This is a genomic window from Streptomyces xingningensis, assembly GCF_054957865.1.
The window spans coordinates 1-54,197 of the sequence record NZ_JBDJPF010000047.1 but is presented as its reverse complement, the minus strand read 5'-3'; the positions used below and the strand labels follow the sequence as shown (position 1 = coordinate 54,197).

59 protein-coding genes and 2 pseudogenes are annotated in these 54,197 nt (G+C 68.6%); 46 read left to right on the top strand and 15 right to left on the bottom strand.

The features are described 5' to 3' along the window. Positions 1 to 7 precede the first annotated feature (7 nt). From ABCR83_RS23030 to ABCR83_RS23005, 6 genes are all read left to right on the top strand, one after another. Positions 8 to 715 carry an AzlC family ABC transporter permease gene (locus tag ABCR83_RS23030; protein ID WP_462697033.1) on the top strand — a complete coding sequence of 236 codons (708 nt, stop codon included), beginning with the start codon at positions 8 to 10 and terminating at the stop codon, positions 713 to 715. Continuing rightward, complete coding sequence (locus ABCR83_RS23025) at positions 712 to 1,020, top strand: AzlD domain-containing protein (RefSeq protein WP_462697032.1); 309 nt, start codon at positions 712 to 714, stop codon at positions 1,018 to 1,020. The genes ABCR83_RS23030 and ABCR83_RS23025 overlap by 4 nt, the downstream gene beginning before the upstream one ends. 130 nt (positions 1,021 to 1,150) lie before the next feature. Beyond that, the gene (locus ABCR83_RS23020; protein ID WP_462697031.1) at positions 1,151 to 1,564 is read left to right on the top strand and encodes a cell division protein SepF; all 414 of its coding nucleotides are present in this window, start codon (positions 1,151 to 1,153) and stop codon (positions 1,562 to 1,564) included. 24 nt (positions 1,565 to 1,588) lie between these two features. Next, positions 1,589 to 2,758, top strand: coding sequence for an AAA family ATPase (locus ABCR83_RS23015; protein WP_462697030.1), 1,170 nt, complete (start codon positions 1,589 to 1,591; stop codon positions 2,756 to 2,758). 62 nt (positions 2,759 to 2,820) lie between these two features. Continuing rightward, positions 2,821 to 3,198, top strand: a complete 378-nt coding sequence (locus ABCR83_RS23010; RefSeq protein ID WP_462697029.1) for a nucleotide pyrophosphohydrolase — start codon at positions 2,821 to 2,823, stop codon at positions 3,196 to 3,198. 120 nt (positions 3,199 to 3,318) lie between these two features. Further along, positions 3,319 to 3,777, top strand: coding sequence for a DUF6099 family protein (locus ABCR83_RS23005; protein WP_462697028.1), 459 nt, complete (start codon positions 3,319 to 3,321; stop codon positions 3,775 to 3,777). A gap of 11 nt (positions 3,778 to 3,788) precedes the next feature. Here ABCR83_RS23005 and ABCR83_RS23000 read toward each other — a convergent pair whose 3' ends face one another. Then, entirely contained in the window at positions 3,789 to 3,983 is a 195-nt protein-coding gene (locus tag ABCR83_RS23000; RefSeq protein WP_462697027.1) for a hypothetical protein, read from the bottom strand. Between the two features lie 296 nt (positions 3,984 to 4,279). Between ABCR83_RS23000 and mmuM the strand changes: the two genes are divergently transcribed. Next, on the top strand, positions 4,280 to 5,188 hold the full coding sequence (mmuM, locus tag ABCR83_RS22995; protein ID WP_462697026.1) for a homocysteine S-methyltransferase: 909 nt from the start codon (positions 4,280 to 4,282) through the stop codon (positions 5,186 to 5,188). Between the two features lie 82 nt (positions 5,189 to 5,270). On the opposite strand, the pseudogene ABCR83_RS22990 reads toward mmuM, so the two are convergent. Then, positions 5,271 to 6,271 (bottom strand): annotated as a pseudogene (locus ABCR83_RS22990) (polynucleotide kinase-phosphatase); the annotation flags it as partial. Here ABCR83_RS22990 and ABCR83_RS22985 point away from each other — a divergent pair. The 3 genes from ABCR83_RS22985 to ABCR83_RS22975 all read left to right on the top strand — a co-directional run bounded on the left by ABCR83_RS22985 (position 6,262) and on the right by ABCR83_RS22975 (position 7,289). After that, positions 6,262 to 6,420 (top strand): hypothetical protein, encoded by a 159-nt coding sequence (locus tag ABCR83_RS22985; RefSeq protein ID WP_462697040.1) that lies wholly within the window; start codon positions 6,262 to 6,264, stop codon positions 6,418 to 6,420. The pseudogene ABCR83_RS22990 and the gene ABCR83_RS22985 overlap by 10 nt on opposite strands. A 124-nt stretch (positions 6,421 to 6,544) precedes the next feature. Then, positions 6,545 to 6,751, top strand: coding sequence for a hypothetical protein (locus tag ABCR83_RS22980; protein WP_462697025.1), 207 nt, complete (start codon positions 6,545 to 6,547; stop codon positions 6,749 to 6,751). 4 nt (positions 6,752 to 6,755) lie between these two features. Continuing rightward, positions 6,756 to 7,289, top strand: a complete 534-nt coding sequence (locus ABCR83_RS22975; protein ID WP_462697024.1) for a DUF6879 family protein — start codon at positions 6,756 to 6,758, stop codon at positions 7,287 to 7,289. Between the two features lie 54 nt (positions 7,290 to 7,343). On the opposite strand, the pseudogene ABCR83_RS22970 reads toward ABCR83_RS22975, so the two are convergent. Continuing rightward, positions 7,344 to 7,640: pseudogene (locus tag ABCR83_RS22970) on the bottom strand (3' terminal RNA ribose 2'-O-methyltransferase Hen1); the annotation flags it as partial. A 71-nt stretch (positions 7,641 to 7,711) separates the two neighbouring features. After that, the gene (locus tag ABCR83_RS22965) at positions 7,712 to 8,671 is read right to left on the bottom strand and encodes a helix-turn-helix domain-containing protein (RefSeq protein ID WP_462697023.1); all 960 of its coding nucleotides are present in this window, start codon (positions 8,669 to 8,671) and stop codon (positions 7,712 to 7,714) included. 71 nt (positions 8,672 to 8,742) lie between these two features. Between ABCR83_RS22965 and ABCR83_RS22960 the strand changes: the two genes are divergently transcribed. From ABCR83_RS22960 to ABCR83_RS22940, 5 genes are all read left to right on the top strand, one after another. Further along, entirely contained in the window at positions 8,743 to 10,164 is a 1,422-nt protein-coding gene (locus ABCR83_RS22960; protein ID WP_462697022.1) for an MFS transporter, read from the top strand. Between the two features lie 19 nt (positions 10,165 to 10,183). After that, positions 10,184 to 11,422 (top strand): arginine deiminase, encoded by a 1,239-nt coding sequence (locus ABCR83_RS22955; protein ID WP_462697021.1) that lies wholly within the window; start codon positions 10,184 to 10,186, stop codon positions 11,420 to 11,422. 41 nt (positions 11,423 to 11,463) lie between these two features. Then, positions 11,464 to 12,486: an ornithine carbamoyltransferase gene (argF, locus tag ABCR83_RS22950; protein ID WP_462697020.1), complete on the top strand. Its 1,023-nt coding sequence runs from the start codon at positions 11,464 to 11,466 to the stop codon at positions 12,484 to 12,486. Between the two features lie 125 nt (positions 12,487 to 12,611). After that, positions 12,612 to 13,439, top strand: coding sequence for an enoyl-CoA hydratase family protein (locus ABCR83_RS22945; RefSeq protein ID WP_462697019.1), 828 nt, complete (start codon positions 12,612 to 12,614; stop codon positions 13,437 to 13,439). A gap of 2 nt (positions 13,440 to 13,441) precedes the next feature. Then, a complete protein-coding gene (locus ABCR83_RS22940; RefSeq protein WP_462697039.1) occupies positions 13,442 to 15,682 on the top strand; it encodes a bifunctional salicylyl-CoA 5-hydroxylase/oxidoreductase in 2,241 nt (746 codons plus the stop codon). A gap of 6 nt (positions 15,683 to 15,688) precedes the next feature. Here the strand turns inward: ABCR83_RS22940 and ABCR83_RS22935 are convergent, their stop codons facing one another. From ABCR83_RS22935 to ABCR83_RS22925, 3 genes are read right to left on the bottom strand one after another with little or no spacing between them, the layout of a single operon-like run. Further along, positions 15,689 to 15,886 carry a hypothetical protein gene (locus ABCR83_RS22935; RefSeq protein WP_462697018.1) on the bottom strand — a complete coding sequence of 66 codons (198 nt, stop codon included), beginning with the start codon at positions 15,884 to 15,886 and terminating at the stop codon, positions 15,689 to 15,691. 58 nt (positions 15,887 to 15,944) lie between these two features. Continuing rightward, complete coding sequence (locus ABCR83_RS22930) at positions 15,945 to 16,781, bottom strand: PaaX family transcriptional regulator (protein ID WP_462697017.1); 837 nt, start codon at positions 16,779 to 16,781, stop codon at positions 15,945 to 15,947. Further along, positions 16,774 to 18,414: an AMP-binding protein gene (locus tag ABCR83_RS22925; protein ID WP_462697016.1), complete on the bottom strand. Its 1,641-nt coding sequence runs from the start codon at positions 18,412 to 18,414 to the stop codon at positions 16,774 to 16,776. The genes ABCR83_RS22930 and ABCR83_RS22925 overlap by 8 nt, the downstream gene beginning before the upstream one ends. Before the next feature lie 130 nt (positions 18,415 to 18,544). Between ABCR83_RS22925 and ABCR83_RS22920 the strand changes: the two genes are divergently transcribed. The 3 genes from ABCR83_RS22920 to ABCR83_RS22910 all read left to right on the top strand — a co-directional run bounded on the left by ABCR83_RS22920 (position 18,545) and on the right by ABCR83_RS22910 (position 21,115). Further along, complete coding sequence (locus tag ABCR83_RS22920; RefSeq protein WP_462697015.1) at positions 18,545 to 19,669, top strand: acyl-CoA dehydrogenase family protein; 1,125 nt, start codon at positions 18,545 to 18,547, stop codon at positions 19,667 to 19,669. Continuing rightward, positions 19,666 to 20,067: a RidA family protein gene (locus ABCR83_RS22915; protein ID WP_462697014.1), complete on the top strand. Its 402-nt coding sequence runs from the start codon at positions 19,666 to 19,668 to the stop codon at positions 20,065 to 20,067. The genes ABCR83_RS22920 and ABCR83_RS22915 overlap by 4 nt, the downstream gene beginning before the upstream one ends. 238 nt (positions 20,068 to 20,305) lie before the next feature. Then, a complete protein-coding gene (locus ABCR83_RS22910; protein WP_462697013.1) occupies positions 20,306 to 21,115 on the top strand; it encodes a putative protein N(5)-glutamine methyltransferase in 810 nt (269 codons plus the stop codon). On the opposite strand, the gene ABCR83_RS22905 is transcribed toward ABCR83_RS22910, so the two are convergent. Both ABCR83_RS22905 and ABCR83_RS22900 read right to left on the bottom strand, forming a co-directional pair. After that, on the bottom strand, positions 21,112 to 22,119 hold the full coding sequence (locus ABCR83_RS22905) for a quinone oxidoreductase family protein (protein WP_462697012.1): 1,008 nt from the start codon (positions 22,117 to 22,119) through the stop codon (positions 21,112 to 21,114). The genes ABCR83_RS22910 and ABCR83_RS22905 overlap by 4 nt on opposite strands. 82 nt (positions 22,120 to 22,201) lie before the next feature. Beyond that, positions 22,202 to 22,639 carry an Rrf2 family transcriptional regulator gene (locus ABCR83_RS22900; protein ID WP_462697011.1) on the bottom strand — a complete coding sequence of 146 codons (438 nt, stop codon included), beginning with the start codon at positions 22,637 to 22,639 and terminating at the stop codon, positions 22,202 to 22,204. A gap of 213 nt (positions 22,640 to 22,852) precedes the next feature. On the opposite strand from ABCR83_RS22900, the gene ABCR83_RS22895 reads away from it, so the two are divergent. The 4 genes from ABCR83_RS22895 to ABCR83_RS22880 all read left to right on the top strand — a co-directional run bounded on the left by ABCR83_RS22895 (position 22,853) and on the right by ABCR83_RS22880 (position 26,028). Next, positions 22,853 to 23,602 (top strand): SDR family oxidoreductase, encoded by a 750-nt coding sequence (locus ABCR83_RS22895; protein ID WP_462697010.1) that lies wholly within the window; start codon positions 22,853 to 22,855, stop codon positions 23,600 to 23,602. 275 nt (positions 23,603 to 23,877) lie between these two features. Next, entirely contained in the window at positions 23,878 to 25,407 is a 1,530-nt protein-coding gene (locus ABCR83_RS22890) for an FAD-binding oxidoreductase (protein ID WP_462697009.1), read from the top strand. Between the two features lie 76 nt (positions 25,408 to 25,483). Next, the gene (locus ABCR83_RS22885) at positions 25,484 to 25,762 is read left to right on the top strand and encodes a type II toxin-antitoxin system Phd/YefM family antitoxin (protein ID WP_462697008.1); all 279 of its coding nucleotides are present in this window, start codon (positions 25,484 to 25,486) and stop codon (positions 25,760 to 25,762) included. Further along, positions 25,759 to 26,028, top strand: coding sequence for a type II toxin-antitoxin system RelE family toxin (locus tag ABCR83_RS22880; protein ID WP_462697007.1), 270 nt, complete (start codon positions 25,759 to 25,761; stop codon positions 26,026 to 26,028). Before ABCR83_RS22885 ends, ABCR83_RS22880 begins: the two co-directional genes overlap by 4 nt. A 236-nt stretch (positions 26,029 to 26,264) precedes the next feature. Here ABCR83_RS22880 and ABCR83_RS22875 read toward each other — a convergent pair whose 3' ends face one another. Next, positions 26,265 to 27,548 (bottom strand): tyrosine-type recombinase/integrase, encoded by a 1,284-nt coding sequence (locus ABCR83_RS22875; RefSeq protein WP_462697006.1) that lies wholly within the window; start codon positions 27,546 to 27,548, stop codon positions 26,265 to 26,267. 144 nt (positions 27,549 to 27,692) lie between these two features. Between ABCR83_RS22875 and ABCR83_RS22870 the strand changes: the two genes are divergently transcribed. From ABCR83_RS22870 to ABCR83_RS22860, 3 genes are all read left to right on the top strand, one after another. Then, entirely contained in the window at positions 27,693 to 27,914 is a 222-nt protein-coding gene (locus ABCR83_RS22870; protein WP_462697005.1) for a helix-turn-helix transcriptional regulator, read from the top strand. Between the two features lie 192 nt (positions 27,915 to 28,106). After that, positions 28,107 to 28,370: a helix-turn-helix transcriptional regulator gene (locus tag ABCR83_RS22865; protein WP_462697004.1), complete on the top strand. Its 264-nt coding sequence runs from the start codon at positions 28,107 to 28,109 to the stop codon at positions 28,368 to 28,370. 57 nt (positions 28,371 to 28,427) lie between these two features. Continuing rightward, positions 28,428 to 28,832 carry a hypothetical protein gene (locus tag ABCR83_RS22860; RefSeq protein WP_462697003.1) on the top strand — a complete coding sequence of 135 codons (405 nt, stop codon included), beginning with the start codon at positions 28,428 to 28,430 and terminating at the stop codon, positions 28,830 to 28,832. Between the two features lie 204 nt (positions 28,833 to 29,036). On the opposite strand, the gene ABCR83_RS22855 is transcribed toward ABCR83_RS22860, so the two are convergent. Continuing rightward, positions 29,037 to 29,195: a hypothetical protein gene (locus ABCR83_RS22855; protein WP_462697002.1), complete on the bottom strand. Its 159-nt coding sequence runs from the start codon at positions 29,193 to 29,195 to the stop codon at positions 29,037 to 29,039. A gap of 241 nt (positions 29,196 to 29,436) precedes the next feature. Here ABCR83_RS22855 and ABCR83_RS22850 point away from each other — a divergent pair, with 241 nt between their 5' ends. The 3 genes from ABCR83_RS22850 to ABCR83_RS22840 are packed head-to-tail and all read left to right on the top strand — an operon-like array spanning position 29,437 to position 32,149. Further along, entirely contained in the window at positions 29,437 to 29,841 is a 405-nt protein-coding gene (locus ABCR83_RS22850) for a hypothetical protein (RefSeq protein ID WP_462697001.1), read from the top strand. Continuing rightward, positions 29,838 to 32,000, top strand: a complete 2,163-nt coding sequence (locus ABCR83_RS22845) for a DUF3631 domain-containing protein (protein ID WP_462697000.1) — start codon at positions 29,838 to 29,840, stop codon at positions 31,998 to 32,000. The genes ABCR83_RS22850 and ABCR83_RS22845 overlap by 4 nt, the downstream gene beginning before the upstream one ends. Continuing rightward, positions 31,997 to 32,149, top strand: a complete 153-nt coding sequence (locus tag ABCR83_RS22840; protein ID WP_462696999.1) for a hypothetical protein — start codon at positions 31,997 to 31,999, stop codon at positions 32,147 to 32,149. Before ABCR83_RS22845 ends, ABCR83_RS22840 begins: the two co-directional genes overlap by 4 nt. A gap of 28 nt (positions 32,150 to 32,177) precedes the next feature. On the opposite strand, the gene ABCR83_RS22835 is transcribed toward ABCR83_RS22840, so the two are convergent. Together ABCR83_RS22835 and ABCR83_RS22830 are read right to left on the bottom strand one after the other, a co-directional pair. Continuing rightward, positions 32,178 to 32,426: a hypothetical protein gene (locus tag ABCR83_RS22835; RefSeq protein ID WP_462696998.1), complete on the bottom strand. Its 249-nt coding sequence runs from the start codon at positions 32,424 to 32,426 to the stop codon at positions 32,178 to 32,180. Positions 32,427 to 32,480: 54 nt separating this feature from the next. After that, on the bottom strand, positions 32,481 to 32,999 hold the full coding sequence (locus ABCR83_RS22830) for a hypothetical protein (protein WP_462696997.1): 519 nt from the start codon (positions 32,997 to 32,999) through the stop codon (positions 32,481 to 32,483). Positions 33,000 to 34,734: 1,735 nt separating this feature from the next. Between ABCR83_RS22830 and ABCR83_RS22825 the strand changes: the two genes are divergently transcribed. From ABCR83_RS22825 to ABCR83_RS22740, 18 genes are all read left to right on the top strand, one after another. Then, positions 34,735 to 37,755 carry a DNA cytosine methyltransferase gene (locus tag ABCR83_RS22825; RefSeq protein ID WP_462696996.1) on the top strand — a complete coding sequence of 1,007 codons (3,021 nt, stop codon included), beginning with the start codon at positions 34,735 to 34,737 and terminating at the stop codon, positions 37,753 to 37,755. Positions 37,756 to 38,038: 283 nt separating this feature from the next. After that, positions 38,039 to 39,364: a hypothetical protein gene (locus tag ABCR83_RS22820; RefSeq protein WP_462696995.1), complete on the top strand. Its 1,326-nt coding sequence runs from the start codon at positions 38,039 to 38,041 to the stop codon at positions 39,362 to 39,364. Positions 39,365 to 39,531: 167 nt separating this feature from the next. Further along, complete coding sequence (locus ABCR83_RS22815) at positions 39,532 to 40,338, top strand: recombinase family protein (RefSeq protein WP_462696994.1); 807 nt, start codon at positions 39,532 to 39,534, stop codon at positions 40,336 to 40,338. 312 nt (positions 40,339 to 40,650) lie between these two features. After that, the gene (locus ABCR83_RS22810; RefSeq protein WP_462696993.1) at positions 40,651 to 41,049 is read left to right on the top strand and encodes a hypothetical protein; all 399 of its coding nucleotides are present in this window, start codon (positions 40,651 to 40,653) and stop codon (positions 41,047 to 41,049) included. Positions 41,050 to 41,381: 332 nt separating this feature from the next. Continuing rightward, entirely contained in the window at positions 41,382 to 41,504 is a 123-nt protein-coding gene (locus ABCR83_RS22805) for a hypothetical protein (RefSeq protein WP_462696992.1), read from the top strand. Positions 41,505 to 41,910: 406 nt separating this feature from the next. Further along, positions 41,911 to 42,321, top strand: coding sequence for a hypothetical protein (locus ABCR83_RS22800; protein ID WP_462696991.1), 411 nt, complete (start codon positions 41,911 to 41,913; stop codon positions 42,319 to 42,321). A 76-nt stretch (positions 42,322 to 42,397) separates the two neighbouring features. Beyond that, the gene (locus ABCR83_RS22795) at positions 42,398 to 42,856 is read left to right on the top strand and encodes a hypothetical protein (protein WP_462696990.1); all 459 of its coding nucleotides are present in this window, start codon (positions 42,398 to 42,400) and stop codon (positions 42,854 to 42,856) included. Positions 42,857 to 43,376: 520 nt separating this feature from the next. Further along, a complete protein-coding gene (locus ABCR83_RS22790; RefSeq protein ID WP_462696989.1) occupies positions 43,377 to 43,655 on the top strand; it encodes a hypothetical protein in 279 nt (92 codons plus the stop codon). An 11-nt stretch (positions 43,656 to 43,666) separates the two neighbouring features. Further along, positions 43,667 to 44,416 (top strand): hypothetical protein, encoded by a 750-nt coding sequence (locus tag ABCR83_RS22785; RefSeq protein ID WP_462696988.1) that lies wholly within the window; start codon positions 43,667 to 43,669, stop codon positions 44,414 to 44,416. A gap of 325 nt (positions 44,417 to 44,741) precedes the next feature. Further along, a complete protein-coding gene (locus ABCR83_RS22780) occupies positions 44,742 to 45,977 on the top strand; it encodes a helix-turn-helix domain-containing protein (RefSeq protein ID WP_462696987.1) in 1,236 nt (411 codons plus the stop codon). A gap of 102 nt (positions 45,978 to 46,079) precedes the next feature. Beyond that, positions 46,080 to 46,328, top strand: a complete 249-nt coding sequence (locus ABCR83_RS22775; protein WP_462696986.1) for a hypothetical protein — start codon at positions 46,080 to 46,082, stop codon at positions 46,326 to 46,328. Continuing rightward, positions 46,325 to 46,537, top strand: coding sequence for a hypothetical protein (locus ABCR83_RS22770; protein ID WP_462696985.1), 213 nt, complete (start codon positions 46,325 to 46,327; stop codon positions 46,535 to 46,537). Before ABCR83_RS22775 ends, ABCR83_RS22770 begins: the two co-directional genes overlap by 4 nt. 270 nt (positions 46,538 to 46,807) lie before the next feature. After that, positions 46,808 to 47,686 carry a glycosyltransferase gene (locus tag ABCR83_RS22765; protein WP_462696984.1) on the top strand — a complete coding sequence of 293 codons (879 nt, stop codon included), beginning with the start codon at positions 46,808 to 46,810 and terminating at the stop codon, positions 47,684 to 47,686. 26 nt (positions 47,687 to 47,712) lie between these two features. Further along, positions 47,713 to 48,594, top strand: coding sequence for a phosphotransferase (locus ABCR83_RS22760; protein WP_462696983.1), 882 nt, complete (start codon positions 47,713 to 47,715; stop codon positions 48,592 to 48,594). 2 nt (positions 48,595 to 48,596) lie between these two features. Further along, on the top strand, positions 48,597 to 49,337 hold the full coding sequence (locus ABCR83_RS22755; RefSeq protein ID WP_462696982.1) for a glycosyltransferase: 741 nt from the start codon (positions 48,597 to 48,599) through the stop codon (positions 49,335 to 49,337). A 17-nt stretch (positions 49,338 to 49,354) separates the two neighbouring features. Next, positions 49,355 to 50,242 carry a PIG-L deacetylase family protein gene (locus ABCR83_RS22750; protein ID WP_462696981.1) on the top strand — a complete coding sequence of 296 codons (888 nt, stop codon included), beginning with the start codon at positions 49,355 to 49,357 and terminating at the stop codon, positions 50,240 to 50,242. Then, a complete protein-coding gene (locus tag ABCR83_RS22745; protein WP_462696980.1) occupies positions 50,239 to 50,853 on the top strand; it encodes a hypothetical protein in 615 nt (204 codons plus the stop codon). Before ABCR83_RS22750 ends, ABCR83_RS22745 begins: the two co-directional genes overlap by 4 nt. 14 nt (positions 50,854 to 50,867) lie before the next feature. Continuing rightward, entirely contained in the window at positions 50,868 to 51,914 is a 1,047-nt protein-coding gene (locus ABCR83_RS22740; protein ID WP_462697038.1) for a glycosyltransferase, read from the top strand. On the opposite strand, the gene ABCR83_RS22735 is transcribed toward ABCR83_RS22740, so the two are convergent. Then, on the bottom strand, positions 51,898 to 52,947 hold the full coding sequence (locus ABCR83_RS22735; protein ID WP_462696979.1) for a phosphotransferase: 1,050 nt from the start codon (positions 52,945 to 52,947) through the stop codon (positions 51,898 to 51,900). The genes ABCR83_RS22740 and ABCR83_RS22735 overlap by 17 nt on opposite strands. A gap of 301 nt (positions 52,948 to 53,248) precedes the next feature. Then, complete coding sequence (locus tag ABCR83_RS22730) at positions 53,249 to 53,428, bottom strand: hypothetical protein (protein WP_462696978.1); 180 nt, start codon at positions 53,426 to 53,428, stop codon at positions 53,249 to 53,251. Positions 53,429 to 54,197: the final 769 nt, after the last annotated feature.

Sequence of the window (54,197 nt, the reverse complement as noted above, 5' to 3'; positions counted from 1 at the left end):
AGCGACCATGCGTTCGTTCTGGAGAACACTGGATGGTCCACTCCGGCGGGACATAGGGGCGGTGGCCCTGGCCATCGGCATCGTGGGGGCCTCGTTCGGGGCGATAGCCGCCTCCGCCGGGCAGCCCGCCTGGGTGCCGCTGACCATGTCACTGACCATGTTCGCCGGCGGGGCCCAGCTCGCGTCCCTCGACATCGCCCTGGGCGGCGGCGGAACCGTCGCGGCCGTGATCGCCGGACTCGTCCTCAACGCACGGCTCCTCGTCTATGGGCTGACGATCGCCGATGTGCTCGACATGCGCTGGGCCAAGCGGCTGTTGAGCAGCCACCTCATGGTGGACCAGGCGGTGGCGTTCGCCCGGGCGCAGCACGATCCACGGCACCGGCGGGCGGTCTATCTCGCCAGCGGTGCGCTGCTGTTCGTCACCTGGAACCTGGGCACCCTGCTGGGCGTCCTGGCCGGTCGGGCGATCGGCGACCCGGAAGCGCTGGGCCTGGACGCGGCCGAGCCCATGGTGCTGCTGGCACTGGTGCTGCCCGCGCTCGGCGCGTCGCACGCACGCCGGGCCGCGTTGCTCGGGGTGACCCTCGCCCTGGTGGCCGTGCCGTTCCTGCCTGGCGGACTGCCGGTGCTGCTGGGGCTGTTGGGCCTGCTCGCGGTGGGCCGGTCCGCCGTCGACGAGACCGGCCGGACGAAGGCGGAGGACCCGGCATGACCCTGCTGGCCATCCTGCTGCTGGCCGCCGGTACCTATGGCCTGAGGGTGTGCGGACCCCTGCTGCGCAGCCGTGTCGAACTGTCCGGCCGCGCACGGCAGCTGCTCTCCCTGTCCGCGACCGTCCTGCTGTGTGTGATGGCGGCCACCTCGGCGCTCACCACCGGGCACGGCTTCGCCGGCTGGGCCCGGCCGACCGGGGTGCTGGTCGGTGCCGTACTCGCGATCAGGAAGGCGTCCTTCCTGGTGGTGATGGTGGCGGCCGCGGCCACCACGGCGGCGCTCCGGCTGCTGGGCGTGCACTGAGCCCCCGAAGTGCGCCCCCTCGGCCGGTACGAATCGGGTGCAGCGCGTGTCATTCGGCCGAATGGGGGCGCCTGCTTCCCTAAAATCGCGGGATGTACATAACCAGCACGTTCCCCGGAGGGGTGATCCGGTGAACAGGTCCGAGGCCACCGACGAGCAGTGGGAGGGACTGGCCGAGGTGGTCCCATTGCGCGGCTACCACACATGGCCGTCCTGGTCCAACCACCGGGCCCTGCCCGAGGAGGAACCGGAGACGGTGACGAACCAGCGGAGGCTCGTCGTGCTCCGCGTCCAGGTCTTCGCGGACGCGCGCGAGGTCGCGGAACATCTGATGGCGGGGACGCCCGTGCTGCTGGATCTCACGAGTGCCGACAGCGATGTCGCCAAGCGGATCCTCGACTTCTCCAGTGGTGTCGTCTTCGGATTGAGCAGCGGGATGCACCGCGTCGACACCAATGTCTTTCTGCTCGCTCCCGAGGGCACGGAGGTGGCGGCTGGGTACCCCGATCGTAGGAAGACCGATCCGATGAAACGGTTTGGCTGACAGACCGCCGCATACGGTCCGGGCATGGACACAAACCGTGCCCGACCGGCCGCCGGCACCCGGCCTCCGCGCCCCGTCGTGACCGAACTGCGGCTGTCCGCCTTCAAGTCGCATCGCAACGCCAGGTATCCGCTCGGCCCGTTGACGCTCTTCCGGGGGGCCAGCGGCAGCGGCAAGTCCAGTGCTCTCCAGGCGTACGAGGCCCTGGCCCGGCTGGCGGGCGGCGACACTCTCGACGAGGCCCTGGCGCCGGTGGCGGGCGGAGCCGTCGCCTGCGTACCGCAGCAGGCGCGGCCGGATGCGCAGGGCCGGCGCGGGTTCCGGATCGGCTGCACCGTCGAGGGGCCGGCCGGTCCGGTGCTGCTGGATCTGGCGGTGCAGGCCGAGCCCGAACTACGGGTCGTCGGCGAGCGGTTGACGGGCGCGGGGTGCACCCTGCTCTCCACGGCGCTGCGCGATCCGGGGCTGCCCAGGGTCGAGGCCGCCTGGCACACGGCGGGCTCCGTGCCGGTCACCCGCGCGCCGCTGCCCGACGACCGGCTCGGCACCGCGCTGCTGCCCCTGCGGGTGGCGGGCAAGACTCCCGGGCAGCAGCTGGTCCTGGAGGCCGCGGAGCAGGTGGTCGTCGCGCTGCGCTCGGTCTTCGCCTGCGACCCCCGGCCCGAGCTGATGCGCACGCCGGTCGCGGCCCGGGACGGCCGGCTGCGCGGCGCGTGCGACAACGTGGCCGCGGTGCTGGGGCGCACCCGGGACGAGTGCGTCACCCGGCATGCGGCCCTGGTGACGGCGGCGGGAGCCGGGTGCCGGGGCCAGGTCGAGGGGGTGGCGGTGCAGGGGCTGGACGGCGGGTTCGTCCGGGCGGTGCTGGCACGGCACCCGGGCACGGTCACCCCGCTGGAGCGGCTGGGCGACGGGGAGTTGCGCTATCTGGCGCTGTGCCTGGTCCTGTTGACGGGTCCCGGAGTGCTGGCCGTGGAACCGGTGGCCGAGGTGCTTCCGGCCCGGCAGACGCTGACCGTGCTCGCGGACGGCTTCGACCGCTGTCTGGATCCGCGGCAGGCACGGGAGTTGCTGGAGCTGGCGGTGCGCATGTGCGAGCGGGGGCACATCCGACTGGTGGGGACGGTGAGAGGGGAGGCGGCCGAAGCGGTTGCCGAGGTCTCAGGGGTCTCAATGGTAGATCTGGGAACGTGACGGAAAATCCTGAAGGTCCCACCGGACCCCTACGCCCCACGGGCTTCACCGATGCGACCACTGTGACCGGCGCGACCGATATCGGGGCGCTGCAGCGGCGGCTGGCCGCATTCGCCGCCGCCCGTGAGTGGCAGCCCTATCACACGCCCAAGAACCTGGCCGTGGCGCTCAGCGTCGAGGCCTCCGAACTGGTGGAGATCTTCCAGTGGTTGACGCCCGAGGAGTCGGCGCGGGTGATGTCGGATCCGGTGACGGCCGGGCGGGTGGAGGACGAGGTCGCGGACGTCCTGGCGTATCTGCTGCAGTTCTGCGGGGTGCTGGGGATCGATGCGCCGGCGGCGCTGTCCGCGAAGATCGACCGGAATGAACGGCGGTTTCCGGCACCTGGGGAGCGGGCGGCGGAGGGTCAGGATCACCCCGATCGTCACTCTCCGGAGTGATTGAGTTGTCCACAGCGCATTTGGTATCCACAGATTTCTGAATTCCCCTGGCTTTTCCGGCGGTTAGTCATCACTCTGGGTAGTGAGAGCGGGGCAGACGGAAAACATGGGGGACCGGGCATGGACGCAGTGCGGTTGATCGAGGCCACTCGGTTCGCCCTGACGCAGGCCAGGGCGGTGGAGGAGATCGTCAAGGAGGCATGGCAGACACAGGCGTTGGCACAGGCGGTTGGCGGGCACCTCGCGGTCCATGGGCCCTTCGAGGCCCGGGCCGCGGCCGGTGGTCTGAGCGAAGCGGGTGGCAGGGCCTCCGGCGCGCTGCGGCAGATCGCGCCGGGCACCGGAGGCTTACGGGCGGCGCAGCTCTCCGAGGTGCGCGACCCCTGGGAGGCGTTGACCGACCTCGGTGTGCTCCTGGGAGAGGTGGGCATCGCCCTGGTGGGCGTTGCGGGCGCCTGCGAGGAGGACGGGCTGTACTGGCAGTGCATCGAGGCGATCGACGCCGCCGATGAGACCACCGACCAGGTGAGCGGCTTGCTCAGACGGCTCGCCCTGCGCGCGAGAGGAGGCGCCGCATGATGCGCAAGCGGTCAGCCGGTGGTGCCTCCGTGATCGGGCGAGGGCCGCTCGGCGGACGATTGAAGGTCTGCGTCGAGCTGCGACAGATCGGCGTTCAGCGCTGCCATCAGCTCTTCCATCTGCTGCAGCAGGCCCTTGGGTGCGCCCTGCTGCTGGGAAGCGGCCTGGGTGGGCACTGCCTCGTCGGGCACGGCTTCCTGGGTCATCGCGGCCTCCTCGGCCCTGGCCCTCCCGGTGCGGGAGGGCGGTGTCGCGATCGTCGCCTCCGGCAGCGAACACCGGTGCGCGGGCCGGGCGGTCCGGCTCCGCCGAGGCCAACGATCATCGGGCGTGCCGGACACTGGCCGATACCCCGTCGGCCGACGGGGCCGGGAGATTTTCACCCGACAGGGGCCGGCGGCGCCAGGGAGGGGGTGAGCAGTTGACGTGTGTTCGGCGGTGCAGGATGAAGGTGCGGTCCCGGCCGGGCCTAGGGGGTGTCCGATGGAGCAAGGAGCAACCGATGTCCGCACCCACCACGCCGCTCGCCGACGCGCTCGGGCGCGGGACGCTCGTCCTCGACGGCGGCCTGTCCAACCAACTGGCGGCACAGGGCTGCGATCTGTCGGATGACCTCTGGTCGGCCCGGCTGCTGTCCGATGATCCCGGGCAGATCGAGGAGGCGCACGCGGCGTATGTGCGGGCGGGGGCGCGGGTGCTCATCACCTCCAGCTACCAGGCCACCTTCGAGGGGTTCGCACGGCGCGGCCTGGGGCCGGACGAGGCGGCGGCGCTGCTGCGGAGGAGCGTGGAGCTGGCGCGATGGGCGGCCGGCCGTGGCGAGCGGGAGGTGTGGGTCGCCGCGTCCATCGGGCCCTATGGGGCGATGCTCGCCGACGGCAGCGAGTATCGCGGGCGGTATGGGCTGAGCGTGGCGGAGCTGGAGCGGTTCCACCGGCCGCGGGTGGAGACGCTGGCCGCGGCGGGACCGGATGTGCTCGCGCTGGAGACCGTGCCGGATACCGACGAGGCACGAGCGCTGCTGCGAGTGGTCCGGGCGTCCGGGATGCCGGTCTGGCTGAGCTACAACTGCGCCGGCGAGCGCACCCGGGCGGGCCAGCCGCTCGCCGAGGCATTCGCGCTCGCCGCGGGGAACGACCAGGTCATCGCCGTGGGCGTCAACTGCTGTGAACCGGCTGACGCGGACCGGGCGGTGGAGACCGCCGCGCGGGTGACGGGCAAGCCGGTCGTGGTCTATCCGAACAGCGGGGAGGGATGGGATGCCCGGGCGCGGGATTGGCGGGGGCACCCCACCTTTGACCCGGCCCGGGTGGCGGCCTGGCAGGCCGCGGGGGCCCGGCTGGTCGGGGGCTGCTGCCGGGTGGGGCCGGACCGGATCGCGGAACTCGCGGCTCTGGTCGAGAGCCGGTAGCCGGGCCGGGGCGAGCCAGGTGTGGCACACAACTGCCGCGCAGCAACCGCCACACCCGGCCCACCCGTTTACGACCAGGTCGTTACAGCCGGGGGTCGACCGGCTCCGACTCCAGGGCGAGGACGGCGAAGACCGCCTCATGGACGCGCCAGAGCGGCTCGCCGCCGGCCAGCCGGTCCAGCGCCTCCAGACCGAGCGCATATTCGCGCAGGGCGAGGGAGCGCTTATGGCCGAGGAAGCGCCGGCGCAGCCGGTCGAGGTTGTCCGGGCGGGTGTACTCCGGGCCGTAGATGATCCGCAGGTACTCCCGGCCGCGCACCTTGATGCCGGCTGCACCAGCCGCCCCTTGCCGTCCCGGACCAGCGCCCCAAGCGGTTTGACGACCATCCCCTCGCCGCCCGCGCCGGTCATCTCCAGCCACCAGTCGATGCCCTCCCGGACGGAGGCCTCGTCCGAGGTGGTGACGAGGCGACGCCGGGTGACCTGGAGCAGACCGGTGGGGTCGTGCTCCACCAGCCGGTCCAGCCAGGCCAGTTGCTCGTCATGGGGCACCGGGGCAAGGCTGCGCCCCTGGGCGGCGAGGAGCTGGAACGGCGCCAGCCGCACTCCGTCCAGCCCGTCGGTGGTCCAGCAGTACCGCCGGTACGCCTCGGTGAACGCGGCCGCATCGGCGGCCCGTTCACGCTGCCGCTCCAGCAGTTCGCCCACCTCGGCCCCGCGCGCGGCGGCCGCCTCCAACGCCCCCAGCGCGCCCGGGAAGACGGCACCTGAAGCGGCGCCCACCGCGGCGTACTGCGAGCGCAGCAGCCCGGAGGCCTTCAGCGACCAGGGCATCAGCTCCGCGTCGAGCAGCAGCCAGTCCGTGGCCAGTTCGTCCCACAGCCCGGCGGCGGTCACCGCCGTGCGCAGCCGGCCCAGGATCTCCTCGGTGACGGCGGTGTCGTCGAAGAAGGGGCGCCCGGTGCGGGTGTGCAGCGCGCCCGTCGGCCCGTCCACACCGAAGCGCTCACCGGCCACCCGCGCATCGCGGCAGACCAGGGCGACGGCGCGTGAGCCCATGTGTTTCTCCTCGCATGCTTGCCGAGGAACGTCAGCTTCGGCAGGCTGCCGAAAAGCTGCTTTCCCGCGTGACCGTGCTGGAAGACCCGCAGTACGACGCCAGCCGCGACGCGCGGTCCGAGAAGGCCCGTCGCGCTGCACTGGCCCGCTGGAATCCAGGCACGGCTCGTTGACCTTGGTCCCGCCACTCATGCCGCCTGGAGCACGCCAAGATCCTTGTTTCTCGGCATCCTGCTGACAGATCGTCGAGGCGCGGGGCATGCTGTGCCGACCGCTTCCGAGCAGAAGGGAACAGCCATGTCGCGACGCCTGAAGATGCTTGGCACCACCTCGGACGACAACGACTGCCCCACCCTGTACGAGGACCTGGACACCGGCGAGATCCTGGTTCAAGGCGAGACGGCCGAAGACGAGGACGTGGCGCAGCTCCGCGCCGTGAAGCCCACCGAGTCATTCGTGATCATCCCCCGCGAACTGCTGGTTCGGTTCGCACCCAAGGAGTAGACGAGTGCCGGAGCTGGTGAGCACGTCGGTGCTCAACGAGTTGTTCGACAGCTTTGAGCACACGGCTTGGCGGCTGGAGACTCAGCGGTCGTACGAGGCCGACACCAAGTCGGACCGGTACAAGCGGTGGGCTCGCGGTGAGGGCTACAGCGCGGAGGGCCGGGAAGCGTTCCTGAACGGCCGTCGCGCCCTGGCCAAGCAGGGCAAGCGCGTGGAGCGCGTGCGGATCGTGGACGACCCGCCGACCGACAACCAGCGGTACCTACTCGACGGGGCCCCGGTCACCATCGAGGCTGGGGAGGGCATCCGGCACCTGTGGCGCGCTGACGCCGGGCGCCTGGCGTTGCCCATGGTGGACTTCTGGCTGTTCGACTGCCGCACCCTGGCCCGCTTCCATCACGAGGACGGCCGAACGCTGGGGCTGGAGCTGGTGACCGATCCGGCCGAGGTGCTGGCGGCCTGCCAAGTCCGGGATGCTGCCTGGCACTTCGCCGTGCCGTACGAGGACTTCGCGGCGCGGGTACCTTCCGGTGGGTGAGCACTGATTTCCAAAAGGGCCGAGAGTCTCTTGGTGTGCGGCTCCGCGAGCCTCGGCGTCCAGCGCCACCGGTTCGGCCGTGACCGAGCTCCAGCCCAGCGGCTCGAACAGCTTGCGCACCAGCTCGGCGCCACCGCGCGCGGGCAGCGACGGCACCTCGATGCGCATCGGGTCGACCTCCAGCAGGAGTGCGGCCGTGCAGCGCTCGGCGGTCGCCTCGGGGTAGAAGACCTGCGCGATGCCATGCGAGGTGGCGAACTGCTGGGCGTTGTCGGGATGTTTGTGCAGCAGAAAGCCGAGATCGGTCGCGGGGCCCGCCGGGGTGCCGGTCGTGGTGATTGTCAGGAACACGTGTCCGGGTATCGCTTTCGGTCGACGCCCCCGACCAGTGAATATTACCTTGGCTTGACCAAGGCGTGGACTCAGGCCGGCTGCCGGGCGCGGAAGGCGCGACGGTAGTCGTTGGGGGGCACGCCCACCGCCTTGGTGAAGCGTCGCCGCAGGTTGGCCGCCGTGCCGAGCCCGCACAGCTCCGCCACCCGGTCCACCGACTCATCGCTCCGCTCCAGCAACTCCCGTGCCCGGACGATGCGTTGGGACTGCAGCCACTGCATCGGGGTGGTTCCGGTCGTCGCGTGGAACCGCCGGATGAGGGTGCGCGGGCTGGTGTGGGCCTGCCGGGCCAGCCCGGCGACGGACAGCGGCTCGGCCAGCCGTGCGGTGGCCCAGTGCAGCAGCGGGGCGAGGGAGTCGTCGGTCCGCTGTGGCAACGGGGTCTCGATGTACTGTGCCTGGCCGCCCGGCCGGTGGGCGGGGGCGACCAGCTGCCGGGCGATGGAGTTGGCCGTCTCCACCCCGAAGTCCTTGCGCACCAGGTGCAGACAGGCGTCGATGCCCGCCGTGGAACCCGCCCCGGTGATGACATCGCCATGGTCGACATAGAGCACCGAGGGATCGACCCGCACCGCCGGGTGGCGCTCGGCGAGCAGCCGGGCATACCGCCAGTGCGTGGTGGCGGTACGCCCGTCGAGCAGCCCGGTGGCCGCGAGGGTGAACGCGCCCGAGCACAGCGACACCAGCCGGGCCCCGCGCCGGTGCGCCTCGAACAGCGCCTCGGTCAGCTCGGCCGGCGGAGCGCCGTACACATCCGCCGTCGCCGGGACGAGCACGGTGTCGGCGGTGATCAACTCCTCGGTGCCATAAGGGGTCTGCGGCTGGAACCACGATCGGTCACCGCCGCCCCGCTCCGTCTCGATGGCACAGACCCGCAGGTCGTACCAGCCCTCGGGGGTCTCCAGACGGTCGTCACCGAAGATATGGCAGGGGATGGCGAGCTCGAGGATGGGCATTCCGGGGGTGGCCGCAACGGCGATGGAGGGCATGGCAGTAATGTACCGGGTGTTGTCACTCTTGCCACTCGTGGCCGGTCGTCGGGGCTCAGATGCTGAGGGACATGAAGACCCCTTCACCAACTCACCAGGGCAGCAGTGCGCCCACGGCGCCGGCGTCGACCCCCGACCCGCGCCGCTGGCTGGTGCTCGCCGTGGCGTCCGCCGCCCAGTTCCTCGCCGTGCTCGACGCGATAGCCGTCAACATCGCCTTCCCGGTGATCGGCCGGGATTTCAGCTCGGCGTCCACCGCCGAACTGTCCTGGGTGCTCAACGCCTATACGGTCGTGCTGGCCGCGCTGCTGATCCCGGCGGGCCGGGTGGCCGACGAGACCGGCCGCCGCCGTTCGTTCCTCCTCGGCCTCGGCCTGTTCGGCCTGGCCTCGGTCGGCTGTGCCGCCGCACCCGGCCTGGAATGGCTGATCGCCGCGCGGGTGCTGCAGGGCGTGGGCGCGGCCGTGCTGGTGCCCACTTCGCTCTCCCTGGCGCTGCCCGCCTTCCCGGCCCGTGAACGCGCCACGGCCGTCGGCATCTGGACCGCGGTCAGCGCGGTGGCGGCCGGTTCCGGACCGGTGTTCGGCGGGCTGCTCGCCGCCTCCGACTGGCGTTTGATCTTCCTGATCAATGTCCCGGTGGTGGCGGTCGCCATACCGGCGGGCCTGCGCCTGCTGCCGCGCGCCGCGCGCGGTGCCCGGCACGGCCTCGACCTCACCGGGACCGCCCTGGTGTTCGCCGCCATCGGCTGCTTGGTGACCGCCTTCTCGGAGGCGGAGGACTGGGGTGCCGCCGCGCCCGGCACCCTGGGCCTGCTCGCTGCCGGAGCCCTCGCCGCCGTGCTGTGCGCGCTGCATGTCCGCCGCGCCGCGGAGCCCGTGGTGCACCCCGAGCTGTTCCGCACCCGTGGCTTCACCCCGGCGGCCGTCGGGCTGCTCAGCTACTTCCTGGGCTTCGCGGCCATGACGCTGTCGGCCACCGAACTGTTCACCGCGGTGTGGGGATACTCGATCCAGCGCGCGGGCCTGGCCATCGCGCCCTGGCCCGGGACGGTGCTGCTGGTCTCGGTCCTGTCCGGCCGTCTGGTGCGCACCCTGGGCGAGCGAGCCGCCGCGGTGGTGGGCGCCGCGGCCTTCGCGGCCGCCCCGCTGTGGTGGCTGCTCGCCGCGGGCGGCCGGTCGCACTATGCGACGGACTTCCTGCCCGGCCTGATATGCGCCGGAATCGGCACCGGGCTGTACCAGTCGGTGATGTTCGCCGCGGCCGGACGGCTGCCCGAACACCGGATGTCCAGCGGCTCCGGCGTCCTGATGGTCTCGCGACAGGGCGGCACCGCCCTCGGAGTGGCGGTCCTGGTCGCCCTGGGCGGCGGAGCACACCATCCCGCACTGGGCTCGCTGCGCCATGGCTGGCTGTTCGCGGTCATCACCTCCGCGCTCGCCCTGCTGGCCGCACTGACCTTTGGCCGTGGCACTCGGGGTGTTCACGACTGATCCAGGTGAGGATGGGGGGATGGGATTTCATGTCGACTCCGAGGCCGGGCGGCTGCGCCGCGTCATCCTGCACCGCCCGGACCTGGAACTGAAACGGCTCACCCCCTCCAACAAGGACGCTCTCCTCTTCGACGATGTGCTCTGGGTGCGCCGCGCCCGCGCCGAGCACGACGGCTTCGCGGACGTGCTGCGCGAGCGCGGCGTCACCGTGCACCTCTTCCAGGACCTGCTGGAGGAGAGCCTGGCGCGGCCGGCCGCGCGCTCGCTGGTGCTGGACCGGGTCTTCCACGAGCGGGAGTACGGGCCGCTCGCCACCGGCCATCTGCGTGCCGCGTTCGACGCGATGCCCGCATCGGAGCTCACCTCCTGGCTGGTCGGCGGAATGACCAAGCGGGAGTTCCTGGAGCGGCACGCCGAGCCGGTCTCGGTCCGCTTCCATGTGATGGACCTCGACGACTTTCTGCTCAACCCGCTGCCCAACCACCTCTTCACCCGCGACACCTCGGCCTGGATATACGACGGAGTGTGCGTCAACGCGATGCGCTGGCCCGCCCGTTGGCACGAGACCGTGCACTACGAGGCCGTCTACCGGCACCACCCCCTGTTCGCCGGCGGTGACTTCCACATCTGGTCCGAGGGACAGGCCGCCTATCCGTCCACCATCGAGGGCGGTGATGTGCTGGTCATCGGCCGGGGCGCGGTACTGATCGGGATGAGCGAGCGGACCACCCCACAGGCCGTGGAGATGCTCGCGCACCGGCTCTTCGCCGCCGGTTCGGCCCACACCATCGTGGCGCTGGACATGCCCAAGGGCCGGGCCTTTATGCACCTGGACACCGTGATGACGATGGTGGACGGCGACACCTTCACCCAGTACGCCGGGCTGGGCATGCTCCGCTCGTACACCATCGAACCCGGCGTCGGCGGACGGGAGCTGAAGGTGACCGATCATCCGCCGGAGCATATGCACCGGGCGATCGCCGCGGCCCTGGGCCTGGATGCCATCCGGGTGCTGACCGCCCGCCAGGACGTACATGCGGCGGAGCGCGAGCAGTGGGACGACGGCTGCAATGTGCTGGCCATAGAGCCGGGTGTGGTGGTGGCCTATGAGCGCAACGCGACCACCAACACCCATCTGCGCAGGCATGGGATCGAGGTCATCACCATCCCGGGCAGCGAACTGGGGCGAGGCCGGGGCGGACCCCGCTGTATGAGCTGCCCGGTGGAACGGGATGCGGTCGACAGCATCGATGCATAATAATGTTGCTAGCTGCATATGATTACGAGGAGTTCAGTCGCATGGCCACAGACCGTCTCAAGGGCCACCACCTGCTCAAGGGCCGCCACCTCCGCAAGGAAACGGACCTCACCGCCGAGGAGTTCCGCGGCCTGGTAGAGCTGGCGGCCGAACTCAAGGCCGCCAAGCTCGCGGGCGAGGAACAGCCCCGGCTCCAGGGCCGGCACATCGCCCTGGTCTTCGAGAAGACCTCGACCCGCACCCGCTGCGCCTTCGAGGTCGCCGCCGCCGACCAGGGGGCGCGCACCACCTACCTCGACCCCGCGGGATCGCAGGTGGGGCACAAGGAATCGGTCAAGGACACCGCACGGGTGCTCGGCCGGATGTTTGACGCCATCCAGTACCGCGGCCATGGCCAGGAGATCGTGGAGGAGTTGGCCGAGTACGCCGGCGTCCCCGTCTTCAACGGCCTCAGCGACGAGTGGCACCCGACCCAGATGCTCGCCGATGTGCTCACCATGACCGAGCACAGCGCCAAGTCCCTGGAGCGCATCGCCTTCGCCTACCTCGGCGACGCCCGCTACAACATGGGCAACTCCTACCTGGTCACCGGCGCTCTCCTCGGCATGGACGTAAGGATCGTGGCCCCCGAGGAGCTGTGGCCCGCGCCCGCGGTGGTGGACCAGGCCCGGCGCCTCGCCCTGGCCGGCGGGGCGCGGATCACCCTCACCGCGGACGTCGCGGAGGGCGTGCACGGCGCGGACTTCATCGCCACCGATGTCTGGGTGTCGATGGGGGAGCCCAAGGAGGTGTGGGACGCCCGGATCGCGCTGCTCTCGCCCTATGCCGTCACCATGGACGTGCTGCGTTCCACCGGCAACCCCGCCGTGAAGTTCCTGCACTGCCTGCCCGCCTTCCATGACCTCGGCACCACGGTCGCCCGGGAGATCCACGAGCGCCACGGCCGGACCTCGCTCGAGGTGACGGACGAGGTCTTCGAATCCGTGCACTCCGTCGTCTGGGACGAGGCGGAGAACCGGATGCACACCATCAAGGCCGTCCTGGTGGCCACGCTGGCCAGTTGAGACCGGTCCGGGCCAACGGGCCGGACCGGAGCCATTCTTATCGCGCCATCGTGACGGGAGTCACGAGACGGTGATAACTTCGCCGGGCAGGCACCACCCAGCTCCGGCTGAAGGAGGCCGTGCTCATGAGCCCGTTCACCGGCTCCGCGTCCACCACCGAGGAGTGGCGGCACCTGCGCCTGACCCTCGACTCCGGCGTGGCCACCGTCACCCTCGCCCGCCCCGGCAAGCTCAACGCCCTCACCTTCGGCGCCTATGCCGACCTGCGCGACCTGCTGCCCGAGCTGGCCCGCGACGGATCCGTACGGGCCCTGGTGCTGGGCGGCGAAGGGCGCGGATTCTGCTCCGGCGGCGATGTCGACGACATCATCGGCGCCACCCTGGGCATGGACACCGCCCGGCTCCTCGACTTCAACCGGATGACCGGACAGGTCGTCAGGGCCCTGCGCGAGTGCCCCTTCCCGGTGGTCGCCGCCGTGCACGGAATCGCGGCGGGCGCGGGCGCCGTCCTCGCGCTCGCCGCCGACTTCCGCATCGCCGACCCGACCACCCGCTTCGCCTTCCTCTTCACCAGGGTCGGCCTCTCCGGCGGCGACATGGGCGCCGCCTATCTGCTGCCCCGCGTCGTCGGCCTGGGGCATGCCACCCGGCTGCTGATGCTCGGCGAGACCGTACGCGCCGCCGAGGCCGAACGCATCGGCCTCATCAGCCAGTTGACCGAAGAGGGCGAGGTACCGGCCGCCGCCCAGGCCCTCGCCCGCCGGCTCGCCGACGGCCCCGCCCTCGCCCACGCCCAGACCAAGGCACTGCTCACCGCCGAGCTCGACATGCCCCTGGCCACCGCGATCGAACTGGACGCGGCCACCCAGGCCCTGCTGATGAACAGCGCCGACTACGCCGAATTCCACGCCGCCTTCACCGAACGGCGGCCGCCCGAGTGGCGGGGGCGGTGACCATGCGCGTCGCGGTCATCGGCGGCGGCCCCGGCGGCCTCTACGCCGCCGCACTGCTGAAACGTCTCGCCCCGGAGCGGGAGATCACCCTCTGGGAACGCAACGCCCCCGAGGACACCTTCGGCTTCGGCGTCGTCCTCTCCGACGAGACCCTCGGCGGCATCGAGAGCGCCGACCCCGACGTCCATGCCGCGCTGCAGCGCGAGTTCATCCGCTGGGACCACATCGACATCGCCCACCGCGGCCGGGTGCTGCGCTCCGGCGGCCATGGCTTCGCGGCCCTCGGCCGCCACCGGCTGCTGGAGATCCTGCACCGGCGCTGCCGCGAGCTCGGCGTCACCCTCCGGTTCCGCACCGAGGCACCGCCCGCCGCCGAACTGGCCCGCTCCCACGACCTGGTCATCGCCGCCGACGGCGTACACAGCCGCACCCGCGAAGCCCACCGAGCCCACTTCCGCCCCACCCTCACCACACACCGCTGCCGCTATGTCTGGCTCTCCGCCGACTTCGCCTTCGACGCCTTCCGCTTCGAGATCGCCGAGACCCCGCACGGCGTGATGCAACTCCACGGCTACCCCTACTCACCCACCGCCAGTACCGTCATCGTCGAGATGCACGAAGACGTCTGGCGACGGGCCGGACTCGAGCACTGCGACGAGGAGGAGACCCTCCGGCAGTGCGCCAAGTACTTCGCCGACGCCCTGGGCGGCAGCCCGCTGCGCTCCAACCGCTCCGCCTGGACCGCCTTCCGCACGGTCGTCAACGAACGCTGGTCGCACGGCCGTACGGTCCTGATCGGCGACGCCGCCCACACCGCCCACTTCTCCATAGGCTCCGGCACCAAGCTCGCCGTCGAGGACGCCCTCGCCCTCGCCACCCACCTGGACGGCGGCCACACCACGGCCGACGCACTGGCGGCCTACGAGGCCGAACGGCGCCCCCTGGTCGAGTCCACCCAGCGCGCCGCCCGGGCCAGCCTGGAGTGGTTCGAGAACCTCACCCTGCACACCGGCCGGCCCCCGTACCGCTTCGCCTTCAACCTCCTCACCCGCAGCCGCCGCGTCACCCATGACAACCTCCGGCTGCGCGACGCGGACTTCGTCGCCGCGGTCGAGGCCGAGGCGGGCGTACCACCCGGCACCCCACCGATGTTCACCCCCTTCCGGCTGCGCGGCCTGACCCTGCGCAACCGCGTCGTCGTCTCCCCGATGGACATGTACTCCGCCGTCGACGGCACCCCCGGCGACTTCCACCTGGTACACCTCGGCGCCCGGGCCCTCGGCGGCGCCGGACTGGTGCTGACCGAAATGGTCTGCGTCAGCCCCCGGGGCCGCATCACCCCCGGTTGCACCGGCCTGTACGCACCGGAGCACGAGGCGGCCTGGCGGCGCATCACCGGCTTCGTCCACACCCGGGCCCCCGGCACGGCCATCGGCGTCCAGCTGGGGCACTCCGGCCGCAAGGGCTCCACCCGCCTGATGTGGGACGGCATCGACCAGCCGCTCCCCGACGGGAACTGGCCGCTGGCGGCTCCGTCCGCACTGCCCTACCGCCCCGGCGTCAACCAGACCCCGCACGCCCTGACCACCCCCGAACTCGGCGGCATCCGCGAGGAGTTCACCCGGTCCGCGGAGGCGGCCGCGCGAGCCGGGTTCGACCTCCTCGAACTGCACTGCGCCCATGGCTATCTGCTCTCCTCCTTCCTCTCCCCGCTCACCAACCGGCGCGCCGACGCCTATGGCGGCGACCTCGCCGGCCGGCTGCGCTACCCCCTTGAGGTCTTCGACGCGGTGCGCGCCGTCTGGCCCGCCGAACGGCCCATGACCGTACGCATCTCCGCCACCGACTGGGCACCCGGCGGCACCACCGCACAGGACGCCGTCGCCATCGCCGGTGCCTTCGCCGAGCACGGCGCCGACGCGATCGACGTCTCCACCGGCCAGGTCGTGTCCGAGGAACGCCCCGCCTTCGGGCGCTCGTACCAGACGCCGTTCGCCGACCGGATCCGGCAACTGGTGGACGTGCCGGTGATCGCGGTGGGCGCCATCTCCTCCTGGGACGACGTCAATTCGCTGATCCTGGCCGGACGGGCCGACCTGTGCGCCCTCGCCCGGCCGCATCTCTACGACCCCAACTGGACCCTGCACGCCGCGGCCGACCAGGGCTATGCGGGGCCCGGCGCGCCCTGGCCGCCGCCCTACCGGGCAGGCAGCCGCAAGCCGCCGACCGGCCGCCGGGGGTAGCGGCCCTCAGGCGTACTCGTCCGCCGAACCCCCGTGCTGATCCTGGGGCCAGGCGATCCGGCAGTCGATGCAGGTGAGCCTCCACTGCATCTCCGCGGTGCCGGGATGCTTGGCCTTGGTCAGAATCACACCGATCCGCTGGCACTTGACGCACCGGACGGGGGGATTCGCCGGACGGTAGGGGCGGTAGGCGTCGGCGCTCATGCCGGGCAGTGTCCCACCGGACGCCGCTCCTTGAGGGCGAACCCCGGCTGACGCAGCACTACCCCAGCACCCCCGCCACAAACTCCGCACCCGCGTCCCACAACCGCCCGTGCAGCGCCGCGAAGACCCGGGCCGACCGCCCGCCCGGCCACTGCGCGGGCAACAGCGCCGCCGGGAGGCCCGGGTCGGCGTACGGCAACCGCCGCCAGGAGTCCAGCGCGAGCAGATAGTCACGGTAGGCGTCCTCCGACGGCACCGGCCGCCGCCGCGCCCAGCGGCGCAGCACGGGCTCGTGAACCTCGAGGAAGGCATGGTGCTGCCCGGCCAGGGCCGACAGGTCCCACCAGCGGGCCACCGCCTCGGCGGTCGGCTCGAACCCGAGGTGACGGCCCTTGAACAGGTCGACATACGCCGCCAGTCCGAGCCGTTCCAGGGTGTGCCGGGTCTCCTCGTGCACATGGGCCGGGGCGATCCACACCCCGGGCGCGGCCGTGCCGAAGCCCAGCCGGGCCAGCCGGGAGCGCAGCAAGTGGCGCTTGTGGCGCTCCTCTTCGGGGACCGAGAAGACGGCCAGCAGCCAGCCGTGCCCCGGCCGCGCGGTGGGACGGCCGTAGATCCGCCGGTCGCCGTCGTCCAGCAGCTGCCGCCCGGCCGCCGACAGCCCGTACCCGGCCGCGCCGCGCTCGGTACGGCCCGCGACCAGCAGGCCGCGGCGTTTGAGCCGGGAGACGGCCGACCGTACCGACGGCGAGTCCACGCCGGCCGCGCCCAACAGCCGGATCAGGGCCGCGATCGGCACCGGGTCGGCCGGGTGGCCGGTGCTCCCGCGTCCATACGCACCGTAGAAGGTGACGATGAGGGAACGGGGGGTGGGGGGCGGCTGCTGGTCAGTCACGAGGAAACTGTAAAGGGCCCGAACGCAGCCGGAAACGCTGGAGTTTGCCGGTGGGAGTGCGGGGCAGGGCCTCCACGAACTCGATCTTGCGAGGGCACTTATACGGAACGATCTCCTTTTTGGTGAATTCCCGGAGTTCCGTCACCGTCCGCTCGGTACGCGGCACGCCTTCCCGCAGCACCACATGGGCGACGACCACCGCACCGCGCTGCTCGTCCGGCTCTCCCACCACGGCCGCCTCGAGGACATCGGGATGGCGCAGCAGGGCCTCCTCCACCTCGGGCCCGGCGATGTTGTACCCGGCCGAGACGATCATGTCGTCCGCGCGGGCCACATAGCGGAAGTGGCCGTCCGCGTCGCGGATATAGGTGTCGCCGGTGAGGTTCCAGCCGTCCCGGACATACTCGCGCTGCCGTTCGTCCGCGAGATATTCGTCCGCGAGATAACGGCAGCCGATGGGTCCGCGCACGGCGAGCAACCCCGCCTCCCCGTCCGGGACTTGCCGTCCGCCGGGCCCCAGGATACGGGCTTCGAAGCCGGGCACCGGAAGGCCGGTGGTGCCGGGGCGGATGGCGTCGTCGGCGGCGGAGATGAAGATGTGCAGCAGCTCGGTCGCGCCGATGCCGTTGATGAGGCGGAGCCCGGTGCCGCGCCGCCAGGCGTGCCACAGGTCGGCGGGCAGATGCTCGCCCGCGGAGACGCACCGCCGCAGCGATGAGAGGTCGTACTCGTCCGTCCTGATCCGCTCCAGCATGTTCCGATAGGCCGTGGGCGCGGTGAACAGCACCGATATTCGGTGCCGTTGGATGTCGTCGAGCATCCCGCCGGGCCCCGCCCAGTCGGTGAGCACCGTCTGGGCTCCCACCCGCAGCGGGAAGACGACCAGGCCGCCGAGGCCGAAGGTGAAGCCGAGCGGCGGGCTGCCGCCGAAGACGTCGTCGGGGCGCGGGCGCAGCACCCGGGCCGAGAAGGTGTCGGCGATGGCGAGCACATCCCGGTGGAAGTGCATACAGCCCTTGGGGCGTCCGGTGGTTCCGGAGGTGAAGGCGATCAGGGCCACATCGTCGTCGGAGGTCTCCACGGCCGCGTAGGATGGCGGTTTTCCCGCCGAGAGCCGCAGCAGGTCATCGGGTGAATCCCCGCCGAACGGTGTCATCCGCAAGGATGGCACCGCCGCCTTGACGAGCTCCCCGGCCGACCGGGCGTCGCACAGCGCGTGCCGGATACGCGCCAGCCGGCAGATCGTCGCCAGCTCCTGGGAGCGCTGCGCGGCCAGTACGGTCACGGCCACCGCGCCCGCCTTCAGCACCGCCAGCCAACAGGCCGCCAGCCAGGGGGAGGTGGGGCCGCGCAGCAGCACCCGGTTGCCGGGGATCACTCCCAGGTCGTCGGTGAGGGTGTGCGCGATGCGGTCCACCCGGGCCCGGAGCTCGCCGTACGACCAGACGCCACCCGCGCCGTCCCGGAAGGCGGGCCGGTGCTCCGCGGTGTCCTTCAGCAGCTCCGCACCGCAGTTGAGCCGGCCCGGGTAGCGCGGCGCGCCGAGGTCGAAGCGGAGGTCCGGCCACTGTCCGGCGGGCGGCAGATGGTCCCGCGGGAAGGTGTCGACATGCGCCGAAGGCTTGAGATCCATGGCGGGATGTGCCCCTCGCGCTGAAAGGACAGGAAGGGAGGTACCGGGGGTCTTGTCAGCGGTGCGGATGTGCTGTCAGCGTAACGAGTTAGTGACGACAGTCAACAGAGCGCGATAGAAAGGACGCACGGTGCCCCCAGCGTTCGCCCTGGACCGGGAACAGCGGAACCGATGCGCCGAGCTGCGCGCACTGGCGGCCCGGCGGCTGCGCCCGCTGGCGGAGCGGGGCGTACCGGGCCGTGTCAACCGGCCACTGGTGGCCGCGCTGGCCGAACTCGGCCTGCTGGCCGGTGTGTTTCCGCCCAATGGCCCGGTACGGGCCATGGACCTCTGCCTGCTGCGCGAGTCACTCGCCCAGGAGTGCACCGAGGCCGAGACGGCCCTTGCCCTCCAGGGTCTCGGCGCCTACCCGGTCGTCCTGTCCGGCACCGAGGCCCAGCGGGCCCGTTGGCTGCCGGAGGCCGCGGCGGGGCGGGCGGTGGCCGCGTTCGCGCTGAGCGAGCCGGGGGCGGGCTCCGATGCGGCGGCGCTCGCACTGAGTGCCGAGCCGGACGGTGCGGGCTGGTCGCTCTCCGGCGAGAAGTGCTGGATCTCCAACGCCCCCGAGGCCGACTTCTACACGGTCTTCGCCCGCACCGGCCCCGCCCCCGGCGCTCGCGGGGTCACCGCCTTCCTGGTGCCGGGCGACCGCCCCGGTCTCACCGGCCGCCCGCTGGTCATGATCAGCCCCCACCCCATTGGCGAGTTGACCTTCAACGCCGTCCCGGTCGGCCCCGATGACGTCATCGGCGAGGTGGGCGAAGGATTCCGCGTAGCCATGCGCACCCTGAACCTCTTCCGCCCCAGCGTCGGTGCCTTCGCCGTCGGCATGGCCCGCGCCGCCCTGCGCTCCGCGCTCGCCCACGCGGGTGAACGCCGGGCGTTCGGCAGCCCGTTGAAGGACCTCCAGGCGGTCTCCCATCAACTCGCCGAGATGGCCACCCGCACCGAGGCGGCCGCCCTGCTGGTCTACGCGGCCGCCGCGGCCTATGACGCGGGGGAGCCCGGCATCGCGTCCCGCTCGGCGATGGCCAAGCTGTTCGCCACCGAGACGGCGCAGTATGTGGTGGACGCTGCCATACAGATCCACGGTGCCCGTGCCCTGGCCCACGGCCACCTCCTGGAACACCTCTACCGCGAGGTGCGGGCCCCGCGCATCTATGAGGGCGCGACGGAAGTGCAGCGCACCATCATCGCCAGGGAGCTGTACCGATGACCCGGCTGGAGCGGGTGAACCCCGCCGGGCTCGCGCCCGCGAAGGGGTTCAGCCATGCGGTGACCGCGGTGGGCGGGCGCCTGGTCTTTCTCGCCGGGCAGACCGCTCTGGACGGGGACGGCAAGGTCGTCGGGGACGGACTGCCGGAGCAGTTCGAGCGGGCGCTGGCGAATTTGCTGGCCGCGCTGCGAGCGGCGGGGGGTGAGCCGGGCCAGCTCGCGCGGGTCACCGTGTATGCGGTGGATGTGGCGGAGTATCGCGCCTGTGCCGCACAACTGGGTGCGGTGTGGAGGAGGTTGGCAGGGCGGGAGTATCCGGCGATGGCGGTGGTCGGGGTGGTGCGGCTGTGGGACGAGGAGGCGCTGGTGGAGCTGGACGGGGTGGCGGTGTTGCCGTGATGTTGGTGAGGGTCGCGCCGGACCAGCCGCCGGGCCCCATGGCCCGCTACCGCATGGCCGGGCCCGTATCGCCTTGACCGGTTGGCTCGGGTACAGTGTCGAAGCCGTCAGCGAAAAGCGACCGAGGAGGTGGGACCCATTACCGCAGTAGCAGGCCGGGTGCTCTCACCTCATATGTGTACGGTCCCTTCGAGGTAGGTGACCGCGAGAGCGCCCTTCGGCATCCCGAAAGGCTCTCATGTCGGTTTCATCATCAATTGCCCCGCTTTCCTTCTCCGCCGTTGTCACCAGGCTTCGGTCCTCCGGCTGTGTATTCGCCGAGGACGAGGCGCAGCTGCTCATATCCACGGCGCGGACACCTCACGATCTGCACGCCATGGTGGACCGGCGGGCCGTCGGCTTTCCGCTGGAACACGTCCTCGGCTGGGCGGAGTTCCACGGCCTGCGAATAGCCGTGGATCCCGGGGTCTTCGTACCCCGCCGCCGCACCGAATTCCTCGTCGGCCAGGCCGTTGCCCTCGCCCGCCCCCGGTCCACGGTCGTCGACCTGTGCTGCGGCTCGGGCGCGCTGGGTGCCGCGCTGGCCGCGGCCGTGGACCGGGTCGAGTTGTACGCCGCCGACATCGATCCCGCGGCGGTGCGGTGTGCCCGCCGCAATGTGGCTGCCGCCGGTGGCCGGGTGTATGAGGGCGATCTGTATGAGCCATTGCCCGGCGCGCTCCGCGGCAGCGTCGATGTTCTGCTGGCCAATGTGCCCTATGTCCCCACCGAGGAGATCGGGTTGCTGCCCCCGGAGGCGCGGATCCACGAGGCGCGGGTGGCGCTCGACGGTGGCGCGGACGGGCTCGGCGTCCTGCGGCGGGTGACCGCCGCGGCACCCCAATGGCTGGCGCCGGGCGGCCACTTGCTGTTCGAGACCAGTGAGCGCCAGCTGTCGCGCGCGGTCGAGATCGTCGCCGGCAGTGGCCTGACGCCCGGCGTGGCCGACTGCGACGAGCTGGACGCCACGGTGGTCATCGGCACCAGGGGGTGCGATCCGGTGGATTAGGGGGTGTCCGCCCCGATGGCCAGCAGGATCCGGCCGAAGGGCCGGTCCTCGATGAGGTGGTGCTGGGCCCGGGCCGCCTCGGCCAAGGGGTACTCGGCGGCGACGACGGGCTCGAACCGGCCCTCGGCCAGCCAGTCGAGCAGGGTCAGCCGGGCTGCGCGCACCACCTCCGGCGAGAACATATTGAACATATAGCCGTAGGCGCGCGCGTGCTTCCACATCAGGTGCCGCACATCGACCGTGCCCTGGGTGCCGCCCGCGTATCCGATGGCGACATAGCTGCCGCCGTGGGCGAGGCTCGAGATGGCATCGCCGAGCAGGGGCCCGGCGACCCCGTCCAGGACGACATCCACGCCCCGGCCTTCGGTCAGCCGTGCCACGCCGTCGTGGAGGGACTCCTTCGACAGGTCGATCACATTCTCAAAGCCCAGGGCGCGGGCTCGTTCCGCCTTCTCGGTCCGGCCGGCCGTGGAGATCACCGTCGACGCGCCCAGCTGGGCGGCGACTTGGGCGGCGCCCATGCCGATCGCACCGCCCACGGCCGGGGCGAGCACACTCTGCCCCGGCCGGAATCCGGCCAGTTCGGTCAGGGCGAGATACGCCGTGCTGTGCCCGGCGCCGGCGAACATCGCGGCCACCCGCCGGTCGCTTGCCCGGTCGGGCAGCGGCATCAGGTCCTGGGCGTACTCGGCGACATACTCCCGCCAGGTGCCGTCCGAACTCAGGCCGCGCCCCGGCGCGGTGACCAACACCCGGGTTCCGCTGGGCAGTCCGGAGGTACCCGGATCGACCACCGAGCCCACGGCGGCCCCACCGGGAATGATCGGCAGCGGCTTCTGCAGCGAGGGGTCCATGAGGCCCATGCGAATGGTGTTGTCCAAGGGGCTCACCGTGCCATAGGTGATCCGGACCAGAGCCTGGCCGTCCTCGAGTTCGGGCAGCGGCAGCTCGACCAGCTGGAGTTTCTCGTAGCCGCCGTGCTCGCGGTACTGGATCCCGTGCATCACATCTCGACCTTCAACTAGAGCGAACAATATTTGTTACATCAAGGGCCGTGAAAAGCGCGCCCGCCGTGGCAGCCGGCCGTCACCGAGGCCGCGTGGTCAGCGTCTCGCGCAGGACATCGCCGATCGATGTCTCGCCGAGTGCACGCCGGGCGGCGTCCTCCACCCCTCCATAGACCTGTTCCAGGGCGGGCCGGATGCCCGCGCCGACCGGGCAGCGCTGGTTGGGCTCGCCGCGGTGCAGGGCGAACAGGGGCTCGCCCTCCACCGCCCGGTAGACCTCGAGCAGGGTGACCGCATCGGGCTCGCGGATCAGCCGCCAGCCGGCCCCGGCCCCGTGCCGGACCTCGACCAGCCCGGCCCTGCGCAGCTCGCCCAGGCAGCGCCGGATCACCACCGGGTTGGTGTTGACGCTGTCGGCGATCTGCTCCGAGGTCACCACCTCCCGGCCCTGGCCCTGCACCAGGGCCATCCAGGTCAGTACGTGCACGGCAATGGTGAGCCTGCTGTTCGCGGCCATCAGTTCCTGCCCTTCCTGGGTGTAACAGTCTTTGTTGCATCCAGGTGGATGTCAAGGCGTGGTCCCGGCGGTCGTCACCCTACTTGACGACCGGCTAGCTAGGGCTTCATGATGGAGATCAACTGGCCGTTCCGCATGGCGGAGTCGAGGTCGCACTTTTCCTTAACAGCCCTTACACCAACAGTCCGTACATCCATGGGAGGCGTGCTCGGCATGACAAAACTCGCTGGGAAGACCGCACTTGTCACCGGCGGCAGCAGGGGTATTGGCCGGGCGATAGCCAAGCGCCTCGGGCAGGACGGCGCCCGGGTCGCCGTCCATTACGGCAGCAATGAGGCGGCGGCGAAGGAGACCGTCTCCGCGATCGAGGCAGCCGGTGGACAGGCCTTCGCGATACGGGCCGAGCTGGGTGTGCCGGGAGACGCCGAATCGCTGTGGGCCGCATTCGACGCGCAGGCCGACGGGCTGGACATCCTGGTCAACAATGCGGGGATCCTCGGGGATCAGACCGAAATCCAGGACGTGACCCGGGAGAACTTCGAGCGGGTCTTCGCGGTCAACACCCGGGCCCCGTTCTTCATCACCGCGCTCGGTCTGGAACGGCTGCGGGACGGTGGCCGGATCGTCAATGTCTCCACCATCCTGACGCAGGGTGCCGCCGCGCCCCACGTGATCAACTACGCCATGTCCAAGGGGGCGGTCGACGTCCTCACCAAGACGCTGGCCAAGCAGCTGGGCCCGCGCGGCATCACGGTCAACACCGTGGCGCCAGGGGTCATCGAGACCGATATGCACGAGGGCCGGCTGGTCGGCGAGGCCCGGAAGTGGGTGGACGCGCAGACCGCGATGGGCCGCATCGGCGAGACCGGGGAGATCGCCGATGTGGTGGCCTTCCTGGCCGGCGAGGACAGCCGTTGGGTGACCGGACAGTGGCTCGACGCCTCGGGCGGAACCCTGCTGTAGACGGACGGGAGAGCCGTCGGCGCTCCAGGGCGTGCGGTGCAACGTCCAGTACAGCCGTTGCACAACTTCTCGATCGGCGTACGACAGATTTAGGTCAACCGCATAGCGATGCCGAAGCCGGGACTGATTGGCTGTGAACCCCCTGCACATACAGCGTCAACTGGGGAACCCTCACGGACTTCAGACAGGTAGGTAGGCTCGATATGGTTTCGCGACGCGGCTTTCTGGGTTCCGCAGCCGCAGTGGCAGGTGCTGCCACTGCGGGCCTGTCCGGCATGGCATCCGTGGCTCACGCCGAGACACTGCCGGAAAATGTGCCGGCTGCTCCCGAGGTGATCGTCCGCCCCGGTGACGCACGATACGCCGCGCTGGCCGAGCGCGGCTACAACAAGCGTTTTTCCTCCACCGCCGACGAGATATGGCTGGTGCACAACGCCGAGCAGGTGGAGAAGGCGTTGAATCAGGCCGTCCGCAACAATCAGCGGATCACCGTGCGCAGCGGCGGGCACTGCTTCGAGGGCCTGGTCGACGACCCGCAGATTCGTCTGCTGGTCGACACCTCGGAAATGCGACGCGTCCATTTCGACTCCAGGATGGATGCGTTCGCCGTCGAGCCCGGGGCGCGGCTGGGCGAGGTCTACCGCGCGCTGTACGAGGGCTGGGGAGTCACGTTGCCCGCCGGCGTCTGCCCGGAGGTCGGCGTCGCGGGGCATGTCGCCGGCGGCGGCTATGGGCCGCTGTCACGTCGCTTCGGTCTCTCGGTCGACCACCTGTATGCGGTGGAAGTGGTCGTGGCGGGCCGCGAGGGCAAGGCGCGGACCATAGTGGCCACCCGCAGGGAGAACGACCCGCACCATGACCTGTGGTGGGCCCACACCGGCGGTGGCGGCGGCCAGTTCGGCATCGTGACCAAGTACTGGTTCCGGACGCCCGGGACCAAGGGAAGCCCCTCGGAGCTGCTGCCGAAGCCCCCGGCGCGCTGGCGGAAGTCCGTGGTGAGCTGGTCCTGGAAGGGAATGACCGAGGCCAACTTCACCCGGCTGGTGATGAACCACAGCGCCTTCCACGCGGCCAACAGCGGGCCCGATTCGCCCTATGCCGTGATGCACAGCTCGCTGCTCCTCTTTGGGTTCTACGACGGGGACATCCAGCTGGAGATCAGGATGGACGGGGGCCTGCCCGATACCCAGCGCCTGCATGACGACTACATTCGTGCGGTCTCGGCCGGGGTCACCGTCCAGCCGAAGACCGACACCAAGGACTCGGCCTGGATCGATGCCGTCCTGGAGCCCTCGATCCCGCCCGGCAAGTACAACCGCCACAAGTCCATGGGCGGTTATATGCGCAAGCCGTTCAACGCGGACCAGATCGGCGCGTTGTACCGGAGCCTGACCGACCCGGAGCACACGGGCGGGGCCCTGGTCTATCTGGCCGCCTATGGCTGCAAGATCAATACGGTCTCGCCGACGGCGACCGCGGTGGCGCAGCGGGATTCCATCATCAAGCTCTGGTACTCGACCAACTGGGCGGACAAGGCACAGGACGAGGCGGAGGTGAACTGGATCCGCAAGCTGCACGGCTCCGTTCACGCCGGCACCGGCGGATTCCCGGTGCCCAACGACCAGCAGGACGGCTGCTACATCAACTACCCCGACATCGACATCAGGGATCCCAGGTTCAACGTCTCCGGAGTGCCCTGGTACACGCTCCTCTACAAGGAGAACTACCCCAGGCTGCAGCGGGTCAAGACCACTTACGACCCGCGCAATGTCTTCCGGCACACCCTGTCCATCGACCCGTCCTGACGGGCACGGCGTCAGGCGCGTCCGCGTCCATGGTCGTGAGGCATGCCGTGTACGCGATTGTGTGTACACTTCGTTTATGGATGACGCCGTGACCGTCCGTGAAGCCCGTGCGCATTTTGCGGACCACATCAACCATGCCGAGCAGGGCACCCCAACTGTGATCACTCGCAACGGGGTGCCTGTTGCCGCACTGGTGCCGATCGCGGACTTCGATGCCCTGGAAGAAGCCGCCGATGAGCTGCTTGCTCGGGAGGCCGAAGCTGTCCTCGCGGAGAGTGGTCCGACCGTGACCATGGCCCAGCTGCTGGCCGATTTGTTCAGCGAGAAGGGCGCTCGGGGCGGGGAAGCTGCGTGAAGTACGCCTTTCGCTTCACCGCCGCCGCACAGCGGCAGCTGCGCGCCATCGACCGGCCGGGTGCCATGCGGATTCTGACCGCGCTGACCGCACTCGGCGACGACCCTTATCGTGATGACGCCGATGTCAAGAAGCTCACCGGCCCCTCCGAGTTGTACCGGTTGAGGGTCGGGAGTTATCGCGTCGCTTATCAGGTCAACGATGGAGAGCTGCTCATTCTCGTGGTCAAGGTCGGTGATCGCCGTGACGTCTACCGCAACCTCTGAGGGCGAAAGAGCCGCACTCAGATGTCCCGGATCTCCTGCACAACCGTGCTGACTAGGCATAACGCCCTCTTTGAGTGATCATCTTGCACGAATCCTGCACATGCTGAGGGTTTGAGCTGTCTAGCATGTGCAGCACGGCCGGTGTGGGTGGTCGAAATGAGGCGATCTGTCCCCATGGTGTCGAGGCCGCTCGGAGATCACGGAACGTGACCGTGGGATGCCGACGAAATCCGTGCTCACGCGGCCACTGTGTAGGCGCTGCGGACGGCCTGACGGACCTTCGAGCCTGCACCGACGACGCGGTGAACGTACTTCCGCAGGGTGAACGCGGGGTCGGCGTGGCCGAGCCGGTCGGCGAGAGTGTAGATGTCCACGCCGCCGGCGATCATCATCGAGGCGTACAGGTGCCGGAGGGCGTGCATGCCCTTGTCCCGGGACTTCTCCCACTGGCGCTTGCCCTTCGTCTCCTCCTCGACATCCAGAGGCTTGATCAGCCCGACGGCCGCCAATGCGGGCTTCCACCGGTAGCTGTTGAACCAGTTCGACTGGATCGCGGTCTTCTCACGGGTGTAGAAGATCAGCCGGAACGTCCTCGGTTCGCCGTCCTTCGCGCCCCACGGCCGCGTGACCTCAACGGGTGGGTACTTGGCCATGTGCTCGCGCAAGGCCCGCGCGACGTCTTCGGGAAGTTCCACCCATCGATCCTTTGGGTTCTCCTCGTCGGCGCCCTTGGGGAGGTCGTAGACCAGGAACGAGCCGTCGTGAACGACCTGACGCTGAATGTGGACCATCGGCCCGTCGGGGTGGTCCCAGTCGATGTCATCGGGGGAGAGTCCGAAGATCTCGCCCTGTCGTAGTCCGAGCCCCCGACCGCAGTCGACCAGGGCTCGGTACCGGTCGGGAAGTTCGGCGCGGATCTTCTCTGTGTCCTCCCACGTCAGCGTCAACTGTGCTCGGCCGCCGTCGTTGCGCTTGGGCCGGACTCGCTGAACGGACTGGAGCAGGCACGGGTTTTTGTGAATCATGCCGTCGTCCACGGCCAGGTCGAAGACGCGCTGGAGGGAGTTGAAGACCATCCTCAGCGTGGAGTCTTCCAGGTGCTGACGTCGGTCCTGAAGCCAGCTGATCAGGGCCGATGCAGTCACGTCCTTCACCCGCAGTCTTCCGAGCGCGGTGGGCACGATGTGGAGCCGTACGCGTTCCTCGTATCGGCGCTCGGTGCGCGAATTCTCGAAGTGCTGGCCGGCGAACCACGCGTTGGCCAACTCTCCGAGGCGCACCTCACCGGCTCGGGGGTTGAGGTAGGTCCCGTCACCCACCCCCGCCCGCATCTTGTTCTCGTGCTTCTTGGCGTCGGTCTCCCTCGCGAACAGCTCCGTCTGCTGCACGCCCTCCGGGTCGCGCCAACGTGCCTGCCACCGCTTCCCGACCCCGTGATCCTTCGACGGCACCTTGCCGTGTTGCTTACACACCTCCTCTTCGGGCTTCGGACGCGACTTGTGCCAGCGGTCGTACGGCAAGTGGACTCCTCAACTTCGGGCGGGCTTGATGCTATTAGCGAGAGATAGGGTGATTCGCCCGCCATATGAGCGAATGAAAAATAGATCCCTTGTAGGGAAAAATGCCGCTCTCTACCGTCGGCTGAGGCCAGGAGCCATCAGCACATGAGGGGAGAAGCCGTGGCGGTGAAGAAGCCGGGCGGCGGCGGGACTCCGCGCGCCAAGGCGACGGCGGAGGAGGTAGCAGCGTACCTGCGGGTGGACGTCGCGACGCTCTACAAGTGGCGTTATGCCGGGACCGGCCCGCAGGGTGTCCGCGTCGGCAAGTACCTCCGCTACGACTGGGAGGACGTCGAAGCGTGGTGGGACGAGCAGAAGACTCAGTAGGTCGTGTAAGGGGACGGCGTTCCTTCGAGAGCCGAAGTTGCTCTATTCGGGTGGTTTACAGCCCCTTACCGTTGCGGCGACTGGGATGTGCCAGTGCTCGCCGAGTTGGAAGCGCCAGGTATAACGCCCAAAAAATCGCCCATGGTTGATTGGTCGTGGTTCATTCGCACCGACTGAAACCGGAGCTCCACGATGCCCACATTTGACCCGGCCCGCCTTACCGCTGCCCGTATCCGCGCCGGGATGAGCCAGCCTCAACTCGCCCAGATCATCAGGAAGTCGCCGACCACGGTCAACGTGTACGAGAACGGCAAGGCCACACCGCCGCCCTATGTCGTCGGGCAGATCGCGCAGTTTCTCGGCGTCCATGCCGCTGATCTCTACGAGCCCGACCCGGACGACCCGGTACTCCGTGCGCTCGCGGAATTCGACGAGCGCGGGCGCGTCACTGCCTGATCCCTCAGAAATGCCGAAGCCCCGGCCGGCACCGGGGCGAAGGCAGAAAGGTTTCCTATGTCTTCACTCATTATGCGCCAGGATATCCGCACCATCGAAATTTCCGACTCGGAAGTGCTTGACTGGTATCGCAATTATGCATCTTCGTACGCACGTGCAGAGGTCCGGAAATATGCCTGCACAACGAAGTGCGACCCCGGCCGCTTCCTGTACCGCGATGTCCTGCGTCAACGCGAGTTCGCTGAAGTGCTCCTGCGTGTGCGCGGCCGGGGGCCCGTTTACCACCTGGGGCGGATGGTCCGCGAGGGCGTCTGTGTAGATATCGAAAAGAATACCGGTGCCGTGGTCCGCGACAGTTGGATCGGCGCCCGCTCGTACGTGAAATCCCTGGCCAAATTCCCGCTGGACGAGTGGGTTCCTACGCATCGCTACCATGACGGATTCCACCGCCCGACTGACTGACCTACACATATGCCGAAGCCCCGGCGGGCGACGACCGGGGCGAAGGCGAAAGGAAAGACAGAAATGGCAGATTCCAACTCCCTTCCCAGTGTGCCTCTTGATACTGCCTCGGCGGTAATCGACACGCTGACCCCCGCACAGCTCGTAGCGCGGCTGACGGCCCGTCCGGGGCCTCTCCTGGTCCTCGACGAGCGCATGGTGCCCCTACTTCGTCCTATCGCCCTGGAGGGGCGCCTGGTTGCCGTGCAGCGCCTCGCTTTCGCCCCCGGACGGCGGGTGCGTATCGGCCTGCGCCTGCGGGGGCTTGATGGCGCCGGGGAAGTGGAGGAGCTCGGGGTGTTCGGCGCACATCTGGCGCATCACGTGCGTCAGTTCAGATCACTGCCCGCTGGGGCCTGGAGCATCGGCAGCTTCCAGCGAATGCGGGGGCATGGGCACCAATGGAGCCCCCTGCCGCACAAGTTCCCGGGACGGATGTCCCCCGGCATGGCGAAGGCCCCCGGGTGACAAGTCCAGGAGCCTTCTAATACCGCACAGAACAACGAGGACAGGCGAGGAGAGCTCTGTCTTACACCGATTACCAACAACGTAAGGATTCTAATCCATGCATTTTCGCCAGAAAAGCAACAACTCTCATGACGCGGCGGCCGGCTGGAGCGGCGTTGCCCCGGCGCTCCGCAAAGCGGGATACGGCCAGCGCGGAGAAGTCAATGTCTACGACCAGCACAAGCCCCCTCTTGCCCTGCGCAACTTCGTCACCATCCTGAAATCCGAGGGCCTGGAGGTGCGCGAGGGCTGGAGCGGCGGCTACCGCGCCCAGTGCCCCGGCTCCTCCCACTACCGCTCGGATTCCGGGCTCAACCTGTCGGTGGGGTACGCCTCCTACGCCGACGGCGGCCGTGTCCTGGTGTGCTGCCACTCCCACGGCTGCCCCGAGGCGGAAATCCTCGAAGCCCTGGAGCTCGACGCGTCCGACCTGTACGACAGAGGGAAGCGGGGGCGGTCGTGAGCGAGGCGGAAGAAACATGTTCTCCGGACGCCCTGGACGTCCTGGACGGGTCTGAAGTAGTGACCATCTCTTTTGTCGTTTCACTCGACGGGTGGGGCGCCCCGGTCGCGGTGTACGAGGCCGTAGCGATCGAGGACGGGACTCCTCTGCGCAAATGCCGCTTCGAGCGTCACGCCCGCCTGGTCAAAGGCCAGCCCCGGCCGGTGAAGAACGAGAAGACGTTCCGCTGGTACCGGTGGGGCCAGCGGGAGCACGACACTGCCCTCGTGAAGAAGCACCGCACCAGGACGGAGAACGCGCTTCTCAACGGCAAGGAACCGCCGGGCCCGCTGCCGGACCTGGGCATGGAGTGGCTGGAGGGTCTGGCCGGTCTGACGCCCACGACGTATCACGGTGACGAGGCCCGCGCCGTCGCGGCAGCAGGTGGGGAGATCGGCATCGCCGAGGGCGAGAAGACCGCCGACGCCGTGACCGGGTACTCCGGCCGCGTCTGCATCTCCAGCCATCACGGAGGAAACAGCGGCATTCCCGATGATCTGATCGACTGTGTGCGCGGGGCCTCGGCCGTCCGCGTCTACACCGACAACGATGAGACCGGCCGGCGCTTCGGAGAAGAACTCCGTTTCGCTCTGCGCCCCCTTGTCAGCAAGGTCATCATCCTGCGTACGTCCTTGGATCAGGAGCACGCCGACGCCGCCGACCACTTCGAGGCCGGACTCACCGAGGCAGAGTTCGTTGAGGTCCCCGACATTGATGGCGCCGCGATCCTCGACCGTGTGGAAGCATTCGGCAAACGCTTCTGCGTTCTGCCTGATGACCGCTATTTCGTCGCCCTGACCCTCTGGACCGCAGCCACCTACATTCAGACCGTCATCAACTGGTTCCCGCGCCTCGCGGTCAGCGCGCCTGAGTCCGCATGCGGCAAGACCCGCGTATTCGACGTGTTCAGCGAACTGAGCTATGAGCCCGAGAAGATGTTCAACCCGAGTCCGGCCGCCCTCGATCGCGGCCTCGCCGCGCAGGCCGATGATCCCGGAAGCACGTTCATTGATGAGATCGACACTATCTATGGGCGACGGAAGATCAGTGACAAAGCGGAAGAAGTCCGGGCCGTAGTCGACTCTGGATTTTACCGCTACAGCGGTGGCCGAGCCGTCTGCATCAAGGACTCGGACGGCAACTGGGTCCGTGACAAGCTTCCCGTGTTCGGCATGCTCGCCGTCGCCGGTATCGGTACCCCGCCCGAGACGATCCTCAGCCGCTCCATCGTCGTCACCCTGCGCCGCGCAGCCCCCGGCGAGCACTTCGAGGACTGGGACATCGACGTCCACGGCGAAGAAGCCCACAACATCCGCGACGACCTTTTCATGTGGCTGGTGCCCCGCCGCGAATCCCTGCGCGGCGTACGAGCGGACAGTCCTCTCAAGAGCCGCCCTCGCGACATCTGGAAGGCCCTCCTTGTCATCGCCGACGAGGCTGGCGGAGACTGGCCCCGGCGTGCCCGGGAAGCGGCCGTGTGGCTCACTGAACGGCAACACGCACTCCAGCAGCAGGGGAGCGATAGCTACATCCTTCTCTCCGCCTGCCGGGAAGCGTTCGATCATGAGGCCGCCGGAAAGCCGTTCATCCCCACAGAACGCCTTCTCGACTATCTCAACTACATGCCCGAATCCCCATGGGCGCGCTGGGACCGTGGCGACGGTCTGAGTGCTGCTGTTCTTGCGCGGATGCTGCGTCCCTTCGATATCCAGCCTGCCCACAGCAGCGATAGGACACAACGCGGCTATTACCGAGCGGACTTCTCGGACGCATGGAAGCGCTATTGCGACGTCGACAGTGAGATGCAAAACGACACCCCTCTCCCCTCCGACCCGTCCAGGACGTCCAGGGCGTCCGGAGAAGAAGTTTCTCCGGTGCCCGGCTACGGCCGGCGGGGGAAGCTCGGAGTCCCAGCGGCGGCACCGGAGGCGGCACCGGAGGCGCCTGCTCCCGAGCGCGGTACCCGCGAGGACGCCCAGCGGCTCTACGACAGGGGGTTGTCCGTCGACGCGACCGCGAAGGCCATCAACCGGTCGCAGAGCTGGACGCACAAGCACCTTGACCGCACGAAGATGCGCCCGCGCGGGAGGCCCCGCAAGGAGGTCGAGAAGGCGGTATGAGGACGCGCCGTCGCCGCTCGGGGGTGTCGAGCCGCTGCTGTCGCTACCGCGTCGTCCGGCGGCTGTACGACCCCGAGGGCTACGTCTTCGTCTACCGCGTGCACGAGGCCCGCTATCCCCGCTGGGGCCCTGGAGGGAGGGGAGGCTGAGGGAGCCTCAGAGCGCTGTACAGAGGCGCTAGAAGAGCGCCAGGGGCTCGCCCCCGGGCTCCTCGGGGAGCGGGAGCTGTACGGCCCCAGCGGGGCACAGGAGGGCGGCGTCGAGCTCGACGCGCCGCAGGGAGGCCGAGCAGGAGACGAGCGTGCCCTGGAAGTCGCGGTGCATCTGCGGGTGGTCGTGGCGGCTCAGGCGGTAGAGGCCGACGCCGGCGGGGGTCGCGGCGACTTCCCGGCCGCAGCCGGGGCACGGGACGCGGGGGTACGTCATGGAGCCAGGATCGCGCACGCCGCTGACAGCGTCAGTCCGTCCGGATGTGCCCTGCTAGAGAAGCTGCTCAGTGCCGCACCCTGGGCAGAAAATCTTGGTGAGGGTGCAGTCGTTCCCGCATGGCGACCAGTCCCGGCAGCGGTGGCACTCCTGGCCGTTCCGCTCCTGCTGGGCGATGCTCCAGCATGTATTGCAGAACCATGCACCATCGCTGTTCTGCAAGGCTCGTTGCACGGTGTTCCATGCGAAGTGAAAGGCGCCTCGGACCCGGTATCCGCCCCACGTCGTTCGGGACTCTTGACCGTGCAGGATGTGCCGCTCGTAGTCACCGGTCACTCTGGCAGTTAGTTCGATCTCGCGTCGCCGGCCAGCCAGGGCCTCCTCCAGATCAGCGGCCTTGACCATCCACTGCCGACCGATCTTGACAGCGGGGATGCTCTTCCCGCCCGCGATGGAGACCTTCCCATCACGGTGCGCCTCTTTGCGGTACCGCTCGTACGTGATCAACCAGTTCGGGACCGCTCGCTGATAGCGCTCGACCGCTTCGGCGAGGGTGATGTACTCCCCGGCCACAGGACCTCCAGTGCGCTGGTGCTGCTCAAGTCCCGCACTGTAGCGGGCAGGAGGAGCCCGTACGGCTGGCTCGGTAGGGGATGGCGCACCGGCCGCCGTGTACTGACGCGGCTCTGAAAAGAGAAAGGGCGCCGGCCCGCTCTTCGCGAGGAAGAGAGTTGGTACGCCAGCGCCCCAAGGAAATTCAGTGCGACACTGAGGGTTTCCCTGCCGGGAGATTAGCACGTAGGCTCGTGCATGCCCTGGCACTGCCCCGGCCGGCGACACTGCCTCTATCCGCGCAAGGCTTTTGTGTGTGGACGATCAGGGGCACAGGCCGGAGAATTCAGACATTAAGGGTGGGGGCACCTTATTCAGGCATCCCACGCCGAATAGGCACGCCCTGGACATCCTTTGAGCGTCAAGCGAATTCCTTGAATTTCTCAAATCCTGGGACGTGGCATTTACCACGCCCCTTTTCCTGTTTTCGATCCTAGCGCTCTGCTATTCTCGGGCCCTTTTCGATAAAATGGAGCCCTGCCCATTCGGGCGCGTCGGTTTGGTACCCGGCGCCAGTGCGACATTCGGCGATAGGGGTTTCTCGAAAATGGTAAAAACTCCCGGGGAGAGCTATGCTCAAAATCAGGACGGTCGCGAAGTCTTGGAGAGCGCGGACGGGCGCTTGCGCTTTACTCTGTGCACGGTGCCTGATGACGCGCGCCCGGACATAGCCGAGGCGTACACCAAGCAGCGCGCAAAGCTCGTTGCGGAAGTAGAGAAGCAGGAAAAGGGCGCCCCGAAATTCCGGCCGTCTACGGCTCACCGCGCCCGGAAAATGCGGCTCCCGAAATCAGCGGACGCTCCGATGAAGGGGCGAGAAGCATTCGCGCCGGGTGATTGGGTCGAGTGGACGCCCTACTGCGGGACGCCGGTACAGGGCTCCGTGTGGTCGAATGGGCCTGGATGTGCGAATTGGTGGATCGTCACGGACCGCTCCGGGGTCACGGGCGAATGTCACCTCATGGAGCGTGACCGGCTGGGCGGATTCAAGATCAACGGCGCGGAAGTTCGCTCCCTCCGGGGCGCGATCCCCGAGCAATTGCCGTTCGAGGAGCTTCCCCAGACTCCGGGCGCCAGGATTCCCGAGCCGCCGCAGCCCTACGCACTGTGGGAGCGGAAGGGATTCGAAAAGGTTCAGCGCCCTGTTTCCGTTGAAGTCTCCGGCGATCAGATGGCGATTTTCGGGACGGTTCGGTATTACCCGCATCGGATCATCACCGTGGATGGGTTGGAATTCGTCGTCAAGCTGCATTGGCATGAGCGCACAAAGGCAGCAATTTTCGAGCCGCGCGTCTTCAACGGCGAACAGCCGATAGCCACCCTGGGCAGGATGGAGAGTCTTGCCGAAGCGGTGAGGCGATGCGAACGGTACGCGCGTGTGGTGGACGCGGAAGCAGCGGAGCGCGTCTATTCCGAGCGGTCCCGGAAATATTTCTCACCCGAGTACATCCATAGCGGTACGTGCCCCAAATGCCAGGATGAGAACGAACACCCTCTCTACGCCATTCCGGATTTCGATACGCTGCCCGGGGGTCCGCTCTGTGCGGTGTGTCTTGGATTCAGGGTGCGCGCGGCGGCGGAGAAAATCAGCACGGTCGGTCGTGCGAAGCGTGTTGCCGCTGTACGGCGTCCCTCCTTCGAGCGTGCCCAGGGGGTTGCCGCGTGGGAGAAGGGGCAGCGTGAGGAGCGACGGGAATTGCGCCGCTACCGGCTGGAGTTCCCGCTGGACGTGGCGCTTCCGTCGGTGGACGACTCGCGCGTGTGGGGTGCACAGACTCCGTTGGGCGGGGACAAAGAGCACGGCTGGAACTGGCCGTGCCGTGACGAGTCGTACCGCGTAGAGGTAGCCGGATTCAAATACGCCGTGAAATGGGACGGCTCGGAATGCGTCGGTGTCGGCTACTGGCAGGACATCAAGAACATCGTGCGCAGCCATCGTCACGCTCTGGAGCAGGAACGGCGGGAGCGGGTGCTGGAGCGGTTGGCAGGGAGGGGGAATCCTGCCCCGGCGGCGGAGGCGCCCGAGAACGCCCCCGAGCGGCCTGTAGCGGCTCCGAAGCGCGTCCTGTGGGCCCCGGGTGACCGGGTGAGCGTGAACGGACGTCAGGGCCGTGTGCGCAGCGTCGACATGGGCGGCTCCCCCGTCCGCGTCGCCTGGGGCGACAGCCACACCACAAGCGCGGTTCCTGCGGCTGAGTTGGAGCGCGCGCTGGAGCAGCCTGCCGAGCCACAGCAGCCGGAAGAGGAGCGGGCGCCGGAGCCCCAGGAGAAGGAGCTGGAGACGCCCGTGAAGACGCCGAAGCCGAAGAGCGCGCCCAAGGTTGGGGATATCGCGTTCAGTGGCGAGAGGGGCCGAGAGCGGGCGGAAATCCTCGGACACGCCTACTGGGTCTCGATGCTGGCGGGGTGCTACTTCATCAAGCACCTTGGGAGCGGCGTCGAGATCGCGGCCGGGGTGAAGGGGCGCCCGGCCATGAAGCGCACCGTCCTCGCGGACGCGGTGGCGCGGGGAGAGGCGGCGGAACAGCCGGGAGCGGAGGCACAGCCGGTCGCCGAAGCGCAGCCGGAGCCGCAGGTGTGCGAGGACTGCGAGGAATCCCCGTGCGCCTGCTACGACCCGGACGCGCCGCAGCCGGAGCAGCCGGAGGAGAGCCACGCGGCGGCCGTCTACCCGGAGCTGCGGCCGTGGCTGACGCGCTGGAAGGAGGGCGACCGCAAACGGGTCCTCAACCTCTTCTGTGGCCCCGGGGGCGCCTGTGTGGCCCTGCGCAAGGTGCTGAAGAGCGACGTGGACTTGATCTGTGTCGACAGCGAAGCCCGCTGTGTCGCGACGCAGCGCGCCGCCGGGTGCACAGCGATCCACGCGGACGTGACCACCCTCGACCCGGCGGACCCCGTTTTCCGGGACGTGCACGGGCTGATCGTGACCCCGCCCTGTATCGACTACACGGACGCGGGAAAGCGGCTGGGGCGGCTCGCCGAGAACATCGACATCCTTGGGGAGGCGTGGGACTGCGCGCGGCGCGCGGCCGGAGCGATGCCGCTGTGCGGGGGCGACCACCCGGAGTTCGGCAAGGAAATCACCTACAAGGAGCCCAACGGCGCTACCTGGTTCGACGTCCGCCGGGACCTTGACGGGTACTCGGGCGTCACGGGTGGCTTGATGCTGGAGATAGCCATATGGACCCTGGGCCTGGAAGCCGCCGGGGCGCCCCTGGAATGGGTGGCCGTCGAACAGTCCTCGAAGCTCCCCGAGGAGATACGCGGGGAAGTCGTCGCGGACTTCCAGCTCCTCGGCTGGTCCATCGCGGAGTGGACGATCGCGGACGCCGCCGACTACGGCAGTCCCTCGCACCGCGTGCGCTCCCTGCTGTACGCCCGCCGTGACGGCGGCGCCATGTCCATGGAGGCGCCCGAGGACCTGACGACGGGCGCGGCAGAGGCGACCGGCATCCCCGAGGGCACCACCGTGTGGACGCGTGGCAACCGCAAGACGTCGGGCGGGAACGCCTTCACCATCACCGCCGAGCCGTGCACGGCGATCACCAGCAAGATCCGTTCGTGGGATCTCGGGGAGCACGGCGGGCGCTTCACGCTCGAACAGGTCGCAGCGCTCGTCACGATGCCCCGTGACCACCCCGCGCAGGGCTCCCGCACGGCCATCTGCCAGCAGTTCGGCGACGTCATCGCGCCCGTGGCCGCATGCGCCCTGCTCGGGGCCGCCCTGGGCATCGCGTGGCTGCCGATGCTGCGGCAGTACCTCGCGGAGCAGTACCCGGACGTGCACCGCTTCGAGCCCGAGCCGCCGCAGGTGAGAGGCCCCGGGCAACTGCACGTGTGGGAGGACGACGGGGGAGCCGTGCCCGGCGTGGAGCCGCCGCGACCGCAGCCGCAGAAGACCCTTCTCCAGCAATTGCGCGAGGAGATCGCCGAGGCCGACGCGACCCGTACGGCGTTGCCCTTCAGGGAGACCCTGGAACGCTACTGCGGCCCGGACTGGAAGCCGCTGGAGGCGACCGCCGACCCCGTCTTTGAGGACGACGGCCAGGAGGACGACGAGCCGCAGCCGCAGGGCATCGCGCCCCTCACCCGCGAGCAGCGCGCGGCGGCGTGGCGCCTCGCGGCCGGGGAGGCTCCCGCCCCGAAGGTCGTCCGGCACGACTGGGGCATCACCGTGTACGAGCCCGAGCCCGAGCAGGTGTGGGCGAACGAGGGAGGGTCCGTGCCGGGCGTACCCGCGCCCAGCGTCGCCGTACCCGAGGCGCCCGCCGTCGGCGACGAGCAGGAGCACCAGGAGGAGCGGGAAGCCGTCGCCCGGATCAAGGCACTTGCCGCACAGGTGAACACGCAGCGCGCGGAGGACGAGTGCCAGGAGCGCGAGCAGGTAGCGCGGATCTTCGAGCTTGCCGACCGCGTGAGGAAGCAGCAGGAGCAGAAGCGCCACCAGGCCGCCGAGGAGCGCCAGGAGGAGGCTGTCGAGGAGCACCTGGACGACACGCCCGCGCTGACCTTCGCCGAGGTGATGGCGGAACTCGCCGCGCTGCGGGAAGAGCTCACGGGCGAGCCGGAAGCAGTCGCGGAGGAAGAGGAGGAACGCGGCTTCGCCGAAGTCCTCGCCGATCTCCGGCAGGCGCGTACGGAGCTGAGGGGCGCCCCCACCACACCGGCACCTGTACGGACGGGGATCCCCCCGAGGCTGCGGCGGGGGCCCTGGTGACGCTGGCGGCGGGGGCGTACCTGGGGGAGCTGATGCCGCCGAGGGTGTAGCGCCCCGGAGGGGCTGGGGCGGCAAGGCGCCGTCGTCCCGGCCCTCCCCGGGGCCGTCCGGAAAATCCTGCGGGGAGCGGCTGGCCGTGGCTGCGCCGAGGGACGGAACAGAAACGCGCCTGCCTGCGGGCGCGAGCCGGTGATTTTTCAGGGACGAAATCCGAGGGACAGCAGCCGGCCAGATCGGGCAACGGGTCGCGTGGCCGCCGTCCCGGCGATCGAGAGAACAGACGATGACGACGAGCAAGACGCATGCGTACCAGGGCCGCGAGATCGAGATACAGCCCGCCTCTATGAAGTACGGGCCGCCGTTCTTCCGCGTCGGCGCGGGCGACTGGATGCAGGGCAACGCTGGGGAGAGCCCCGCCGACCTGCTGAAGAAGGTCAGGGCGACGATCGACGACATGGACGCGCGCCCGGTCCAGGCGAACGCGTACCGCTGGTGGTACCGCCCCGGCGACGTTGAGACGTGCAAGCGCTCTGCGGGGCGCCTGAACGAGCACCACAAGGGCCGCGGCATGAGCTGTACGGCGCCGGAGTGCGTGAAGGCTGCCCGGGTCGAGGCGCAGCGCGCGAAGCGCCGTACGGGCCTCACGGCGGCGGCCGTCTCACGGCTGTTGACGCGCTCGGGGATGGCGCGGGCGGAGCTCCGCAGCGACGGCACCGCGAAGGGCGAGGGCTTCAAGTGCCAGGGCGAGGACCGGAATCGCCGCGTCGCGGTGCTCTGGTGCGGGGGCGAGGCGACGGCCGGCGAAGGACTGCCCGAAAATCTCCGCGCGTGTGCGGGTGTGCTCGCGGGCGCGGGCTACCCGGTCCGGCGCACCCCTCATGGGGCCGCGCTCTGGATTTTTCCGAAGGGCTCCACGCCGGCCGAGGGGCTGGAGCTCGAAGACGCCGCCGAGAAAGAGGAGTTCGAGGCCGAAGAAGCCGAGGACTTCGCCGAAGATTCGGCGGACTGGTCGCCGGTCGCTCCGGTGGAGGGTCAGCTGGAGCTCTGCGCGGAAGGCGGGGAGCAGGAGCCGAAGCCGGGTGCGGAGCGCTGGGACATCCGCCGCGTCCGTGCCGTCCTGGAGGAGAAGTTCGAGGAGGCGTACGGCGGGCGCGACGGCTTCCACGTTGGGCCGGAGATGTGGGACGTCATGGTGACGCGGCAGCAGGGAACCGCGATCACGCGCCCTTGCGGTGCCGCAGGGGAGCGCTGGGACGCCGCCATAGCGAAGTACCTCGTCCACCTGGAGGCGGCCGGCCTGGAGGTGGTGCGGAAAAACCGGCACTGCATCGTCGTCCGTGTCCCGCGGCCGGCCAAGTCGCAGACCCTCGCGCGGATTTCCCACGCGGGCGAGCTGGGCGATTTCACGTACGCGGTCACCTTCGACGGCTTCCCCTCCATCGGCGGCACGCTCGTCTTCCACACGGCCGGCATCGGCGCGAGCGGCTACACCGTCACCGACCACGAGGGAACGGCGGTGAACGTCGAGCGCGCGGACCGGAGCGGCACGGTGGAGTGGCTGGCCCATCACTACGGGCTGCCGATGCCGCTGCGCGTGGTTGAGGCGTAAGCGGATTTTCTGACCGAACTTCACATCCCGGGCGGCTGCGTGAGGTTGGCTGCCCGAAGTATGGAACGAATCGGCTGAAAAAGGACCGCAACTCTCTGACCTGGCCTGTAACATCTATAGATATAGGTGATACGGCATTTTGGCCCGATCGAGTGAGGGGGCTCACATTGACGACGCCGACGGAACGACTCCGGCTTGTCGCCCTGCTGCGCGTCAGCACCAAAGGGCAGATTGATGCTTACGGCCTGCCTGCACAGCGCAAAGACGTCAAAAAATGGGCAACGCTGACAGGTCATCGCCTCGTGGATATCCTGGAAGACAAGGCGATTTCCGGCACTGAGGATGAACGGGAAGAACTGACCAGCGCCCTGGAGATGCTGGCCGAGGGGCGGGTGGACGGACTCCTCTTCCCCAACATGGACCGGCTGGCGCGCGAGCTGACGATCCAAGAGGCGATCCTGGCCGTGATCTGGTCCCTCGGCGGGCGCGCCTTCACCGCCGACGGCGGAGAGGTCTTGCAGGACGACCCCGACGACCCCATGCGCACCTTCGTCCGCCACGTCATGGGTGCTGCCGCACAGCTCGAACGCGGCCTCATCACCAAGCGCCTGCGCAACGGCCGCAAGATCAAGGCCGGCCAGGGAGGCTACGCCTACGGCGCCCCCCGCTACGGCCAGAGCGCCAACCGCGAGACCAACGAACTGGACGACAACGAGAAGGAGCTGGCTGGCCGCGCCCTCGCCCGGGAACTGCGGGAGCAGGGGCTGAGCTATCGCGACATCGGCGCCAAGCTCAAAGAAGAGGGCTTCAAGACGAAGCGCGGCCTGGATGACTGGCAGCCCGCCACCGTCGCCCGTCTCCTCGATGACGAGTACCGCCAGCGCACCGCCGAAGGCGCTGCCCGCATCCGGCAGCAGAAGAAGGAGACCGCCCGCGCCCAGAAGGCCCGGCGCGTCCTCGGCAAGGTCGGCTGAGGAAACGCACGAAAAAGGCGGCGCCAGGAGTAGAGGCCCTGGCACCGCCGGATCGAAACCCCAACCGCTACAGAAGGAGCTCCATCCATGAGGATAGCCACCGCGCTCCGCGCCTTCGCCGGCCGCGTGCTTGCGCCTCGTGCCTCCAAGGGGCGTCACACTATGACGGCCCCTGCGAAGGGTGTACATACTGCTGACAGCCTTGCCCCTGACCAGCACGTTTTCAAGGGGATGCACAGTATGCACACCCTTCCGCCCGCCAGGGGTGCTCACAGTGGGAGGGCCCTTTCCGCCGCCGAGGGTGTTCACAGTATGAAGACCCTTCCGGCCGCCGAGGAGATAGAGCAGGCCGCCCGCGACTACGCCGAGGGCGCGGAGCTCTCCCGCCGGGGCGAAGCGCTGAAGAGGCGCGCCCGGAAGGTGCTCCAGGCCGTCCCTGACGGCGTGTACGGCTGCGCCACGGTCACCCGCAAGGCGAACGCCCCGATCGTGGACAAGAACGCCGTGGTGGAGCTGCTGCGGACGCAGGGGATCGAGCCTCCCCTGATGGAGCGTGCGCCGTCGCTGGTTGTCGAGATAGCCGAGGCGCCCGAGATCTCCGCCGAGAAAATCGCTGTGCCCGCCATGCTCGTCGCCGCTGCGCCTGCTGACGATCCGTGGAATTTCTCGGATATTCTCGCCGGCCTGGACGCGAAGCTGGCCGCTGCCTGATCTATGCCCTTCATAGTGTGAAGGGCACTGCCGAAGGGCTCCGAGGGGGAGGCAGAATCTTCTCCCTCGGACGCTTCTGGCGCTTCGGACGCTTACGGCGGGGAGACTACCCCCTCGCTCCTCCTGTCGCTGCTCCGTACGAGCGGCCTTCCCTGTAGGGGATTCGGCACTAGAAACACTGGAAACCCGGTTTTCTTTACTGGTTTCCTTCATTGCTTTCCTCCCCCGGCTGCCTCTTTCGCTGCCGGGGCTCTCCGGCGCCCTGATAGGATGGGGCGCGTTACCGCCCCGGCAGCCGCCGGGGTTTTTGCTTGTGTTCAAAGGATTTTTTCGTGTTCGGCCTGTTTTTCGGGATGTTCCGGCTGATGTTCTGGCTTTGCGCCGCGTCGGTGGACATGATGTTCGCCCTGTGCACCCTCGGGAAGATTGACCCGAAGATTCGCCGGATGTTCTGAGGGGCGCCCGGGGCGGTAGCAGAAACGGCAGGGAGTGTCTCTCCCTGCCGTAAGCGTCCTGTCCGTCCGAAGCGTCCGATGGGATGTTTTTCTGCGTCTGGCTCCGGCGGAATTCTGGCACTGCCCGCCACTGCTTCGGATACGGATTCCTGAGCAAGAGGCCGGCCGAGCACACGCCTCCCCACACAGCTCACGCAGTTACCCGGCTCCAGCCTGCGCAAGGTGAGGGATATCCCCGTAGGAGTTCCGGATACCACGGCGCCACGGCTCTGCCCTGCGCGCTGGCGCCTGCCCCTCTGTACGCGTGCTGAGAGGGGTGTCTGTGTGTATAGGGGTAATGCTGTGAGGCAGGTGCCCCCTACGCCCGAAAAATTTTGACCTAATTCGGCGGCCCACAATAGGGGGTATGAATACTCAAGATCCCATCATCTTCGCCCGCGCCGATCAGCGCAATCTCCCGGCGACGCTCTACTATCCCGAGAACGCCGATCCTTCGCTCATCACCAGCCAATTCCCGCCCGGCTTCTTCACGTGGAACGAGTACGCGGGAGCCCCGCAATTCCCCGCCGACATGGTGACGGATGTGGTTGCCGCCTTGCACGAGCATTTCATCCGCGTCGAGCTCCAGTACGGTGCCCACCCCTCGCGCCCCGAGCACTCCACGACCCTCACCCGCCCCCGTCACGGGAAGCGCTCTCGCCTCGGCCCCTCCATCCCTCGCATCCCCGCGCCGCCGCAGCCGGAGGAGGTGCACGATGAGCAGAACCCCGAGCAGTACGAAGCCGACGCCGCGAGCCCTTGCGCAGTCGCGGCATAGGTGGCAGCTCCGCACCGGTGATGACCTCGACGCCGAGGCGGGCTCTCCTGTAGGACTGACGGACCCTCCCCTGACGGTGCCGGAGCGCCTGGACGAGCGCGCCCATATGGATCCGCCGTACGGTCAGCCCTTCGTTCCCCCGGTGCCCGTGCCCTACACCACACGTGACGCTTCCGGCGCGGTCGTCAATATCCCCACAGGCTCCCGCACTCGCACCAGCGTGGAAGTTTTCTGGAAGTCAGGCGTCGGCAGGAAAGGCAACGACCCGCAGCGGGCGAACGATGCAACGGCCGGCCTCGACTCCATCGGCATCATCGCCCACGTCATCGCGGTGACCGCACCGGGCCTGAAGGTGGACGGGCAGCAGTGGCCCGGCTTCACGATGCGTCAGCCCAATGCACGACTCAACGTCAACCTCCAGGGCCTCCCACGCAATCCCCCTGAGACCGGCACGCCGTTCCTGGTGACGATCGCTGCGGAAGGCCCCGGAGGTCTTTCCAAACCGTGTGAGGCGATCCCCTGCTATACCGCGTAGGGCGGCCTAAAGGACGGGGCGAGTCCCCGGTGTGGGAGGCATGTTGACCGGCTCGCCGGGAACTTCCTGCTGCCTGGGAATCGTCTGCCCGCCCTGCTGTTGTGTGCTCTGCGGGCTTGGGGGCGGCTTCGGCATGCCGCTCCCGTTCGGGGTGCTGCTGGGGCTGTACGAGCCTGCCGGACGCCAGGCATTGACGTGTTCAGGGTTTACCTGATTTCTCAAACCGTCGCTCAGTGTCGCGGGGTGTATTCCGGTCATCGCAGGATGCACATCATGGATGGAGGAGAAGACGCCGGGCCTCCATCCCTCCTCCTCGCCGACGTGGGACGTGTACGGGGCAATGGGGCTTTGCTGGGTACCGGGATCGCTGCGGGTGACGCTCTGCCATGCATCTTGTTTCTCGGGGTAATTCAGTCTCCATCGCACGATGGGCCTCCGGAAAGTGGTGGGCTTTCAGTATCGCGCCGATTTTCACGCGAGGACAATTGCCCTTGGAAGGAATTCTGAAAGGTGAAATGCAATGACTGGTCTCGTGGACCCCGAAGAGTTCTACAGCCGCAGGGCGCGGAACATGCAGATGTACGAAGAGCGGATGGCGGGCAGCACCCGCATCAGCCCCACAGCGGGCGATGAGGGCGTGCTGCCGCCCAGTGTCGACGACATCCGCCGCCGCTCTCATGAGCTCGCCGTGAGCCGCTACCTGAATCAGGTGCGGCCGGCCTCAGCCGTCCAGCGCGTTGTCCCCGAGCCGCGGCCGTCTTCCGGTGCCCCGGTCTCGAAGTACAGCGACATTGTCTGACGGTGTCGTAGATGGCGCGGATCTGGGACCGCGACGCGATCGACGTCCCCGGCTTCGACGAGCCCGAGCCGGAGCGACCGCGCTTCCACACGGTGCGGCCGTCGCTGACAGAGCTGAGTGGGCGTTTCGCCGTACGCCAGGAGACTTGGGAGGACACCGAGGACGGGACGACCCCGTTCCTCCGCCGCATGGCGGCACACATGGAGACGGCGGCGCTGCGGCGGCGCCCGGCGCAGATCGCACGCCAGGGAGCCCCGCAAAGTCCCCCACGCCCGCGCCCGGGGGAGTCGGAGTTCATCACGGTCTACGAGCGCGGCATGCCGCCGTACACCGTCCCGTACGCCCCGCAGCACCCTTCCGTCCCGGAGGTCGTCCAGGAGCCCGCGGAAGAGCTGGAGGAGGAGCTGGAGGAGTTCGTGCCGCTGGGGCATCCTGGGACCTCCTGGCGCTCGTCCAGGGTCCTGCACAAGTGCCTCGTGGAAGAGGTGCAGGGACGGCGGATCTGGAAACCGAAGCCGGGGCTTTACCTGGTCAGAGTGCACGAGCTGGCCACGATCCCCGGACGCCGCCGCATGGAGTACGCCGCGAACGCCGATCTACGCCGGTGGGACGGCGTGCAGCTGGTGGACGTCTGGGTGACGCCGAGGCAAGTCGTGAAGGTGCTGGAGCAGTACGCCGGCCGGGGATGGGTGCGGCTGCGGATCGACTGCGCGGGGAAGAGTCCGCGCAGCGTGCAGTGGAGGGTCGTCGGGACCGCGTAGACAAGACCTCCTCCGCCGTGCGCGCAGGCGCGGGGAGAGACGACGGCGGTTCCCGGCACCCGTAGGGATTTACGTCGGAAATGTGCGCGGGAGGGGGCGGGCACTGCCCTCTGCTGCCAGAGCGACGCCGTAACTGTTCGCGCCGCGCGTTCCCGGTTCTCCCGGCTGTGCGCGTCCGTCCCGGGTGGTTGGGAGGGGGCGTGAGGGGCGGCAGCCAGACGGTGGGCGTCGCCGCCTCGGTTTTCGAAGAGATGCGCTACTGGGGCCCGCGCAACAGGCTACGGGGGTACCGTCCGAGGTAGGTCACCCGGACGAGGAGCCTGTGATGCCCGACGAGCCGACCATTGGTGAGAACCTTGCCCGCCTCCGTGGTCAAGCAGGGCTTACACAGGAGGAGCTTGCGACAAAATCCGGCGTATCCGTCGCGACCATCCGGGCGTTGGAGAGGAACGGGCGGACGACCGCGCTCATGGGAACGCTCGCGAAGCTGGGGCGTGCCCTGGACGTGAGGCCCGCAGCGTTGCTGGGGCAGCCTCAGACGCTTCACCAGGCGGACGGTCCGGAAGCGAGTCTTGCCCTGGTGCGCCGGGCTGTGCATGCCCTTGACGAGGTCCCTGGCGTGCCTGTGGCGGCTGAGCCGAGGGACGTTCCGAGGCTGGAGGATCTTCAACAGACCGTGCGCCTGTTGTGGAAGGCGTATCACGATGGGAAGCAATCAGTGCTCGTCGCCGGCCTTCCCGATTTGATCAGTGGGGCGAAGGCTGCTGTACGTGAACGACAGGGGCAGGCGGCGCGCGAGGCGTCAGCGAGCCTCAGCCGCGGCTACCAGCTTGCAGCGCATGCCGCTGTTCACCTGGCGCAGGATGATCTGGCGCGTAGTGCGCTGGAACGAGCGATGATCGCAGCCGATCAGGCGGAGAACCCGTTGCTGCTCGCTGCGGGGTGCAACTCGCTGTCGTGGGTTCTGCTGAGGCAGAACGAACCGGTTCTCGCCGGAACGGTCGCTGTGGGCAAGGCCGATGAGCTGAATCCCCGTTTCGCGGTGTCCGAGTACGAGCCGTTGCGGATGTGGGGGCGGTTGATGCTGTCGGCGGTTACGGCGGCGTCGCGGCAGGAAGACTACGCGACAGCGAGGGAGTTGCTGTCTGCTGCGATGAGGTGCACAACCATCGTCCGCCGCGATGGACTCGACTACACCAACGGTGGTCACGGTGCGGCATTCGGCCCGGCGAAGGTGGCGATGGTCGCGGTCGAACTGGCCATCTCCGAAGGGAAGTCTGAGGATGCCCTGAAGCTGGCGAAAAAGGTCACCCCCTCGCGGCGCGTTCCACCAGTCACGCGGAGCCGTCATCTGCTGGACGTGGCGCAGGCCCAAACTTGGGAAGGGCAGTTCGGGGAGGCAGCCTCGACACTGACCAAGGTCATGAGTGCGACGCCGGAATGGATGCGCTACCAGGTTCTCGCGCGTGACGTCGTCCAGCAGATCAACGAGGGCAAGGGACGGCGAAGGGTCAAGGAACTCGGCCCCCTTCTTGAACACATGAACCTGGCCGCCGGGTAGCGATGGTCAACTGATACGCCATGTAGTAGTTCGCGGTGAGAGATCATGGCGGCACTGTCTGTACTGGTTCCTACCTCGCCGCCGCCGCGCTTCGCTCGATGCATGAACAACTCCGACGCACCGACTCCAGCCGTGGCTCCCTTCATCAGCCACGTGAGTCCGCTCAAGAGGAATGTCACCTACGACCACCGCGCCCACCAGGCCGCGCTTCCTGTGCAGCTGCACCACGCTGACGGCACCGCGAGCGAATCCGCGCTGATCCTCACGCCTGGCCAGATCGAACTCCTCTGTCTCCAGCTGGAACAGGTCTCCGGCGCCCGAGATCATGCCGAGGCCGGGGAGGAACGGTGACGTCCAGCCTTCCCCCATGGCTGCGCGAGGGTGCGAAGGTCATCGACCCCAGCGCGGGGCGCGAGGGTGTCGTCCAGTACATCGGGGAGTACGAGGATCCGAACACGCGCCGCCGTATCCCCCACGCGGTTTTCCTCCGGCCCGAGGGCGGCGGCCGGGAATGGGTCGTCGAGGACCCGGGGGCCCTGCGGAATGCGGGCCGCCGATGAGCGGCCGGCACGCCCACCACGAAGACCCAGACAAGATCGACTTAGGGCACCCGGCGCGCTCGTTCGTCGCGCTGCTCGCGGTCGCTGTCGCCGTGCCCGCCGCCGTAGTTCTCCACGGATGCGGCGGCGCACTCCTGGACGAGGACGAAACCGCGCCTCCCAGGCCCGTACCGGTGAGCGTGCCCGACATCTCCACGCCAGAGAACTGACCAGCACTGCACCGGACGCATCGGTGACGCACCAATCGACCAGACGAAAGGCGGACCACCTGTGTACGCATTCGGGCTGTGTGTGGATAAGCGCTACCTCCTGCCGTCGATGGCCACGATTACGTCGCTGGCCGACGGCCTGACAGGCCGCGAGCGTCGGGATGCCGCGCTGCGTGTTCTGACACTCGACCTCGCTCCGTCCCATGCCCTGACCATGGCTGATCTGGTGCGGCGCCTGGGGTTCGGATCGTTCGACCTTCGATGGTGCAATCCCTCACGGCGCGCACGCCTCGTGGAGGACTCCTACATCACGATCACCACGTACCTGCGGTTCCAGTTCTCGCCCGACTTCGTCAGGCGCCCATACCTCATCTACGTGGACGCCGACGTGATGGCGCGCGGCAACCTCACCGAGCCCCTGGGGAATCTCGGCCCCGACCGCCTCGGCGCCGTCCAAGACGAGTTCAATCCCGCCGTGGGCGAATGCCCCGCCCTGCCGGGCCTGGCCGAACAACACCCCTCACTGCGAGGGCGCACCTACTTCAACGCGGGGATGCTGTGGATGCCGGCCACCATGCTGTCCCGGATTCGCCGAGGTGTGGAACAGGCTCTGGTCCAGGGGCATCGGTACATCCACCACAACGATCAGGACGCCTTAAACCTCTGGCTCCTGAAGTCCTCGGCGGCGCAGCCGATCGCCCCCGTGTACAACCGGTTCGACGTATCCCGGTTCCTTGAACACGGTGAATGGGTACGCCGGGTCGTCCGAAGGCCCCTGCACTCCGGTGACGCCCGGCTTCTGCACTTCGTTGGCCCCATCAAACCGTGGATGTCCTCATGCCCGGTGACCGACGACGTACGCCTGTACCGGAACCTCCTACGGGACGTCGAGCGGCAGCTCGACCGGCTCGGAGTCCCCGGGATCGAGGTCCCCGCATGACCGCACAACCCCAAGAATCATCGGTCGTGCGTGCTTGCCGGGGACTCCTGGGTGACGAGGCCGCCGCATGGATCCGGCTCACGAACGCCCCGGGAACCAGCGTCTACCGGGTACAACTGGTCAGCTCCCACACGGTGATCCTCAAGCTGTACGCGGCAGCCTTGGCGTGGAGGGCATCGCGCGAGGAAGCCGTGATCAACGCGGTGACCTCCGCCGGGACGATCCCCACCGCCCGTGTCCTCGCACGAGGACAGGTACCCGGTCGGGACACAACCGCTCTGATCACCGCCGACCTTGGCGCCACGAGCCTGGGCAAGGCCGTACGCGACGGCACACGAAGCCGCCCTCAGTCGCTCCACTTGCTCGGCGAACTCCTCGCACAGTTCCATCGCGTACAACTGACCGAAGCCACGATTCCTCATCGCGCCATCGCCGATCAGGTCACGGACCTGCACCGGCTGTGCCCCCGCGACCTGTTCGCCAAAGCCGAGCCGTCACTGCACCTCCTCACCGACTGCATGGACGACGTCCAGGACCTCGTGTGGTGCCACGGAGACCTGCACCCGGAGAACATCCTCATCCCCGAGGCCGGCGACCGCGTCGGCGTACCGCACCTGGTCGATTTCGAGGAAACACTCCGGTGCCTGCCCGAGTACGACATCGCCCAGACCATCGTTACCGCGGACGCCTTCAGCGCCGAAGACCGCGCCGCAATCACCGCCGGATACGCACTGCCGTTCTCTCACCCCATGGTCGACGCGCTCGTGGTCGTCCACGTCGTGCGCGGCTGGACCTACGCCGCCCTGGCCGAGCAGCGCGACGTCCCCCTGTGGGCCAGCCGGATTCAGCGTGTGACGGGAGCACCCCCATACCGATCGCTTTCCGATCCGACCCGGAGGGACACATAGCCATGACCCATTGCGAACCGGTGCTGTCCGTGGTGATCCCGGCCTTCAACGAGGCCGCCTACCTTCCCCGCTACCTGCCCACGGTCCTGGCCTCGGTAGAACTCTGGGAGCGCACGAGCGGGGACCGCGCCGAAGTCATCGTGGTCAACAACGCCAGCACCGACGGGACAGAGGCCGTCGCAGCAGGGTTCGGTGTGCGTATCGTCCACGAAGCGCAGCGGGTCATCGGACAGGTTCGCAATACCGGAGCCCGCGCAGCTGCCGGCAGGTACCTCTTCTTCACGGACGCGGACGTAGAGCTCCCCCTGGAGGCCATCAACGCTGCCGTGAAAGTGCTGGCGTCCGGTGAAAGCATCGGTGGCGCCATCCCGCCGCACTACACCCCCCGGCGGCTCGGCGCCCGACTCCTCTGCTGCTTCTGGGACTTCTACCGGACGCGCAAAGGAGGAGCACAGGGCGTCGCCCAGTTCTGCACCGCCCAGGCGTTCCGCGCTCTCGGCGGCTACCGTCCCGACCTGTTTATGAGCGAGGACATCGAGTTCTTCGCCCGCCTCCGGGCCCTCGGCGAACAGTCCCAACAGCCGGTTGTCCTCCTCGACGAGCTACGCGTGAAGCCGTCCACCCGCCGCTACGACCAGTGGCCCACCTGGCGAATGGTGTGGTGGCAAAACCCGGTCACCGCACGGCTGCGCCTGACATCGCCTCGCTTCTGGAGCCACTGGTACGACACCACCGTCCGCTGAAACCGGCTGGAGACCCTATGCGGATCAACCTGCCTGTGCCCGATGGCGAAGGCATCTACAGCTTCCCCCGGGACCTCGACCATGCGCACCACACATGGAACCGCCAGCTCGCCGAACGCCGCATAAGCGGAGACACCTCCGTCCTCGAACTCACAGCGCCACACACCGGATTCCCCTACTTCATCGAGGCCCGCACGTCCACCGGGCGCCCCGTCGTGGCTATCGAGCCCCACCACGACGACTTCGCCCTCTCGGCTGCCGGTGCATTCCTCACCAACCCCAGGCCGCTCACCGTGATCACCATCTTCACCCAGTCCTCCAGCGTCCACCCCGCCCTGCAAGCGGCCTACCCCACGGTGCAGGCTGTCTCAGCGCTACGAGCCCGCGAAGGCGCCTCAGCCCTGTGCCCCCTCGGCGCGGACCGTCACCTTCTCGGGCACAAGGACGCCGAGCCGCCCTACAGGCCGTACGAGAAGACCCGCCTTGACGAGATCGCCGAAGAGCTGCGCACCGTCCTTGCCGACCACGACGGCGCCGAGCTGATCGCCCCCGCCGCCGTTACCCGCCACCCCGACCACCTACTCGTCCACGACGTCGCCCGTCGGCTCGGCTGCCGATGGTTCTGGGAAGACCTCGCCTTCTGGCCCACATACGCCCTCGCTTCATGCGACCGGCACCTCTTCCACACCCGTGCCAGCAGTGGACTGCTCCCGGAACTGATCGACATCACCTCGGTGGTCCTCGACAAGCTCACGCTCCTGCACCAGCACGGGTCACAAATGCACCCCACCCGCGACATGTACCGGCCCATCCGCCACGCCTGGACAATCGCCGCCGACCTCCTCGACCGTCCTGCGGACCTGGCCTGTTTCGCCGAGCGCTTCTACCGCCTGGAGTCACCGTGAAGATCATCGCCGTGGAAGGGCCGTCGTACTCGGGAAAAACCGAAGGCATTAGCCACCTCCGCAGCACCGGAGCCGTATCGGGCACGCTCATCTTCGACTGCTACATCGAGCACATCAGCCGGCAAGAGGACATCCCGCCCGCACGCACGACCTCGGCTGCCGAACAGCTCCAAGCCTTCGAAAGGTTCATGCGCATTGAAGGTGACCGCGTACAACGGCTGGCCACCCAGGCCGCCACCACCGTCATCCTCGACCGGTCCGTGGACACGCTCATGGCTCACGCCTACGCCCTCGACCGCCTCTATGGCTTCGACGTCCACGGCCAGCTGCGACAGCGCCTGGCATGGTTGCCCTTCCTACAGCCGGACCACACCCTCTACCTCGACGCGCCCCTCGAAACCCTCCACCTCCGCCGCAAGCAGAGCGAGCACGACGCAGCCGAAAGCGACTACTTCCTCCACGAGCCCGCGTTCCTCGACCACACCCGCGACTACTTCCTCGTCCCGGCACGAAAGCCGATCTCGCGAGAGATCACCGTCATCCCAGCTGACGGGTGCCAGTACGAAACCGCACACTCCATTGAGGCCCTGGTCTCCTACTGGAGCAGGTGAGCCCGTTGCCAACCGTGCTCTTCGCGTGGCGCCGCACACCGCCGCCCTTCCTCATCGGCGGAGCCGAGGTCTCCCAGCAGCTCCTCGCCGAGGAGTTCGCCGCTACCGGCTGGCGAGTCCGATATCTCGGCTCCTACGAAGCGCCGTGGAACAGAGCCTCGGAACTCAACAAGATGAAAGATCACCTGGTGCGCAGCGACGCCCCATGGCACGAGTTCGCCGGTCAGCTGCGCTACACCTGGCGCGGCGTGGACTGCAACGCCGTACCCCAAGAACACCTCGAAGCCGCCCTCACCAGCACCCTCGCCGAGTACAAGCCCGACTTGCTGATCACCTCGCAGGAGGGTTCCGCCGCCCTGGCCGCACGAGGTCGGCACACGACCACCGTTGCCGGATGGCTCCACTCGGTCTCGCCCACCGGTCTCCACGTCCTCGACGGGCACCCCCACTACGCTTTGGCCACATCCAGGTTCGTCCGCTCCCGCGTGCCAGCAACGCCCCGGACCAAGGTCGTACTGTTCTACCCGCCCTTCGCTCGCCCCTCGCTGCCAACTCGGGCAGCCGGAGAGGCAGTTCTGATGATCAACCCAGTGCCGGCGAAGGGCTCCGTGCTCCTCCACGAACTCATCCAGCGTATGCCCCAGCAGGAGTTCACCCTCGTTGAAGGCTGGTGGGACACCTCCACCGAATTCAGCTCGTACCCAAACGCGACGTACCTACCGCGCACCTACGACATGGGCCCGCTCTACGAACGCCACCAGCTCCTGCTTGTCCCCTCCGTCGTCGAGGACGCTTTCCCCCGCGTCATCGTCGAGGCTGGCCTCCACGGCCTACCAAGCATCGGCGCAGCCCGAGGAGGTATCCCAGAAGCGATTGGGGCCGGCGGAATCGTGCTCCCCGACGACTCGACCGCCCAGTCCTGGGCGCAGGCCATCCGGTCCGTTCAGCTCCCCATTCTGGCCGCACTGGCACAGCAGCGCGCAACGCCACTCACACGGGCATGCTTACCCGAACTCGCCGCCGCAGGCGTCATCCCGCTTTGCGCTACGAAGCCTGGGTGAAGGCTGCCTTGACCTCGTCAAGCCGGTCGGTCCACCAGTGCAGTAGCTTCTCGTCAGCCGCGAACAGCTCGTCGCAGCCGGTGTCCCCTCGGTCGTAGTGCCATTCGAGCGTCCAGAAGTCAGTCATACGCTTCCACCACAACCGGTGCACCCCGTCGGCCAGCACATCGTTGCCCAGGGGCACCACGGACAGATAACCGCCGACGAAAGCGGACACCCGCGCCAGATCGAACCGGCCACCCACACCGAACTGGACCTGTGCCGTACGCACGACCTCCTCGGCGTAGGGGCGCACTCCCAGCCGGTCCCAGTCCAGCACGGCAGAGACCGAGCCGTCGTGCCACAGAAGATTGCGAAACTGGAAATCACCGTGGGTCCATCCCACCGGCCCCGCAGGCTCTTCCGTGGACGGACACGAAGCCGCGTACTTGTCGATCAGTATCTTGCGCTGCTCCAGCGCTTCGCCGGCTTCCTCATCAAACCGGTCCAGAGGCTGTGAGAGCACTCCGAGCAGCCTGTCCGCTGAGGCCAACGCCTGATCGGGTGTGGTGACCCTGGTCCGCACGGATGGCGGAATCTCCGGCAGCCCTGCGCTCGGTGCAACCTGTTCCAAGCTCCGGTGCATACGCCCCAGCAGCTCACCAAGTCCAGCCGCCTGCATCACCGAGAGATCGCTACCGCGCACGTGGACCCCCTCGGCCCACGGAATCAGGCAGTATGCGCTGCCGCCGATCTCGACCACAGTGTCACCGGCCTTGCTCACCGCTGGAGGGCATACCGGGACGCCGTCCGCTGCAAGGAAACTCAACGCGCCCAGGTTGCGACGGACTTTGCCCGGAGCGGCATCGGTGATGCGCTTGAGCGCAAACGTTCCCCGTGAGGTCTGCAACATCCAGTTGGAGTTCATCAGCCCCTCGGCGAGGTAGCGCCACCGATACACATCGCCCAGCTCGAAGGCATCAGCCAGTCGAGCAAGATCCTCGTCGAGGATGGCACCCTTCGCCCCGACAGCCACAGCACTCACGCCAGTCACGTCGCGGACGATACGCCGACCCTGTCGGGTCCGAGAAATGGATCACAACAGCTCCGGGAGGCCCCCCAGCGAGCAGAATCCCGGGGCGGCAGCGAGGCCGCGCCCAACCCTAAAACCACTCCGAGATCGTTTGCCGCAGACGCACCGCGAATGCCCGGTGACTCGCCTTCTTCTCCTCAATATCGCCGACGCGCCACCAACGGATGCACCACACCGGCTACGAAGGCGCGACGACGCCGGGCACGCTGATCGATTGACCCAGATCGCCACGGGCGCATCGAGTGGTGTACATGACACCCGGCTAAGGCTGTGTGCGGATCGCAGCCAGGATGGCGTCCGCGCCTCGTTCCAGGAGTTCCGCAGCCACCGTCTCACCGACCGCTTCCGGGTTACTCAGGGGGCCGCTGGCGGTGGCGCGGATCTGTGTCTTTCCGTCCAGGGAGGTGACCGTGCCGGACAAGTGCATGCTGTCGCCGCTCACCGTGGACCCCAGCGGCGTGCACACCCTGAGTCGGCAGGAGCCCAGCCCCCGCTCCTGGAAGCTTCCCCCTCTCCTTCCCTGACCCCGGACACGAAAAAGCCCCCGCTCCCGGAGTCTTCTCCAGGGCGGGGGCTGTCGTATCAGCTGCGCGGCGGCTGGAGGGTCCAGCGGGGCACCGGGATGCCGCGGCGGCCGTACTCCTCAGTGAGCTCCCGCCTGACCTTCCAGCGGGAGCCACTGTCAGAGGCTTCTGATAGTTCCTCTCTCATGGGACTCTCTCCTGAGCAGCCAGCGGTCGTGTACGCGATGCACCATGCCGGTCACGGTGCGGTCAAGGCAGGGGTCTGCCTTGAATCACGGCAGCGGATACGCGCACATGAACGCCGTGGTTGGCTTCTGCTGGCCGAGTTTGCTACGCCCACCGCCCGCGACGCCGAGGTGATTGAGCGGGCGGTACTCGACAGCCTCGCGACCCGGGTGTGGGAGGCAAGCGGATGGGGAGCCCGGGGCATCGACGGTTTACCCGGGCACGGCACTATCGCGGGTTGTCGCCACTGCGGGGCGCCCCCTGCTACTCCTCGTCTGCGGGTGCTGAAGGGCGCCTTCCTCTCTGCGGATCAGATGCCACAAGGGGGCTTCTCTGAGACGTTCGACGCGCAGCTTGTCAGCCCCGAACGCATACGGCTGGCCTTGTACTTCGCCGAGGTCTCACAGGAGTAATTGTCAAATCCTGTGGATCGGCGGTGTGTTCATGCCGCGTGTGACTGCG

Excerpts from the sequence above, each read along its gene's own strand:
- ABCR83_RS23030 (WP_462697033.1), top strand. The coding sequence starts at position 8 with ATGCGTTCGTTCTGGAGAACACTGGATGGTCCACTCCGGCGGGACATA.
- ABCR83_RS23025 (WP_462697032.1), top strand. The coding sequence starts at position 712 with ATGACCCTGCTGGCCATCCTGCTGCTGGCCGCCGGTACCTATGGCCTG.
- ABCR83_RS23015 (WP_462697030.1), top strand. The coding sequence starts at position 1,589 with ATGGACACAAACCGTGCCCGACCGGCCGCCGGCACCCGGCCTCCGCGC.
- ABCR83_RS23005 (WP_462697028.1), top strand. The coding sequence starts at position 3,319 with ATGGACGCAGTGCGGTTGATCGAGGCCACTCGGTTCGCCCTGACGCAG.
- ABCR83_RS23000 (WP_462697027.1), bottom strand. The coding sequence starts at position 3,983 with ATGACCCAGGAAGCCGTGCCCGACGAGGCAGTGCCCACCCAGGCCGCT.
- mmuM (WP_462697026.1), top strand. The coding sequence starts at position 4,280 with ATGTCCGCACCCACCACGCCGCTCGCCGACGCGCTCGGGCGCGGGACG.
- ABCR83_RS22985 (WP_462697040.1), top strand. The coding sequence starts at position 6,262 with ATGCTTGCCGAGGAACGTCAGCTTCGGCAGGCTGCCGAAAAGCTGCTT.
- ABCR83_RS22980 (WP_462697025.1), top strand. The coding sequence starts at position 6,545 with ATGTCGCGACGCCTGAAGATGCTTGGCACCACCTCGGACGACAACGAC.
- ABCR83_RS22965 (WP_462697023.1), bottom strand. The coding sequence starts at position 8,671 with ATGCCCTCCATCGCCGTTGCGGCCACCCCCGGAATGCCCATCCTCGAG.
- ABCR83_RS22960 (WP_462697022.1), top strand. The coding sequence starts at position 8,743 with ATGAAGACCCCTTCACCAACTCACCAGGGCAGCAGTGCGCCCACGGCG.
- ABCR83_RS22955 (WP_462697021.1), top strand. The coding sequence starts at position 10,184 with ATGGGATTTCATGTCGACTCCGAGGCCGGGCGGCTGCGCCGCGTCATC.
- argF (WP_462697020.1), top strand. The coding sequence starts at position 11,464 with ATGGCCACAGACCGTCTCAAGGGCCACCACCTGCTCAAGGGCCGCCAC.
- ABCR83_RS22945 (WP_462697019.1), top strand. The coding sequence starts at position 12,612 with ATGAGCCCGTTCACCGGCTCCGCGTCCACCACCGAGGAGTGGCGGCAC.
- ABCR83_RS22940 (WP_462697039.1), top strand. The coding sequence starts at position 13,442 with ATGCGCGTCGCGGTCATCGGCGGCGGCCCCGGCGGCCTCTACGCCGCC.
- ABCR83_RS22935 (WP_462697018.1), bottom strand. The coding sequence starts at position 15,886 with ATGAGCGCCGACGCCTACCGCCCCTACCGTCCGGCGAATCCCCCCGTC.
- ABCR83_RS22925 (WP_462697016.1), bottom strand. The coding sequence starts at position 18,414 with ATGGATCTCAAGCCTTCGGCGCATGTCGACACCTTCCCGCGGGACCAT.
- ABCR83_RS22915 (WP_462697014.1), top strand. The coding sequence starts at position 19,666 with ATGACCCGGCTGGAGCGGGTGAACCCCGCCGGGCTCGCGCCCGCGAAG.
- ABCR83_RS22910 (WP_462697013.1), top strand. The coding sequence starts at position 20,306 with ATGTCGGTTTCATCATCAATTGCCCCGCTTTCCTTCTCCGCCGTTGTC.
- ABCR83_RS22905 (WP_462697012.1), bottom strand. The coding sequence starts at position 22,119 with ATGCACGGGATCCAGTACCGCGAGCACGGCGGCTACGAGAAACTCCAG.
- ABCR83_RS22900 (WP_462697011.1), bottom strand. The coding sequence starts at position 22,639 with ATGGCCGCGAACAGCAGGCTCACCATTGCCGTGCACGTACTGACCTGG.
- ABCR83_RS22895 (WP_462697010.1), top strand. The coding sequence starts at position 22,853 with ATGACAAAACTCGCTGGGAAGACCGCACTTGTCACCGGCGGCAGCAGG.
- ABCR83_RS22890 (WP_462697009.1), top strand. The coding sequence starts at position 23,878 with ATGGCATCCGTGGCTCACGCCGAGACACTGCCGGAAAATGTGCCGGCT.
- ABCR83_RS22885 (WP_462697008.1), top strand. The coding sequence starts at position 25,484 with ATGGATGACGCCGTGACCGTCCGTGAAGCCCGTGCGCATTTTGCGGAC.
- ABCR83_RS22870 (WP_462697005.1), top strand. The coding sequence starts at position 27,693 with ATGAGGGGAGAAGCCGTGGCGGTGAAGAAGCCGGGCGGCGGCGGGACT.
- ABCR83_RS22865 (WP_462697004.1), top strand. The coding sequence starts at position 28,107 with ATGCCCACATTTGACCCGGCCCGCCTTACCGCTGCCCGTATCCGCGCC.
- ABCR83_RS22860 (WP_462697003.1), top strand. The coding sequence starts at position 28,428 with ATGTCTTCACTCATTATGCGCCAGGATATCCGCACCATCGAAATTTCC.
- ABCR83_RS22850 (WP_462697001.1), top strand. The coding sequence starts at position 29,437 with ATGCATTTTCGCCAGAAAAGCAACAACTCTCATGACGCGGCGGCCGGC.
- ABCR83_RS22840 (WP_462696999.1), top strand. The coding sequence starts at position 31,997 with ATGAGGACGCGCCGTCGCCGCTCGGGGGTGTCGAGCCGCTGCTGTCGC.
- ABCR83_RS22835 (WP_462696998.1), bottom strand. The coding sequence starts at position 32,426 with ATGACGTACCCCCGCGTCCCGTGCCCCGGCTGCGGCCGGGAAGTCGCC.
- ABCR83_RS22820 (WP_462696995.1), top strand. The coding sequence starts at position 38,039 with ATGACGACGAGCAAGACGCATGCGTACCAGGGCCGCGAGATCGAGATA.
- ABCR83_RS22810 (WP_462696993.1), top strand. The coding sequence starts at position 40,651 with ATGAAGACCCTTCCGGCCGCCGAGGAGATAGAGCAGGCCGCCCGCGAC.
- ABCR83_RS22800 (WP_462696991.1), top strand. The coding sequence starts at position 41,911 with ATGAATACTCAAGATCCCATCATCTTCGCCCGCGCCGATCAGCGCAAT.
- ABCR83_RS22790 (WP_462696989.1), top strand. The coding sequence starts at position 43,377 with ATGACTGGTCTCGTGGACCCCGAAGAGTTCTACAGCCGCAGGGCGCGG.
- ABCR83_RS22785 (WP_462696988.1), top strand. The coding sequence starts at position 43,667 with ATGGCGCGGATCTGGGACCGCGACGCGATCGACGTCCCCGGCTTCGAC.
- ABCR83_RS22780 (WP_462696987.1), top strand. The coding sequence starts at position 44,742 with ATGCCCGACGAGCCGACCATTGGTGAGAACCTTGCCCGCCTCCGTGGT.
- ABCR83_RS22775 (WP_462696986.1), top strand. The coding sequence starts at position 46,080 with ATGAACAACTCCGACGCACCGACTCCAGCCGTGGCTCCCTTCATCAGC.
- ABCR83_RS22755 (WP_462696982.1), top strand. The coding sequence starts at position 48,597 with ATGACCCATTGCGAACCGGTGCTGTCCGTGGTGATCCCGGCCTTCAAC.
- ABCR83_RS22750 (WP_462696981.1), top strand. The coding sequence starts at position 49,355 with ATGCGGATCAACCTGCCTGTGCCCGATGGCGAAGGCATCTACAGCTTC.